This is a genomic window from Paraburkholderia sp. RCC_158 (assembly GCF_041355255.1).
Taxonomy (GTDB): domain Bacteria; phylum Pseudomonadota; class Gammaproteobacteria; order Burkholderiales; family Burkholderiaceae; genus Paraburkholderia; species Paraburkholderia graminis.
Genome location: NZ_JBFUPM010000015.1, coordinates 57,672 through 113,857 on the forward strand (window position 1 = coordinate 57,672; position 56,186 = coordinate 113,857).

Sequence of the window (56,186 nt, forward strand, 5' to 3'; positions counted from 1 at the left end):
GAGTTGGCCCGTTTGCATGGACCGGTTGGCATTTATATCGGCAGCCGGACGCCGCCTGAAATTGCGGTGTCGATTCTCGCCGAAGTGACTGCGGCCAAAAACGGCGTTTCGCTGCCGACACTGCTTCAGGTGGAGGGCGCAAAGGCCGCGCGGGAAATCGCGGCGTCGGGCGGAGCGGCCTGCAGCGCGTAGGCTAGTGTCGGGTGCTGGGTCGCGCGCTGCGAGCGTCGGGCGCGCGTCGGCATGCTTACACCAAGCCGCACACCACGGCGGCGATGATCGATCCGCCCACCAGCACCACGCCCACCACGCGTCGTTTGTTCAACTCGGTCCACAACAGCACGCCCGTCAGCGAAAGCAGGATCAGCGAGCCGGCAATCGTGTCGACCAGCAGCATCCAGCCGATGCTCAGGCCCACGCCTTTGTGCAGGTTCGTCATCGTCGCGAGAAAGGTGTTTTGCGTGCGCTTCACGGCGACGAAGCCATTGCCGACCCAGTATTCGGCCTGCACGTTCTGCGTCGGCGCGGCGAATGCCACCTGCCAGAATTCCGGCTGAATCGTGCTCTGATCGCCCCACGCGACCGGATGCGCCGGTTCGCGTTTCATCCTGCCCGGCTTGCCGTCTATTTTCAGCTCGCCCTTGAGCCACTTCGCCATGTCCATCGGCGAATGGAATGGCTTGTCGGGCACGGCCATCTGCAATTCCTCGACCTGCGGCTGCCCGGTCGACACCTTCATCGGACCCGCGCGATGGTTCAGCAGAAAGCCGGTCGCGCCGAACAGCAGTCCGAGCACGGCGCCCCACAGGCCGACCCATCCATGCACCTTGCGCAGCCACTTGATAAAGTTCGCGCGCCGCCAACGCTGACGCCGCGCCGCCTGCTCGGCGCCGTCCATCAGATGACGGCCCGGCGGCTCGTCATGCGCGACGTAGCGCGTGGCGCCGTCGGCTGCGGGTTTCATATCGATCGAATCAGGCGCGTTCACATCCATGCTCCGGTGCAGCAGGTTAAGCCGCCGCCGGGGCGCCCGCATGCAATACGCGCGCTCGCAAACCGGCAGCGAAGGAATTCGAAAAAGGAGAAAGCGGACGGCTCCGGCTTGGCAGCCGCCCCATTGAGAGGCTGGCTGGCAGTCACAGAGGAGGAGAAATGTGACAGGAAGCTGGCGACGCCCTTCAATTGAGAATGGCTATCATTACACAATTGATGCGTTTGCTCAATCGCGGCGTGCCGGGAATGTGGCGTCGGCGCTTCGGTTCACGCGTTCACACGTTCACACGGGCCAGAGCGGCCCTTCCTGCATCGCGCCGAGCTGCTCGCGCATTTCGAGGATACGGTCTTCCCAATACCGTTGAGTGTTGAACCAGGGGAACGCGGCCGGAAACGCGGGATCGTCCCAGCGTCGCGCGAGCCATGCCTGGTAGTGGATGAGCCGCAGCGTGCGCAGCGCTTCGATCAGATGCAGTTCGCGCGGTTCGAAGTCGCAGAAGTCTTCGTAGCCGGCGAGTAGGTCGGTGAGTGCGCGCGACGCCTCGGCGCGTTCGCCCGGCAGCAGCAGCCACAAGTCCTGCACGGCCGGACCCATGCGGCTGTCGTCGAAGTCGACGAAATGCGGGCCCGCGTCGGTCCACAACACGTTGCTCGGATGGCAGTCGCCGTGCATTCGCAACATGCGAATATCGCCCGCGCGCTGGAAGGCGCGCTCGACGCCTTCCAGCGCGAGATTGATGACGGTTTCCCACGCGCCGCGCACGTCGTCGGGAAGAAAGCGGTGCGCGAGCAGAAAGTCGCGCGGCTCATAGCCGAAAGTCTGGATGTCGAGCGCGGGACGCTCCGTGTAGTTTTGCGTCTGCCCGACCGCATGAATCCGCCCGATAAAACGCCCGAGCCACTCGAGCGTATCGCGACGGTCGAGATCGGGCGCGCGTCCGCCGCGGCGCTCGAAAATCGAAAAGCGGAAGCCGTCGAAGGTATGCAGCGTGCCGCCCTCGAACGTGCGCGCAGGCACGGCGGGAATTTCGCGCGCGGCAAGTTCGGCGACGAACGCATGTTCTTCGAGAATGGCGGCGTCGCTCCAGCGCTCCGGTCGATAAAACTTCGCGACCACGGGCGGCCCGTCTTCGACGCCCACCTGATACACGCGGTTCTCGTAGCTGTTAAGCGGCAGCATGCGCCCGTCGGTGCGAACGCCGACGGAGCCGAGCACGCTGTCGAGCGCGTCGAGTACGACTTCCGGCTGAAGCCGGGCGAAAGGCACAGCGCGCGCTGCGCCGTCCTGTGGATCGAGAATGTCGTTCATGCCCGCATTGTGCGCCGCGCCGCCGTCAAAGACGAGTGGCCCGGTTCGCGGCGCGCGTCTGCGAGATAGCGGCAGACGCGCGAAACCGCAACCGCTTCAATGCATCTGCGCGCTTGGCGGACGCACGAGTTCGCCGGTGTCGATAAGGTCTTCGAGGAAAAAGGGTTCGGTGTTCAGTTGCGGCGAAGCGCCGGGCTCGCCGGCGTACCACGCCACCATGGCCATGTCGCCGAGAATGCGCATGACGATTCCGCGCGCGCCTTGCGGCACGGCGATATGCACCGATCGGACAATGGAACCGATTTGCATGATGTTTCCCCGTTCTCCCATAGCCGGCTTTCTGGATTCATGCCGGTCAAGGTGATGATAAAAGCGCCGCTTCGCCGGTAACGTTGCGTACGCACCCAAACTGCTGCGCGTGAATACGCGTGAGAGCATCTCGTCATTGTTCCCGTTTTGCGGGGCCCTTGAAAGCCGGAACTCGGCGCGCTTCACCCGTCGTTTCGCTGGATTCGTTGCGACGCGCGCATCGCAACGAGACCATCATAAACCCTGCTGGGCGCGGAGATCAAAAACGCGGAGCGTCGGCGCAACGCGCGCAGCGCTCGCACACCAGGGCGCGATTTTCAGCGTATCCTTAACTGCTTTGCATGCGCGGCGTGCCGCGAATAGCGGCGGTGATCGTGGCAATGGACATGACCATGACCATGACCGGCTGATGCTTTAGAACGCTTCGATCATGCGGCCGTTTGCACTTCCGCCATTTCCGCATTTCGTCTTTCTTCGTCTTTGCCGTGCCCAACGCCTCTCACGCCTCTCACGCCTCCCACCTCTCTTACCTCGAACGCGGCACTCGTGCCTATTGGCGCGCCAGCATCGCCTTGCTGTTTGCCGGCTATGCCACGTTTTCGTTGCTGTATTGCGTGCAGCCGCTGCTGCCGTCGTTTTCGTCGACATTCAACGTGACGCCTGCGCAAAGCAGCCTCACCGTTTCACTGTCGACGGCCGCGCTCGCCGTCTCCATCTTCACCGCGGGCTTTGTCTCCGAAGGCTGGAGCCGTCACAAGCTGATGACGATGTCGCTGACGGCTTCCGCGTTGCTGACCATCGGCGTGTCGATTGCGCCGCAGTGGCATCAGTTGCTCGTGCTGCGCGCGCTCGAAGGACTCGCGCTCGGCGGCGTGCCGGCCGTGGCGATGGCCTATCTCGCGGAAGAAGTTCACCCCGACGGTCTGGGCCTCGCGATGGGGCTGTATGTCGGCGGCACCGCGATCGGCGGAATGGCGGGGCGCGTGATTACCGGCGTGGTCGCGGATCTGTTTTCGTGGCGCGTCGCGATCGGCACGATCGGCGTGCTAGGCATTCTGTCGATGCTCGCGTTTCGCGCGCTGCTGCCGCCGTCGCGTCACTTCGTGCCGCGGCGCGGGCTCGGCTTCACGCATCATCGCAGCGCGCTGCTTCGGCAATTCACGCGGCCGGGCTTGCCGTTGCTGTTTCTGCTCGGCTTCGTGCTGATGGGCAGTTTCGTCACGCTGTACAACTACATCGGCTACCGGCTGCTCGCGCCGCCGTATCGCCTGAGTCAAACGGAGATCGGCGCGATCTTCGTCGTCTATCTGACGGGCGTCATCGCGTCGCCCTGGTCGGGGCGCATGGCCGATACGTTCGGGCGCGCCCGCGTGCTAAGCGCGAGTCTTCTGCTGATGGGCGTGGGGCTCGCGCTCACGATGCTGAGCGCGCTTGCGGCGATTGTCGGCGGCATTGCATGCGTGACGTTCGGCTTCTTCGCGGGACATGCTGTCGCGAGCGGCTGGGTCGGGCGTCTCGCGAAAGAAGCCAAGGGCCAGGCGGCCGCGCTTTATCTGCTCGCGTATTACATCGGCTCGAGCGTGATCGGCTCATATGGCGGCCACATGTGGGCCGGCTATGGATGGAGCGGCGTTGCCGGACTCGTTGCCGCGCTGCTCGTGATCGGTCTGCTCGCGGCGTTCAGATTGCAGCGGCTCGACTCGGCTCACGGTTGAGTCGAACACGACTCGATCGCGACTTGGCCGCGACGCGCTCGCCGACCGCGCCGACGATTCACCTCGCATCGAAAATCGATAAAAAGTAAGGGGTGCGTAAGCAAACGCTTCACTTTTTGCGGCGTATTTTGCTGCGCCGCCACAAGCGCCGCGAGCCTTGCAGGCGTTGGCTTCTGCGGCCTGCGAATAAGCGTCGCGAAGCTCGTGGACGCGGCTACGCCGCTTCAGGCGTCATCTATACTCAAATCGAGCGTTGGCACTGCACGGCTCTTGAACAGAGCCGCTGTTTGGCGGCCACACGCGGCCAATACAACAGGAGACGAGTATGACGACCTACTTCACGATTGGCGACTTCATCCTGGTCATTCCGATGGCGCTTGCCGGGGCATTGTTCGTAGGCGCGCTGCCTTGCAAGACGGAGTTGCGGCACAACGCGCTGCGCGTGCTGGGCGCGCTGCTCGGCGTCGTCTTCGCAGTCGTGCTGGTCGAAGGCTTGCCCGCGCTCGTCTAGCGAAAAAAAGCCGCCTGTGCGGCGGCTTTCTGTTCATCTGTTGATCTGTTCGTTTGCAAGGCGACAGCGTCGCCGGAATCAGATCGCCTGATCCGTCGACGGTTTCTCCCACAGATTGACGCCGCCTTCAGTCGCGTAACGATCGATCTCCGCGAGCTCCTCCTTCGAGAACGCGAGGTTCTTCAACGCGCCGACGTTTTCGCGCACCTGCTCCGCGCGGCTCGCGCCGATCAGCACGGAAGTCACGCGCGGATCGCGCAGCGCCCAGGCAAGCGCCATTTGCGCGAGGCTTTGTCCGCGACGCTGCGCGATGTCGTTCAGCTTGCGCACGTGCTCGATGTTCTGCTCGCTCAAATGTTCCTGCTTCAGTGATCCGCCGCCCGGCTTGTTGACGCGCGCGTCTTGCGGCACGCCGTTCAGATACTTGCCGGTCAAGAGGCCCTGCGCCAGCGGCGTGAACGCAATCGTGCCCGCGCCGACCTGTTCGAGCGTGTCGAGCAACTCACGTTCGATCCAGCGATTCAGCATGTTGTACGCAGGCTGATGAATCAGCAACGGCACCTTGTATTCGGCGAGCAGCTTCGCCATTTCGAGCGTCTTGCTTGCCGAGTACGACGAAATGCCGATGTACAGCGCCTTGCCCTGCTGCACGGCGCTCGCCAATGCGCCCGCGGTTTCCTCGAGCGGCGTGTTCGCGTCGAAGCGATGCGAATAGAAAATGTCGACGTAGTCGAGGCCCATGCGCTTGAGACTCTGATCGAGACTCGCGAGCACATACTTGCGCGATCCGCCGCCTTGTCCGTACGGACCCGGCCACATGTCCCAACCCGCCTTCGACGAAATCAGCAGTTCGTCGCGATACGGCTTGAAGTCGTCCTTGAAATGACGGCCGAAGTTCGTCTCCGCGCTGCCGTACGGCGGCCCATAGTTGTTGGCGAGATCGAAATGCGTGATGCCGAGGTCGAAGGCGGTACGCAGAATTTCGCGCTGCGTCGAGAGCGGCGTGGTGTCGCCGAAGTTGTGCCACAAGCCGAGCGACAGCGCGGGAAGTTTGAGACCCGTCTTGCCGCACACGCGGTACTGCATGTCCGAATAGCGTTCTGAAGCTGCTTCGTAAGCCATTGCTAGTGTCCTTGATGATGATGTCGCCCGGTGATCTCGGGCATGGGCAAGCGCATGCTGCGGGAGGCGTGCTGCTGCAATTTGTTTGTATAGGCGGCAAGTTCGCTATGGTAGCCAATCGACGCGATGCGTGCAGACGCCCGCCATGCACGATGGACGAGTGCTTGCAGGTCCCCTACACTTTCGCCGACCAGGCTTAGGGAGCATTCAATGGCGAAGGCAATTTCGATTGCGCTGATTGTCGGCGGCGTATTGCTGCTGTACTTCGGCGGACAGGCATTCAATTCGGTGAGCAGCGACGTCTCGCGCGTCTTTACGGGTTCGCCGACGAACAAGGCAATCATGCTGATTGTCGGCGGCGTCGTGGCGACGCTCGCGGGAATTACGGGCATGGCTTTGTCGGGACGCAAGCGTTAGCCGGCTAAGCGGCGGCGCCAGGGTTGCACGCCCTCGCGCGTGCGTTTGGCGCCGTCAAAAAGCGCTAGCGAATCGTCGGATCAGAAAGCGATTTCAGGCTTCGCGGCCGACCGCGTGCCGGGCAACGGCACATTGCTCGCGCCGTGATACGTGTAGACGAGCGAGAACTTCACTTGGTTGCTCAAGTTCTTGCCCGCCGAGTGCAGCGTATTGCAGTGGAAGAACACCACGTCGCCGGCTTTCAGTTCGGGCGAAACGGCCGCGCGAATCCACGCCTGGTTTTCCTCCAGATCGGAGCGGAAGAACTTGGCTTCGTCGAAACGATCGCCGGTGAATGGCGCGCTGTGCGAGCCGGGCACGAGCCATAGCGCGCCGTTGTCGACGGTTTCGTCGCCCAACGCAAGCCACACCGAAACGAGATCGTCGCGTTCGAACGACCAGTAACGCACGTCGCGATGCCAGCCGGTCAGGCTGCCGTACGCCGGGTGCTTGGTCATCATGCAGTTGTGATGCGCGCGCGACAGGCGCGGCTCCTCGCCGAAATACAACTCCATCCAGCCGCGAATCTCGGGCGCGGTCGCCCATTGCGCGAAACTGGGATCGCGGCCATAGGCGTCGAGCAAACGGCGCACGGTATGACCGCCGGGCGCCAGTTTCGACGACGGCGCGCCGGGATATTGCAGATCCGCTTCGAACTCGATCGGCGCGGCGGCTTCTTCAAGTTGACGTTGCGCGATCTGCTTCATCTGGTCGCAACGCTCGGCCGACACGAGACCCGGCACGACGACAAAACCCTGCTCGCGCAACGTGTGAATCTGCTCTTTCTTCGAATGGAGTGACATGGTGATCCGTGACCGTCGACTAACCGATCTTCGATTGTAAAACGGGCGCGATCATACCGCGTGCTGTTTCACCGTCGCGCGTCGACATGAAGTCGATGCAGGTCCGCAATGCCGCGCACTATTTGCAGGCGGCGCGCGGCTTGCCGACGCACGCGGGCTGTGCGGGCACGCACGGTAACGTGCACGGTGGGCCTCTGCAAACACCGCCTGCGCCTAGCCTTTGCCGCGCTGCGAACTACGTATGAACCCTCATCCGCAGGGTAAAAACCGACTTTCAGACGTCATGAATCACGTGTAGCCTGCACGCATGTTGATCGCTATTCCCGTCTGTTTTCGCGTCCCACGGGCCATGAAGCCCAAGGCGCCGTTCTCCGCGCAGTTCCCCGCCGCGCAGTTTTCCACCGGATTCCGGTCTCCCGAACCATCTATCGCGAGACCGCCATTGGCACGCTTGGTGCTGCTATTGGGCGCACATTTCGTCGCGCGACACGCTGCCTACTTGTGAAGCCATGCATACTCTTCTGAGCACACGTTTTACCCGAGCCGCCCTCAAAGCCGCCCGTCCGGCGCGCCGCCATGTCGTGCGCGCGCTGCGTCATCACGCCACGCGCACACGCGCATTGGGCGAACAATGGCGCGACACGAAGGCCGTCGACGGCATTCGCACCTGGTTCAACACATTCTTCTCGGCCTTGCGCACGCGGGGCGGCTCGCGCCGCTTCTCACTGCGCACGCTGCTGCGCAAGCCGACGCCGCTGCGCCTGACCGCAGCGCAGCGCGCGCCGGTTGCCGTGCCGTCGCAAAGCACGAGTCGCCGTCCGCGTCGTATGTCGACGAACGGCAGCACGGGCTGGTTCGCGTTCGCTTTCGCGAGCCGCTAGGAGCCGCTGCAAGCGCCAAATAAAAAACCCTGCGCGGCGCAAGCCGGCAGGGTTTTTCGCATTCAGACGCCTGAATCTAGCGCTAGTCCGCCAGCGCAGCGACCGGCTCAGTGCCGGCGGCCTCCGCGAGGGCGAGCGCCTTGTCCGTGGCTTCCCACGTGAATTCCGGCTCTTCGCGGCCGAAGTGGCCATAAGCCGCGCTCTTCTCGTAGACCGGACGCAGCAGGTCGAGCATCTGAATGATGCCCTTCGGACGCAGATCGAAATGCTCCTGCACGAGGCGCGTGATCGTCGCGTCCGACACGCGGCCGGTGCCGAACGTGTTGACCATGACCGACGTGGGCTGCGCGACGCCGATCGCGTACGACACCTGGATCAGGCAGCGCGACGCGAGGCCCGCGGCCACGATGTTCTTCGCGACATAGCGGCCGGCGTAAGCGGCCGAACGGTCGACCTTCGACGGGTCTTTGCCCGAGAACGCGCCGCCGCCGTGCGGAGCCGCGCCGCCGTACGTATCGACGATGATCTTGCGGCCCGTCAGACCGCAGTCGCCTTGCGGACCGCCGATCACGAACCGGCCCGTCGGGTTCACGAGGAACTTGATGTCGCCCTTGATGAGCTCAGCCGGCAGCGTAGGCTTGATCACCTCTTCGATCACGGCTTCGCGCAGCGTATCCAGATCGATGTCCGGCGAATGCTGCGTGGAGAGCACGACGGTGTCGATGGAATGCGGCTTGCCGTCCACATACCGCACGGTGACCTGCGACTTCGCATCCGGGCGCAGCCAGGGCAGGCGGCCGTCACGGCGCAGATTCGCCTGACGCTCGACCAGACGATGCGACAGGTGGATCGGCAACGGCATCAGCTCAGGCGTTTCTTCGCATGCGTAGCCGAACATCAGGCCCTGGTCGCCGGCGCCCTGGTCGAGGTTGTTGTCGTGCGCGCGGTCCACGCCCTGAGCGATGTCCGGCGACTGCTTGTCGTACGCGACGAGCACCGCGCAACCGCGATAGTCGATACCGTAGTCGGTGTTGTCGTAACCGATGCGCTTGATCGTGTTGCGCGCGATCTGGATGTAGTCGACGTTGGCAGTGGTGGTGATTTCACCCGCGAGCACGACGAGACCCGTGTTGCACAGCGTTTCCGCTGCAACACGCGAGTACTTGTCCTGCGCCAGGATGGCGTCGAGAATCGCGTCCGAAATCTGGTCCGCGACCTTGTCGGGATGGCCTTCTGAAACGGATTCGGAGGTGAAGAGATAGTCGTTTGCCACGTTGCAGACTCCTGTTATGTGGTTACGGTTAATGTTCACGTAGCCAGCTTCGGGAGCCTGAAGCGGCGACGCTTTAGCGGATTACCTGACTGGCAGGCGCTTATCACATGGATCGCGCCGCCTGGCTTCGCCCCGCAAGTTGTCTATTAACTCGGCGAAGCCCTTATTATAGCGACTTCCGATGATTGTCACAGAGTGTCTACGAGTGCGGTATTACGTCAACTTCTCCGCTTTCCTTAAATGCATCACGCCGAGCGCCTTCCAGGAGGTCACATGCTGAGCCGCCTTGGTCCCCGGCTCGCGATCGGCCTTCTCAAACTCTTTGCACTATTGCCGTATGGTTTCATCGCCCGCCTCGGCGACGGACTCGGCTGGCTGCTCTATCAGATTCCGAGCCGCCGCAAGCGCATCGTCCACATCAATCTGAAACTGTGCTTTCCGGAGTGGAACGAGGAGCGCCGCGAAGAAGTCGCGCAGAAGCATTTCCGTCACGCGATCCGCAGTTACCTCGAACGCAGCGTCCAATGGTTCGGCTCCGCGAAGAAGCTCGAAAAGCTGGTTCAGGTCGACAGCGCAATCGATCTGACCGATCCGAACCTGCCGCCCACGCTGTTCCTCGGCTTTCATTTCGTCGGCATCGAGGCGGGCTCGATCTTCCTCAATTACTCGCTCAAACGTCAGTGCGGCTCGCTGTATCAGCCGATGTCGAACCCAGAACTCGAGGAGGTCGCCAAGGCCGCGCGCGCCCGCTTCGGCGCGGACATGGCAAGCCGCGCCGACAGCGCGCGCATCGTGCTGCGCTGGCTGCGCGAGCGCAAGCCGGTGATGCTCGGCGCCGACATGGACTACGGCGCGCGCAATTCGACTTTCGTGCCGTTCTTCGGCGTGCCGACCTGCACGCTGACCGCCGTCGGCCGCCTCGCGAAAGTCGGTCACGCGCAGGTCGTGCCGTTCATCGGCGAAGTGCTGCCGAACTACAAGGGTTATCGGCTGAGGGTGTTCAAGCCGTGGGACAACTACCCGACCGGCGACGACGACGCGGACGCGCGGCGCATGAACGCGTTCCTCGAAGAACAGATTCCGTCGATGCCCGAGCAGTACTACTGGGTGCACAAGCGTTTCAAGACGCGGCCGCCCGGTGTGCCGAGCGTGTATTGAGGGCGCTCGAGGGGCGCGTCACTTACAATAGCGTGATGAAACTGAAATTCACCAAGATGCACGGCGCGGGTAACGACTTCGTCGTGCTCGACGGCTACACGCAAGCGCTCAACCTGACGCCGGAGCAGGTGCGCGCGCTCGCCGACCGCCATTTCGGCGTCGGCGCCGACCAGTTGCTGCTGGTCGAAAAGCCTACCGTGGATGGCGTCGATTTCAGGTATCGCATCTTCAATTGCGACGGCGGCGAAGTCGAGCATTGCGGCAACGGCGCGCGCTGCTTCGTGAAGTTCGTGCGCGACAGCGGGCTGACCGATCAGCGCAGCGTGCGCGTGCAAGTGCAGAACGGCACCATCACGCTGACCATGCAGGAAAACGGCGAGGTGCTCGTCGACATGGGCTCGCCCGTGTTCGAACCGGAACGTGTGCCTTTCGCCACCAAAGGTCTCCAGGGACGTCGCGAAGGCGCGGATACGCTCTGGCCGCTCGACGTGAACGGCACGACGCGCTGGATTTCGGTCGTGTCGATGGGCAATCCGCACGCGGTGCAAGTGGTGGACGACGTCGAGGCGTTTCCGGTGCTCGTCGAAGGTCCGGTGATCGAGCGGCACGCGCGCTTTCCGCAAAAGGTGAACGCGGGCTTCATGCAGATCGTCGGCCGCAGCGAAATCAAACTGCGCGTCTATGAGCGCGGCGCCGGCGAAACGCTGGCGTGCGGCACGGGCGCGTGCGCGGCGGTGGCCGCGGGCATTCGGCGCGGACTACTCGACGCGCCGGTGCTCGTTCACACGCACGGCGGCAAGCTCACCATTTCGTGGGACAGTAACAAGGAAAGCGAACCGCTGCTGATGGCGGGTCCGGCCACCACCGTTTTCCAGGGCGAGATCGAACTGGCCGACTGAACGTGTCGCCTTCGATCGCGCATGAACGATTCATTAACTCACTGACCGACGCGTCGCATGAAGGCGTCGTCCTGTAGTCCTTTAGCCGAAACCATGAACGATCGCGAAGTCGCCGAATACCTGCTCGCCAATCCCGAATTCTTCGCCGAACACGCGGAAGTGCTCGCCACCATCCGGCTCGCGAACCCGCACGGCAAGGCCGCGGTGTCCCTGCAGGAGCGGCAGATGGAAATGCTGCGCGACAAGAACAAGCATCTCGAACGGCGTCTCGCCGAACTGCTGCGCTACGGCCACGAAAACGACAGCATCGCCTCGAAGTTCAACCGCTGGACCATCCGCGTGATCGCCGAGCGCGATCCGTACGCGCTGCCGCGTACCGTCGCCAATGGCCTGCGTGAAATCTTCGACGTGCCGCAAGCGGCGCTGCGCGTGTGGGACGTCGCCGAGCCGTATGCTCAGGCCGATTTCGCGCGCCACGTCGGCGAGGAAGTGCGGATCTTCGCGAACAGCCTCGCAGCGCCTTACTGCGGTGCGAACACCGGTTTCGAGGCGGCGCAATGGCTCGTGCCGGCTGCCGGCAGCGCCGACGAAAACCCGTCCGGCGGCGCGGCGCCGGAGCCCACGCACGTCACCGAATCGATTGCACTGCTCGCGTTGCGCGACCCGGAAGCCAATGAAGAAGCGTCGGCCTTCGGCCTTCTCGTGATGGGCTCCGCGGACGCGCGCCGCTTCCACGACGGCATGGCGACCGACTTCCTCACGCAGATCGGCGCGCTCGCAAGCGCCGCGCTGAGCCGTCTGCTGCCGCGCTGAACGCGCGAGCGCACGCGTCCGCCGTCAGCAAAAGTTAGCCGAACCCAGCTCGATCAAGCCAAACCGCCCATCGTGACCGAAACCGACTTCATCGCCGCGTATCTGTCGAATCTCGAGCACGAGCGGCGGCTGTCGGCGCACACCTTGCGCGGCTACACGCACGAACTGGAGCAACTACGGCTGCTGGCGAAAGGCCGGCCGCTCGAAAGCCTGACCGCCGTCGACGTTCGCGGCGCCGTGTCGCGCGCGCACGCGGGCGGGCTAACGGCGCGCTCGATCAGTCACCGTCTGTCGGCGTGGCGCGCGTTTTACCGCTGGCTCGCGGGCCGCATCGATCTGCCGGCCAACCCCGTCGCCACCGTGCGCGCGCCCAAGCAGCCCAAAGCGCTGCCGAAGGCGCTGTCCGTCGACGACGCGAACCGCCTGATGGAAAGCCCGCCTGCCGCATCGGCGGAAGGTTTGCGCGATCACGCGATGCTCGAACTGTTCTACTCGTCGGGGCTGCGTCTGTCGGAACTCGTCGGTCTGGACGCCCGTTTCGCCGACGCCGACGGTTATCGCTCGGCCGGCTGGCTGAAGCTCGATTCCGCGGAAGTCGAAGTGCTCGGCAAGGGCAAGCGGCGCCGCATCGTGCCGGTCGGCAGCAAGGCGCTCACCGCGCTGAACGCGTGGCTCGCCGTGCGCGATCAGATGGTCAAGCACGATCCGCATCCGCTCTTTCTGTCGGCGCGCGGCAATCGCCTGTCGCCGAACGTCGTGCGCGAGCGTGTGAAGCGCGCGGCGCTGCTCGCCGGCATTCCGGCCAATGTGCATCCGCACGTGCTGCGGCACTCGTTCGCGACGCATGTGCTGCAGTCGAGCGGCGACCTGCGCGCCGTGCAGGAATTGCTCGGCCACGCGAGCATCACCGCGACGCAGGTGTACACGGGGCTCGATTTCCAGCACCTCGCGCGCGTCTACGATCAGGCGCATCCGCGCGCCAAAAAACGCGACTGACGCCGCCCTTGCGGCTCGATAGTCACCGCCCTTGCTTCATCCGCCGCGCGCGCAGCAGTTTGCGCGGCCCTTGCTTCTGCTGACACCCTCATGAATATCGTTACGCTCAAACCGTCGAAAGAAAAATCGCTGCTGCGCCGCCATCCGTGGGTCTATGCGAACGCGATTGACCGGATCGACGGCAATCCCGCGCCGGGCGCGACCGTGCTCGTGCGCGCGCACGACGGCCGGTTTCTCGCGCGCGCCGCCTACAGCCCGCACTCGCAGATCCGCGCGCGCGTCTGGAGCTTCGACGAAAGCGAGCCGATCGACCACGCATTCTTCAAGCGCCGCGTGCAGCGCGCGCTCCTCCATCGTCAAACGATGGTGCGCGACACCGGCGCCGTGCGGCTGATTTTCGGCGAAGCGGACGGCCTGCCGGGCCTGATCGTCGATCACTACGTCGCCGAGGACGAAGGCCAGCGCAGCCAGCTCGTCTGCCAGTTCATGGCGGCGGGCGTCGAGGCGTGGAAGGAGGCGATCGTCGCCGCGCTCGTCGGCGCGACCGGCTGTCCGAACGTCTACGAACGCTCGGATGTGTCGATTCGTCAGAAGGAAGGGCTAGAACAGACGACCGGCGTGCTGGCGGGCGAAGCGCCGTCGGAAGCGCTGATCGCGAGCGAAAACGGCGTGCGTTATCACGTCGACGTGCGCAACGGCCACAAGACCGGCTTCTACGTCGACCAGCGCGATAACCGCCTGCTCGTGCAGCAGCTCGCGCAGGACCGCGACGTGTTGAACTGCTTCTGCTACACGGGCGGTTTCTCGCTGGCGGCGCTCAAAGGCGGTGCCAAGCGGGTTGTTTCAATCGATTCGTCCGGCGAGGCGCTCGCGCTCGCGCAGCAGAACGTGGCGGCGAACGGCTTCGACGCCGAGCGCGCGACCTGGCTCGACGCGGACGCGTTCAAGACGCTGCGCCGCCTCTACGACGAAGGCGAGCGTTTCGACCTGATCGTGCTCGATCCGCCGAAATTCGCGCCGTCGCGCGAGCATGTGGACCGCGCGTCGCGCGCGTACAAGGACATCAACCTGACCGGGCTGAAGCTGCTGCGCCCAGGCGGCCTGCTGTTCACCTACTCGTGCTCCGGCGCGATCGATTCCGAGCTGTTTCAGAAGATCGTGGCAAGCGCGGCCGCGGACGCGCGCGTCGACGCGCGGATTCTCAAGCGTCTTGGCGCCGGGGTGGATCATCCGTTGCTCACAGCATTTCCGGAAGGCGAATACCTGAAGGGCCTGCTGTTGCAAATCGCCTGATCGCCTATAACTTCACGGTTATTTCGCAGCGGGACGCGAGCGGCGGCGGCCCGGCCGTGCCGGCTGCCAGCGCCGCGTGGGCAGATATGTTTCAATAACCGGCTAGACAGGCTGCGCGCCGCGAGGTTGCCGCGCCCGGCTCATGCATACCGCTATGCATCCGCTAAGCATACGATTACGCATCGTTTCACGACTCTATAGGCGAACAACATGATCCCAGTCACCATCCTGACCGGCTTTCTCGGCAGCGGCAAAACTACCCTGCTCAAGCGCATCCTGAACGAAAAGCACGGCATGAAGATCGCCGTGATCGAGAACGAGTTCGGCGAAGAGAACATCGACAACGAGATTCTCGTGCAGGACACGAGCGAGCAGATCATCCAGATGAGCAACGGCTGCATCTGCTGCACGATCCGCGGCGACCTTTCGCGCGTGCTGAGCGATCTTGCGGCGCAGAAGCAGTCGGGCAAACTGGACTTCGACCGCGTGGTGATCGAAACCACCGGCCTCGCGAATCCCGGCCCCGTCGCCCAGACCTTCTTCATGGATGACCAGATCGCCAGCGAATTCCTGCTCGACGCGATCATCACGCTGGTCGACGCGAAGCACGCGAATCATCAACTGGACGAGCACGAAGTCGTGCAGCGCCAGGTGGGTTTCGCCGATCGCCTGTTCATCACGAAGGCCGATCTCGTCGACGAAGCGCAACTGGGCGATCTGCGCCACCGTCTGCTGCATATGAATCCGAAGGCGGCGATCAAGGTCGTCAATTTCGGCGACGCGGACATCAAGGAAATCTTCGACCTGCGCGGCTTCAATCTGAATTCGAAGCTCGAGATCGATCCGGACTTCCTCGTCGAGGACGAACACGCGCATAACCACGCGCATGCGCACGACGAGCACGGCCACACGCACGGTCACGATCACGACCACGCAAATTGCGATCATGACCACGGCCATTGCGATCACGAAGGCCATGAAGGCCACGATCATGCGCATCATCATCACGCGCATCACGACGACAAGATCAAGTCGTTCGTGTACCGCAACGATCGTCCGTTCGATCCGAACAAGCTCGAAGACTTTCTCGGTGGCATCCTGCAGATTTACGGCGAGCGCCTGTTGCGTTACAAGGGCGTGCTGTACATGAAGGGCGTCGACCGCAAAGTCGTGTTCCAGGGCGTGCATCAGATGATGGGCAGCGACCTCGCGGCCAAATGGCAGCCGGCCGAGAAAAAGACCAACAAGATGGTGTTTATCGGCATCGAATTGCCGCAAGACCTGATTACCGACGGCCTCGACGCCTGCCTCGCCTGAGCGTCGCGCCTGGCAAAAGCGTATTGGTCTGCTGTTACTCGGGGCGCGGGGGCCAAATGGCCCTCGCGAAATGTGCGGTGGCGCACATGTATGAAAAACGCGTGAAAACCCTGCTGTATTAGTGGACGCTCAACCATCGCTTTTTGACCGTTCGCGCGTTATATTTTCGGGATACCAGTGCGCCGCCGAGGGATTTCCACCAGTTGCGGCGCCGGATTGTGATTCAGTTACAATACGTGCCCACTGGAGAATGAGAACGATTTGCCCGGTCAGTGCGCGGTGATTACATATTGCGCAGTGGGGCGCACCGGGCTTGTAGCGGCGCCGGAAAATCTTGTCCGGGGAACTCGCCGACAATACCCGCCGCAGCAGCCCGAGGAGGCTCGCTGCCCGGGAGCAAATACCTCAGGAGCATTTGAGAACCGGTTTCCAGAGGAGTTCGGCCCCGCATTGGCGTTGCGACGCCCGAGGTGGGCGTGAGGCGCTTCGGCGTCACGACAGTTCATCGTCCGTGTCAGCTTGTGCTCAACGTCCCAGGCGCCTTGCGGGCAATACGAAAGTGCGGGCACTATGTAAGAGTTTTGCCTCACATTGAAGAAGTAAGCCAGATGACGACGAAACGACTCTTGACCGAAGCCGAAATCCTGAAGATGAGCGACAAGGATTACATGAATGAGGATCAGCTCGCTTTCTTCAAGAACAAGCTCGAACAGCTGCAGGCGGAAATTCTCCGCAATGCCGGCCAGACGACCGAGAACCTGCGCGAAACAGTAATCGTGCCGGACCCGGCCGACCGCGCAACGATCGAGGAAGAGCATGCACTCGAGCTGCGCACGCGCGACCGCGAGCGCAAGCTGCTGAAGAAGGTGCAGCAGTCGCTCGCCCGCATCGACTCTGGCGACTACGGCTGGTGCGAAGAAACCGGTGAGCCGATCGGCATTCCGCGTCTGCTCGCGCGGCCCACGGCCACGCTGTCGCTCGAGGCGCAGGAGCGCCGCGAACTGCGCCAGAAGCTGTTCGGCGACTGAACGCCGGCGGCGCGGCTTCGGCGCCGCGCCCACAAACGCTGCTTCGTCGAGAGGCGCACGGTGATCCGTGTGCCTTTTTTCTTTTGTCCTATCCCATTTGCCGGCTCTTGATATGCCCGCGCGCGCCCTAAAATAAATCCGACATGCGCTGCACGAGCGCGCGAGGCGGCTCACTTCCCGCGTCGCGCGCCGTCTGCTTCCAGGATTCATGCGGTCGCGCATCGCGCGGCCGCGTCCTACCCGCTTTGCAAAGAGGAACGCATATGGAGCAATTTCACGGCACGACGATCGTCTCCGTGCGCCGCGGCGACAAGGTCGCGCTCGGCGGCGACGGCCAGGTGACGCTCGGCAACATCGTCATGAAAGGCGGTGCGAAGAAGGTCAGGCGCATTTACAACGGCAAGGTGCTGGTCGGTTTCGCGGGCGGCACGGCCGACGCGTTTTCGCTGCTCGACCGCTTCGAGGCGAAGCTGGAAAAGCATCAGGGCAATCTCACGCGCGCCGCGGTCGAACTCGCGAAAGACTGGCGCACCGACCGCATGCTGCGCCGTCTCGAAGCCATGCTGATCGCCGCCGACGCAACCACCACACTCGTCATCACCGGTAACGGCGACGTGCTCGATCCGGAAGGCGGCATTTGCGCGATCGGTTCGGGCGGCGCGTATGCGCAGGCCGCCGCGAAAGCCCTCGCCGACAACACGGAGTTGTCGCCGCGCGAAATCGTGGAGAAGTCGCTGGAGATTGCCGGCGACATGTGCATCTACACGAACCACAACCGCGTCATCGAGACGATCGAGTAAGGACCCACGATGAGCACCATGACCCCTGCCGAGATCGTCTCGGAACTCGACAAACACATCATCGGCCAAGGCCGCGCGAAGAAAGCGGTTGCCGTGGCGCTGCGCAATCGCTGGCGCCGTCAGCAGGTCGACGACCCGCTGCGTCAGGAAATCACGCCGAAAAACATTCTGATGATCGGACCGACCGGCGTCGGCAAAACCGAAATCGCGCGGCGCCTCGCCAAGCTCGCCGACGCGCCGTTCATCAAGATCGAAGCCACCAAGTTCACCGAAGTGGGCTACGTGGGCCGCGACGTCGACAGCATCGTGCGCGATCTGATCGAGATTTCGGTCAAGCAGACGCGCGAATCGGAAATGCGCAAAGTGCGAACCAAAGCCGAAGATCAGGCCGAAGACCGCATTCTCGACATTCTGTTGCCGAGCGCGCGTCCGGTCGGTTTCGGTTCCAGTTCGAGCACGATCGACACGGCCGACGAAGGCGGCACCACGCGCCAGACTTTCCGCAAGCGTCTGCGCGAAGGTCTGCTTGACGACAAGGAAATCGAGCTCGACGTCGAGCAGCCGCAAGTCGGCATGGACATCATGGGGCCACCGGGCATGGAAGACATGACCGAGCAGATCCGCTCGATGTTCGCGAACATCGGCGGCGGCAAGAAAACACGCCGCAAGATGAAGGTGAAGGAAGCGCTGAAGGTTCTCACCGACGAAGAAGCCGGCAAGATGCTCAACGACGAAGAGGTCAAAACCAAAGCAGTGCAGAACGTCGAGCAGAACGGCATTGTGTTCCTCGACGAAATCGACAAGATCGCGTCGCGCAATGAAGCCGGCGGCGGTGAAGTGTCGCGTCAAGGCGTGCAGCGCGATCTGCTGCCGCTCGTCGAAGGCACCACCATCAACACCAAGTACGGCATGGTGAAGACGGATCACATTCTGTTCATCGCGAGCGGTGCGTTTCATCTCGCGAAGCCGAGCGATCTGATCCCCGAACTGCAAGGGCGTTTTCCGATTCGCGTGGAGCTCGATTCGCTGTCGGTGAACGACTTCGAGTCGATCCTCGTGTCGACGGATGCGAGCCTCGTCAAGCAATACCAGGCACTACTGGCAACCGAAGACGTGCATCTGGAATTTGCCGACGACGGCATTCGCCGTCTCGCGGAAATCGCTTATTCGGTGAACGAAAAGACGGAGAACATCGGCGCGCGCCGTCTTTATACGGTCATCGAAAAGCTGCTGGAGGAAGTGTCGTTCGCTGCCGGCAATCACTCGGGACGCACGGTGCAGATCGACGCGGCATATGTGGATCGCGCGCTGAACGAAGTCGCCGAAGACGAAGACCTGTCGCGCTACGTGCTGTGATGTAACGCCGAAGCGACGAAGCAAAAACGGGCCGCCTGTAGAAAGGGCGGCCCGTTTTCTTTGCGCCACATCAAACGATGCGGCGATGAAGGCAACTTACTGCTTGACCGGCCGCTTCGCGAGTTTGCGCTGCAAGGTCCGGCGATGCATGTTCAACGCGCGCGCCGTCGCCGAAATATTGCCGCCGTGCTCGGCCAGCACGCGCTGAATGTGCTCCCATTCGAGACGCGCAACCGAGAGCGGCGTGGGATGCTCGATCGCCTCTTCCGCCTGCAACGCACTCGCCTCGCTTTGCAGCGCCGAGAGAATGGTTTCGACGTTCGCAGGCTTCGCCAAGTAGTTGTCCGCGCCGTCTTTCACCGCTTGCACCGCGGTAGCAATGCTCGCGTAACCGGTCAGCACGAGCATGCGCGCGTCGGGTTGCAGATCGCGCAACGGCGCGACGAGCGTGAGGCCCGAGTCGTTGCCAAGATGCAGATCCACTGTGATCTGACTGAACTTCTGCTGGTTGGCCAGCCTGATCGCTTCGTCCGCGTTGTGAGCTTCGCTCACCGTATAGCCGCGCCGCGTCAAACCGCGCGCGAGGATACCGGAGAACACCTCGTCGTCGTCGATCACCAGAAAATTCATCTCGCTCATGCCTGTTTCTCCGTGTTGGATGGCGCGGCGCCTTGGCGGCCCGGGCCGGAACTTTTGCGACCGGTGAGCGGCAGCCGCAAGACTGCGCGCGTGCCACGCGGTTGGGTCGCATTGACGTCCGTCAATTCAATCGATCCTTTCAGGCGCGCCGCCGCCGAAAACGCCAGGTACAGGCCGACGCCGTGCCCGCCTTGCGTGCTGTCCACCGGCATCGCTCCGAGTGAGCCGCGCAGCGCAGCCGGAATGCCGGGGCCCGCGTCGCAGACTTCGAATTCGATCTGATCGCCGCGCGCCGTGAGCCGGCACGACAGCGTGACGTGATCGCGGCTCGCGCGCGCGGCGTTGTCGAGCAGAATCGTCAGAATCTGGCTGACGGCTACCGTGTCGTCGAGACTGACATCCGCGGGCGGAGCGCCGAGCCGCTCGAACTTCACATGCGGATGGCGCAAGCGCCATTGCTCGGCGAACGATCCGAGCCACTCGTCGACCGGCTGGCGATTGGTGGCGGTCGTTGCACGGCTCCTCAACCTCGCGAGCGCGGATGTGCACAAGCTCATCTGCTGTTCGAGCAGTTCGAGATCGGCGCTGTACGGCGCGAGCCCTTTGTCGGTACGCGCCGCGTCGCGCAATTCTTCGGACAGCATTGCAATTGTAGACAGAGGCGTGCCGATTTCGTGAGCGACGGTAGCGGCCTGGACACCGAGCGCGACCGCGCGTTCGTCCTGGAGCAAGCGCTGCTGCGCTTCTCCGAGCGCTGCGTCACGTAGCCGCAGGGCTCGCGACATGCGCGCGACGAACCACGCGATCAGCCCGACGCTCACCATGAAGTTGACCCACATGCCGGCACGGTAGTAGTCGAACAGGTTGGCCGGGTTGTCGAGATTCAGCGGCACCGAATCGAAGCCGAGGACTGCATAGCAGGCCACGGCGAACGCGGCGAGCCACGCCATCAGTCGCCAGGGCAGCACGGCCGCCGCGATGGCAAGCGACGGCAGGTACAGCGAGACAAAGGGATTGGTCGTGCCGCCGGACAGAAACAGCAACGCGGACAACGCGCCGAGATCGACCCAGATCTGGCCGAACAGCTCCATGTTCGACTCGGGCCGCTGCTGCGTGACGCGCCACCATGTGAGTGCGTTAAAGATCACCTCGAGCGCGATGACGAGCAGCATGGCCGGCAACGGCAAATGCACGCCGATGAAGATCTGCACGAACGCGATGGTCAGCAACTGCCCGATGATCGCAAGGCTGCGCAGCCAGAACAGATGGCCGAGATTGACGCGGCCGGTGTTGGTTATACGATGCATGACTTCAGTTCACTTTACCCGTTCGGACGCTTCCCAATAGTGCCGCCGCAGCCCGGTGATACCATAGCTTTCTCTGTTAGCGCCTCGCGCCGATCTCTCGGCCGCAATCCTCATGGTCGACTCCGACATCCCGTCAGCTTTCCTTGATTTCATGCAGCAAGCCGCCGCGGCGCGTGTGAGCGGCGCGGTCGAGCCGGAAGCACAAGCGCTTCGCGCGGCAGCGCAGCTTCATCCGCTGGACGAGGACTCGCTGACCTCGCTCACTCAGAATCTGATCGAGCAACAACGCCTGGGCGATGCGATCGAACTGGCCTCCATTATTGCCCAACTGGATAGCGGCAACGCGCGTGCGCACTTCCGTCTCGGTTACGCGCTTCAGATCGCGGACCGGCACGGCGAGGCGGTCGCTCCCTACCGCCGCGCGCTCGCACTCGAACCCACGTTGCCGTCGCTACGCAGCAACCTCGCTGGCGCGCTTTCGCTGTCGAATGGCGACCTTCGCGAGCAAACTGCGCTTCTCGAACAAGCCGTGCTCGCACATCCCGACGATGGAAACGCCTGGACCAATCTTGCAAACGCTTATCGCCAGAACCTGGATTTGTCGGGCTCGCTCGAAGCCGGCGAGCGAGCGGTTCAGTGCGCGCCGTCCAGTGCGCTCGCCCACAACAACTATGCGCTGGCGCTAAGAGAGGCACAACGTTGGGACGCGGCTTTGCAGGCCGCTGAAACAGCCTGCACACTCGCGCCCGACCACGCGGGCATGCGTTCGAATCTGTCGATGCTGCAACTGATGCGCGGCGACTACGCGAACGGCTGGCTCTCGCATGAGGCGCGCTGGAGCGGCTCGTCGGAGCTGCGCGGCAATCGTCCCGCCTTCCCGGCGCCGACCTGGAAGGGCGAGCCGCTCGCCGGCAAAACATTGCTCGTATGGGGCGAGCAGGGCATGGGCGATCTGCTGCAATTCTGCCGCTACATTCCAATGCTGGCCGAGTACGTGCATCGCGAAGGCGGCCGTCTCGTGTGGAACTCGTTCCCGCAGATGGGCGGCTTGATGGCACGCAGCCTGGCCGCTCACGTCGATCAGTTTTCGGCGGGCGGCGGCGTAGAATCGCTGCCGCCATTCGACTTCGAGATTCCATTGCTGAGCCTGCCGCTGCTCTTCGGCACGAGCGAGGCGACCATCCCGTCGCGCGGGCCTTATCTTCACGCGGACGCCGCTGCTCTCGAGTGCTGGCGTCAACGGCTCGCCGGCGAGCCGAGGCTCAAGGTCGGACTCGCGTGGACGGGCAGCCACGGGCATCAACGCAATCCGTTTCGGCGTGTCGGCTGGGAACGCTATGCGAAGCACTTCGCGGGCATGCGCAACGTGGCGTTCTACTCGCTGCAACCGGGCGCGAGCGCCGACGTGAACGCAGCCGCGGCCGCCGGCCTGCCGATCACCGACTACACCGCCGAATTCGCCACCTTCGACGACACCGCCGCGTTCGTCGGCGCGCTCGATCTCGTCATTACCGTTTGCACGTCGGCCGCGCATCTGAGCGGCGCACTCGGGCAACGCACGTGGGTGCTGCTCGACGTCAACCCGCACTGGGTCTGGCTGATCGATCGATGCGACAGCCCGTGGTATCCGAGCGCGACGCTGTACCGGCAGCCGAGCTTCGGCGAGTGGACGCTGGCGCTTCAAGCCGTCTCCCGCGATCTGGAAGCGCTCGCGGCACAGCACGTCGCCGTACAACGCTAAGCGCTAAAGCGAGGAGCGAGCGTGACCGTGACCCTGACCGCCCATAGCAGACGCGTTCACGGCACGTCCGCACCGGGCTCCGGCTGAGCCGTCCGCGCGATTTCCGCAGCGAGGCATTCGGGGCAAAGACAACGGCCGGCGGGGTCCAGCCGCTCGCGCGGCAGTGCCGGCATCTCGCGGCACCAGCAGTCGAAAGGCTCTGCGTGCATCGCGCAATCGAACGCATTGCCGCAGCGCGGGCAGCGCGCGCTGCCTGGTGGGCGGGAAACAGACGGTTTCATGACAGGCGGACGGTCTCGCGGGCATCGACAGGGAAATGATGCCACGGCTTGCGTCCTACCGTGAGTCGTCCATTCGGCTAGTTCACAGGCACACGGAAGACGCGCTACGCTTGACTCCGAGTTGCCGCCGCAAAGCACGGTTTCATAGCACGCAAACGCGGCGTTGCACGCCGCCGCCAAGCGCGTCGAAAACCCTGTTGCAGCGCGCCAGTCCTGTACAATTCGCCCTGTTTTAACTGTTCCGTGCCCGAGCCTGCCGCCATGTCCGAGCTTCCCGACCTTTCGCAGATTGCGCCCACCCTGAAGGCTGAAATCCTGGCCGAGGCGCTGCCCTACATTCGCCAGTATCACGGTAAGACCGTGGTCATCAAATACGGCGGCAACGCCATGACGGAGGAGCGGCTGAAGCAGGGCTTCGCGCGCGACGTCATTCTGCTGAAGCTGGTCGGCATCAATCCCGTCATCGTGCACGGCGGCGGTCCGCAAATCGACCACGCGCTGAAGAAGGTCGGCAAGCAGGGCACGTTCATTCAAGGCATGCGCGTTACCGACGAAGAGACGATGGAAGTCGTCGAATGGGTGCTCGGCGGCGAAGTGCAGCAGGACATCGTCACGCTGATCAATCACTTCGGCGGTCACGCGGTCGGTCTGACGGGCAAGGACGGCGGTCTGATCCACGCGCGCAAGATGCTGATGCCGGACCGCGACAATCCCGGCCAGTACGTCGACATCGGCCAGGTCGGCGAGGTCGAGGCGATCAATCCGGCCGTGGTGAAGGCGCTGCAAGACGACGCGTTCATTCCCGTCATCTCGCCGATCGGCTTCGGCGAAGACGGGCTGTCGTACAACATCAACGCCGATCTCGTCGCGGGCAAGCTGGCGGTCGTGCTGAACGCCGAGAAGCTCGTGATGATGACGAACATCCCCGGCGTGATGGACAAGGAAGGCAATCTGCTGACCGATCTGTCCGCGCGCGAAATCGACGGGCTCTTCGCCGACGGCACGATCTCGGGCGGCATGCTGCCGAAGATTTCGTCGGCGCTGGATGCCGCGAAGAGCGGCGTGCGCTCGGTGCACATCATCGACGGGCGTATCGAACATTCGGTGCTGCTCGAAATTCTCACCGAACAGCCGTTCGGCACGATGATCCGCTCGCATTGATGCCTGCGTCACACGGGGCACATGAGGCGCGCCGCTGCACCGCGCCTCGTGTGTCCATCACGCCGCTAGCCGCAGCGCCCGGCGCCTGAACAGCACTCTTCCCATGCGCACTCCGACTTCCCGGCGCCGTCGTCCGCAGATCGCAAGTGGCGGTCCGGTCTGGCTGTTCGATCTCGACAATACGCTGCATCACGCGTCGCACGCGATTTTTCCGGCCATCAATCAGGCGATGACGCAGTACATCATCGACGCGCTGCAAGTCGAGCTCGACGAAGCGAACCGCCTGCGCACCGGCTATACGCAACGTTACGGCGCGGCGCTGCTGGGCCTCACGCGCCATCATCCGCTCGATGCAAACGACTTCCTGAAGGTCGTCCACACGTTCCCCGATCTCGGCTCGATGATCCGCCACGAGCGAGGCGTCGCGCGTCTCGTCGCGGCGCTGCCGGGCCGCAAGATCGTGCTGACCAACGCGCCCGAAAGCTATGCGCGCGCAGTGCTCGCGCAACTGCGAATCGAGCGTCTGTTCGAGCAGGTGATCGCCATAGAGCATATGCGCGACCGGCGCCGCTGGCGCGCGAAGCCCGATCACGCGATGCTGCGCAAGGCGATGCGCGACGCGCATGTGTCGCTGAAAGACGTGATCCTCGTCGAAGACACGCGCTCGCATCTGAAGAACTATCGGCGGCTCGGCATCCGAACCGTGTGGATTACCGGCCATCTGCCGCGTAAGCCGCATATGGACGGCGTGCCCACGCGTCTGCCGGGCACCGGCCGGCCGCATTATGTCGATCGCAGCATTCGTTCGTTAAAATCGCTACGACTGAGCACCCGCTCGGTTCGATTGAAGCGCCAGCAGACGGGACGACAGCCATGCAGCCGATCGACAAGCCTGACGAAGCCCTAGCCGAACCCGACCCCGCCGCGGCGGCTGTCCCGCGAGCGCAGCGTCTGAAGCCAGGCGAGCGCCGCGTGCATATCCTGCAGACGCTCGCCGCGATGCTCGAAGCGCCGAAAAGCGAAAAGATCACCACCGCCGCCCTCGCCGCGCGGCTCGGCGTGTCGGAAGCGGCGCTTTATCGTCACTTTGCGAGCAAGGCGCAAATGTTCGAAGGACTAATCGAGTTCATCGAACAGACCATCTTCGGCCTGATCAATCAGATCGTCGACAAGGAAAACAACGGCGTACTTCAGGCGCGCGCGATCGCGTTGATGCTGCTGAATTTCTCCGCGAAAAATCCTGGCATGACGCGCGTGCTGACATGCGAGGCGCTGGTCGGCGAACATGAACGGCTGACGATGCGCGTCAATCAGATGCTCGAGCGCGTCGAAGCTTCGCTGAAGCAATGTTTGCGCTTGGCTGCGGTGAGCGTCGATGCGTCCGCACACGAAGCGCTCGCGCCTCTTCCGGCGGACTACGATCCTGCCGTGCGCGCGAGTCTGCTGTTGAGCTATGTCATTGGACGCTGGCATCGCTTTGTCCGTAGCGGCTTTGTGCGCATGCCGGCCGACGACGCCGATTCGCAATTGCGAGTGATCCTTCAGTAGCGTTCTCGGGAAGCCGCGTGGGCTGCCGGCCAGACGTTGCCGCCCGGAATTTTCCGCTATACTTTGCGCCTGACTGCGGCCTTGCATTACCTGAAAGCACATGACAGGTATCGAGGGAACCGCCTTCCAGAACACACGTACTACGCGCCGATTTGCTGACTCGATTGCGGGCGCGCGAACCAGTGGAACAATTCCGCGGTTCACTATAAATGCGGCTAAAGAGGTCGTCAGCCGCGCACAAGTCGTTCTCCTCCGTGCTTTGCCGACGCCGTCTAGCCGCCCTGTCTTTGTCAAATGGCGGAATGAATGGAATCGATCGGTATCGTCGCTCCACAAAAAATGCATTTCACCGAGCCGTTGCGTCTGCAAAACGGCAGCTCGCTTGCCGGCTACGACCTGATGGTCGAGACCTACGGCACGCTCAACGCCGCGCGCAGCAATGCGGTGCTCGTGTGCCACGCGCTCAACGCGTCGCATCATGTGGCGGGCGTCTATGCGGACAATCCAAAGGACATCGGCTGGTGGGACAACATGGTCGGCCCAGGCAAGCCGCTCGATACGGATAAGTTCTTCGTGATCGGCGTGAACAATCTCGGCTCGTGCTTCGGCTCGACGGGGCCCATGAGTATCGATCCGGCCACCGGCAAACCGTATGGCGCGGCCTTCCCCGTGGTAACGGTGGAAGACTGGGTCAATGCACAGGCGCTCGTCGCGGACCGGTTCGGCATCGAGCGCTTCGCCGCGGTCATGGGCGGCAGCCTCGGCGGCATGCAGGCGCTCGCGTGGAGCATGATGTATCCGCAGCGCGTCGCGCATTGCATCGTGGTGGCGTCCACGCCGAAGCTGTCCGCGCAAAACATTGCGTTCAACGAAGTGGCGCGCTCGGCGATTCTGTCGGACCCCGACTTCCACGGCGGCAACTACTACGCACACAACGTGAAGCCGAAGCGCGGCTTGCGCGTCGCGCGCATGATCGGCCACATCACCTATCTGTCGGACGACGACATGGCCGAGAAATTCGGCCGTTCGCTGCGACGCGCGGAAGGCGCGCTCGACGCGTACAACTTCAACTTCGACGTCGAGTTCGAAGTGGAGTCGTACCTGCGCTATCAGGGCGACAAGTTCGCCGACTACTTCGACGCGAACACGTACCTGCTGATCACGCGCGCGCTCGATTACTTCGATCCGGCGAAAGCCTTCGAAGGCGATCTGACAGCGGCCCTTGCGCACACCACGGCGAAATATCTGATCGCCAGCTTCTCAACCGACTGGCGTTTCGCGCCGGCCCGCTCGCGCGAACTCGTGAAGGCGCTGCTCGATCACAAGCGCACCGTGACGTACGCGGAAATCGACGCGCCGCATGGCCACGACGCCTTCCTGCTCGACGACGCGCGCTATCACAACCTGATGCGCGCCTACTACGAACGCATTGCGAACGAGGTGAACGCATGAACCAGCGAGCACTCGATTATCTGGCGCTGCGCCCGGACTTCCGCGCGATCGCCCGCTGGGTCGAACCGCGCGCCACGGTGCTGGACCTGGGTTGCGGCGACGGCTCGCTGCTGTCGCTGCTCACCGAGGAACTGGACGTGCAAGGCTACGGCATCGAAATCAACGACGCGGGCGTGCTGGCCGCGACGCAAAACGGCGTCAACGTGATCCAGCAGAATCTCGAAGACGGCCTGCGTCTTTTCGAAGACGGCAGCTTCGATTTCGCGGTTTTGTCGCAGACGCTGCAAACCATTCATCAGACCGCGGCGATTTTGCGGGAAACCGTGCGCGTCGGTCGCGAATGTATCGTGTCGTTCCCGAATTTCGGCTATTGGGCGCATCGGCTTTCCGTAGTTCGGGGACGCATGCCGGTGTCGAAGTCGCTGCCCTATCAATGGCACAACACGCCGAACGTGCGCGTGCTGACCATCAAGGACTTCGAGGCGCTCGCGCCCGAAGTCGGCATCGAAATTCTCGACCGTGTCGTGCTGCACGACGGTCAGACGGTGCGGTGGGGCGTGAACTGGCGTGGTAGTCTTGCGGTCTATCGCGTCAAGAAAAGCTAACGCAAGCTATCCACATGTCGAACCCGCCGCACGAGGCGCCTGCACTTACCGCTCACGAAGAACATCCCGGCTGGCGCGCGTTTTTTAATACGCGCATGCTGATCTGCGTCTTTCTCGGCTTTACGTCGGGATTGCCGCTGTTCACGCTCGTCTATCTGGTGCAGGCATGGTTGCGCTCCGAAGGCGTCAATCTGAAGGAGATTGGCCTTTTTGCGCTCATCCAGTTTCCCTATACCTGGAAGTTCATCTGGGCGCCGCTGATGGATCGCTACGTCCCGCGCTTTCCCGGCTGGCGTCCGGGCAGACGGCGCGGCTGGATGCTCGTCACGCAGATTCTGGTCGCGGGCGCTATCGGCACGCTTGGGTTCGTGTCGCCGCGCGACTCAATCTGGACCGTCGCGGCATTGACGGCGCTCGTCGCGTTTTTCGGCGCAAGCCAGGACATTTCAATCGACGCCTACCGGCGCGAGCTGCTAAGCGACACGCAACAGGGTCTCGGCAATGCGGTGCACGTCAATGCCTACAAGATCGCGGCACTGGTGCCGGGTTCGCTGGCGCTGATTCTGTCAGATCATTTGCCGTGGACTACCGTGTTCATCGTGACCGCTGCGTTCATGGTGCCTGGTATGGTGATGACGCTTGTAGTCCGCGAGCCGGAAGTGCACGGCACGCCGCCCAAGAATTTGCGCGACGCCATCGTGCAGCCGTTCCGCGAATTCGTCGAACGCGATGGCTGGCGCGGCGCGCTGTTCGTGCTCGGCTTCATCTTTCTGTACAAGCTCGGCGACACGATGGCGACGACGTTGTCCACATCGTTCTTCCTCGACATCGGCTTCTCGCGCACGCAGATTGGCGTGATCGCGAAAACGACGGCGTTCGGCGCGAGTCTTGCGGGCGGGATTGTCGGCGGCATCTGGCTGATGAAGATCGGCATCGGCCGCGGCTTGTGGATCTTCGGCATCCTGCAGATGGTGTCGACACTCGGCTTCGCCTGGCTCGCGCATCTCGGGCCGGCATCGCCTGGCTTGACGGCGATTTACGACATCGCCGTCTGGACCAGCGAAGGCACGACGAAGCTCCTGTCGTGGGTCGGCATCGACTGGTCGGTGCAACTCGAACCGCGCTCGGTCGCGCTCGCGCTCGTCTACGGTTTCGAAACTTTCTCCACCGGTCTGACGATGGCGGCCTTCACCGCGTACATCGCCAGCACGACCGATCCGCGTTATACGGCCACGCAGTTCGCGCTCTTTACGAGCCTGGCTTCGGTGCCGCGCACGTTGGCGTCGGCGGCGAGTGGCTATGTGGTCGCGAAGATCGGCTGGTTCGACTACTTCATTGTCTGTACCGCGTTGGCTGTGCCGGGCATGCTGCTTTTGTTGCGCATCGCGCCGTGGAGAGTGCGGTCGTGAAGGTGCTTTTCGCAAAACAGCCATTGCGCTTCGGTGCACGTCGCGGCGTCGCGTTGCGCGATGCTGGCCGTGGCGCGCTTCTCGCAGCGTTGTGGGTCGGCTGTTCGGGGTTTGTGAGTTTGATCGCGCCGTCCGCCGCTGTTTACGCAGCAGCCGGAACGCCGGCCGCTGGAGCGCCAGCCACTGGAGCGCCGGCCGCCGCCGCGCCGACCACCGCTGCACCGCCCGCTGCTAACAGCGCCGCGGCCGGCACGTCGCTCAACGCTGCAACGGCTGCTGCGCCGCAACCGCCCGCGCCCGCGGCTAAATCCGCGGCGGCGGCCACGAACGCCGAAAGCGCGCCGACTGCACCGCCGGCCGCGAACAGCGCGACGAGTTCCGGCAACGCGCCGGCAGGACCAACCGCTCAACCATCCGCGAGCGCGAAAGCCGCGGCGCCGACGTCATCGCCCGCTGGCGCTGCAAAGCCGGCTGCGTCGTACGGCCCGAGCAACCAGTTGCGTTACGGCGGCTATCTGGTGTTCCGCAACCTGATTCCGTCGCCGATGCTCGAGGCGCAAGCCGCCGAAGAGTTCAGCCAGATCGCGTACGGCGCCGAGCACGCCAACCGTCTGTACGGCGACGCCGATGCACACGTCACGCGCGTGCGCTCGATCGTCGACAAGATGGTGCCGTACTCGCTCAAATGGAACGAGCGGGCGAAGGGCTGGAAGTGGGACGTCGCCGTCGTGCGTTCGCCCGACATTCGCATGTACTGCCTGCCGGGCGGCAAGATCGTCGTGTACGGTGGGCTGCTCGACCGCGCGCATCTGAACGATAACGAGCTCGGCATGCTGATCGGCCATGAGATCGCGCATGCGCTGCGTGAACATGCGCGTGAGCGGCTCGGTCAGTTGCAGGCAAGCCAATTGGATTCGTCGGGCACGATCCCGCAGCTCTTCGGTCTCGCGGACCTGGGCGCGGCGCCGCTTGGCATCGGTTCGCGCCTGCTCGAAATGAAGTACGAAAACACGGACGAAACCGAAGCCGACGTGATCGGCAGCGACATCGCCTCTCGTGCGGGCTTCGATCCGCGCGCGGCGGTCACGCTGTGGGACAAGCTCGCGCAGGCCACGCGCAGCAATCGCGAGCAGGGCTTCATCTACGTGCATCCGTACTCGCCCGCGCGCCGCCAGGACATCGTCAAGCGGCTGCCGGACATGCTGCCGCTTTATGCCAAGGCCATCGGCAAAACCGTGGATGCGCTGCCGGACTATGCGGGCATGGGCCGTCCGCGCCGCAAACTGGCGCGCGATTAACGGGCGTCACGCTTCACGCCTCCGCGATCTCGAGCGGGCGTCTTGCGGACGCCGCTCAACCGCATTTACCGACGCGGCGCTTCAACTCAAAGCCGCCGCGCAGAATCTAAAACTCACTTCTTCGTCACGTCGTGATCGTAGTCGACCGTCAGCGGCGCGTGGTCGCTGAACTTGATGTCGCGAAACACTTCAGTGCGTTTCGCCTTGCTCGCGATGCCCGGCGTCGCGATCTGATAATCGATCCGCCACCCCACGTTCTTCGCATACGCCTGGCCGCGATTGCTCCACCACGTATATTGCTCGGGCCGCTGATCGAGCGTGCGGAAGACGTCGACGTAACCGACTTCGTCGAACAGTTTGGTGAGCCACGCGCGCTCTTCCGGCAGGCAACCGGAGTTCTTCTGATTGCTCTTCCAGTTCTTGATGTCGATTTCCTTGTGGACGATATTCACGTCGCCGCACAGGACCACCTCGCGCTCGCGCGCGAGTTGCGCGAGATGCGGCATGAACTCGTCCATGAAACGATACTTGGCCTGCTGACGCTCTTCGCCGCTCGACCCTGACGGCACATACACCGACACAACCGACAGCTTGCCGAAACGCAGTTCGACATAACGCCCTTCGGGATCGAATTCCTCGCTGCCGAAGCCGATCACAACCTCATCCGGCTTGTGACGCGTATAGACGCCCGCGCCGCTATAACCCTTCTTCACCGCGTGCTGGAAATAGCCGGTGAAATCATGCGGTGCGAGGAATTCCGGCGTCATGTCGTCCTGCGAACATTTGATTTCCTGCACGCAGAGCACGTCGGCATTCTGCTCGCCGAACCAGTCGAAAAAACCCTTTTTGGCCGCTGAGCGGATGCCGTTCAGGTTGGCGGTAATCACACGCAACATGTCGTTCCTTTGTGTTCGATTCGTTTGGAGATTCGTCTTCGAGATGGTTTTCCGACGACGCCGAAAGTCATTCGATCTTCACGCCTTTCAGCGATTCCTTGGCCGGCGGAAATTCCAGCTTCAGGTCCTGGAAAGTGCGCAATAGCAACTCGGCGACCATCACATTGCGATGCGTTTTCGAGTCCGCGGGGATGACGTACCACGGCGCGTATTCGGTCGAAGTCGCGGCCAGCGCGTTGCGATAAACGCCCTGGTATGTGTCCCACTGCTTGCGTGCGTCGAGATCCGCTACGTCGAACTTCCAGTGCTTGGTCTCATCGTCGACGCGCGCCTGAAGCCGCTCGCGCTGCTCGTCCTTCGAAATATGCAGCATGCACTTGATGATCGTCGTGTCGCTGTCGGCAAGCAGTTCCTCGAACTGGCGAATGTGGCGGCAGCGCACGTCGAATGCATTCGCGTCGATGTTGCCGAGCACGGTCGGCACCAGCAGGTCTTCGTAGTGGCTGCGATTGAAGATCGTCAGTTCGCCCGCAGCGGGCGCTTGCGCATGCACGCGCCACAGGAAGTCGTGCGCGAGTTCGTCGGGCGTCGGCGCCCTGAACGGCGCGATGCGCAGACCGAGCGGATCGACTTCGTGAAACACGGCGCGAATCGTGCCGTCCTTGCCGCTCGTGTCCATGCCTTGCAGGACCAGCAGCACGCGGCGTTTTCGTTGCGCGTGCAAGCGCTCCTGCAAGACGTCGAGCTTCGCGCCGATCTCGGAGAGCCGCTCGCGGTCGGAATCTTTCGATCCCGTGGAAAAAGGCTTCGACGCGGGATCGAAATCGTCGAGCGAGAATTTGCCGTTCTTTTTGCCCTCGAAATAAGGCACGCGGAAATCGTCGAGGTCGGGTCGCTTCGCCATCCACACACTCCGTAATCTGCGTTCGGGTTCGCAAAAGCGGGCCCGCAAATGAAACGGGCCGTTGCCGCACTTTCGTTTCCGGCAACAGCCCGCGGTCGCCGAAGCGCAAACAATGCTTCGGCTATAGACGTTCGACCGCACGTCGGCCAAATTTCAGCCTGGCCCGAACGAGGCGTCAGCCCAGCTTCTTCTTCAGCAGTTCGTTCACTTGCGCCGGATTCGCCTTGCCCTTCGTCGCCTTCATGGCCTGGCCGATCAGCGCGTTGAACGCCTTCTCCTTGCCCGCGCGGAATTCTTCCACCGACTTCTGGTTCGCCGCGAGCACCTCGTCGATGATCGCTTCCAGCGCGCCGGTATCCGAAATCTGCTTCAGGCCCTTCGCTTCGATGATGCGATCGGCCGCGGCCTCGTCGGTCGCCTTCTCTTCCCAGATCGCGAGGAAAATTTCCTTCGCGATCTTGTTGGAGATGGTGCCGTCGGCGATACGTTGCAACAGCAGCGCGAGTTGCGCGGACGACACCGGGCACTCGGCAATGTCGAGACCTTCGCGATTCAGTTGCGACGACACCTCGCCCATCACCCAGTTCGCCGCGACCTTCGCGTTGGCCGCGCCGAGCTTCCCGACGACCGCTTCGAAATACACGGCCGTCGCCTTGCTCGACGTCAACACGTTTGCGTCATACGGCGTCAAACCGTATTGCGACACGAAACGCTGCTGGATCGTTTCCGGCAGCTCCGGCATGTCGCGCTTCACGCGATCGACCCACGCTGCGTCGATCACGAGCGGCATCAGATCGGGATCGGGGAAATAGCGGTAATCGTGCGCGTCTTCCTTGCTGCGCATCGAGCGCGTTTCGCGCTTGTCCGGATCGTACAGACGCGTTTCCTGCACCACTGTGCCGCCGTCTTCGATCAGTTCGATCTGACGGCGCACTTCGTACTGGATCGCTTCTTCGAGGAAGCGGAACGAGTTGAGGTTCTTGATCTCAGCACGCGTGCCGAATTCGGCCTGACCGACCGGACGCACCGACACGTTCGCGTCGCAGCGGAACGAGCCTTCCTGCATGTTGCCGTCGCAAATGCCGAGCCACGTGACGAGCGTGTGCAGCGTCTTGGCGTAGGCCACCGCTTCGGCCGCGCTGCGCATTTCCGGCTCGGTGACGATTTCGAGCAACGGCGTGCCCGCGCGATTCAGGTCGATGCCGGTCATGCCCGCGAAGTCTTCGTGCAGCGACTTGCCCGCGTCTTCCTCGAGATGGGCGCGCGTCAGATTGACGACCTTCGTGTAGGCCGCCGTGCCCGCCTTCTCGTTGGCCGGCACCTGGATCGTCACCTGGCCGCCTTGCACGACGGGAATCTCGTACTGGCTGATCTGATAGCCCTTCGGCAGATCGGGGTAGAAATAGTTTTTACGCGCGAAGATGCTGCGCGGCGCGACCGTTGCGCCGATAGCAAGACCGAACTCGATTGCGCGCTCCACGGCGCCGCGGTTCATCACCGGCAAGGTGCCGGGCAAGGCCAGATCGACGGGGCAAGCCTGCGTGTTCGGCGCGGCGCCGAATTGCGTGGGGGCGCCGGAGAAAATTTTCGATTGCGTGGACAGCTGCGCGTGGGTCTCCAGACCGATCACGACTTCCCATTGCTTGGTCATGGTGCTCACACTCCTGCCGGTGCCTTGCGGTGCCAGTCGGTCGCGCGCTGGAACGCGTCGGCCACCTGCAGCATCCGGGCTTCATTGAAATAGTTGCCGATGATCTGCAATCCCACCGGACGCTGTGCATTCGCGCCCGCGCCGAAGCCGCACGGCACGCTCATGCCCGGCAAGCCGGCGAGGCTCACGGACAGCGTGTAGATGTCGGCGAGATACATCTGCACGGGGTCGTCGCCCTTCGCGCCGAGATCCCACGCCACCGACGGTGCGACCGGTCCCATGATGACGTCGCACTGTTTGAACGCCTCCTGGAAATCCTGCGCGATGATGCGGCGAATTTTCTGCGCTTGCAGGTAATACGCGTCGTAATAGCCGTGGGAAAGCACGTAAGCGCCGACCATGATGCGACGCTTCACTTCGGGCCCGAAGCCTTCGGCGCGCGACTTCTTGTACATGTCGAGCAGGTCGCGATATTCCGCGGCGCGATGGCCGAAGCGCACGCCGTCGAAGCGCGACAGGTTCGACGATGCCTCCGCCGGCGCGATCACGTAATAGACCGGAATGGACAGCTCGGTCTTCGGCAGCGATACGTCGACGAGCGTGGCGCCGAGCGCCTCGTATTGCTTGAGCGCGGCGTCGACCGATGCGCGCACGTCGTCGGCGAGACCTGCGCCGAAATACTCTTTCGGCAAGCCGATGCGCAGACCGTCGAGCGGCTTGCCGGCGCCGTCCTGCTTCCATGCCTGACCGAGATAGCGCGTGTAGTCTTCGTCGTCGCGCACCAGGCTCGTGGAATCGCGCTGGTCAAAACCGGCCATTGCGTTAAGCAGCGTTGCGCAGTCAGCGGCGCTTTGCGCCATCGGACCGCCCTGATCCAGCGACGACGCGAACGCGATCATGCCGTAACGCGACACGCGGCCGTAAGTCGGCTTGATGCCGGTGATGCCCGAGAACGACGCCGGCTGACGGATCGAGCCGCCGGTATCGGTGCCGGTTGCAGCAGGCGCGAGGCGCGCGGCCACAGCCGCCGCGGAGCCGCCTGACGAGCCGCCCGGCACTGCCTGACGATCCCACGGGTTCTGGACGGGGCCAAAATACGAATTTTCGTTCGACGAGCCCATCGCGAACTCGTCCATGTTCGTCTTGCCGACGCACACCATGCCGGCGCTCTGCAGACGCTCGACCACGGTGGCGTCGAACGGGCTTTCGTAGTTCGACAGCATTTTCGAGCCGGCCGTGGAGCGCCAGCCTTTGGTGACGAACACATCCTTGTGCGCGATCGGCACGCCGGTCAGCGGGCCGCCGTGGCCCGAGTGAAGCAGCGCGTCCGCGGCTTTTGCCTGAGCGAGCGTGAGATCCGGATCGACCTGGATGAACGCATTGAGGCCGCGCGCCGCGTCGATGCGTTTTAGATAGAGCTGAGCCAGCTCGACTGCGGAGCATTCCTTGGCGGCCAACGCGGCGCGCAGTTCGGTCAAACTTTTTTCATGCATTGCGTGTTGTCCTGGAAAGCGCGGCAACGCGGATCGCGCTGCCGTGGAAGCGTTCGGTTGCGGGCCGGCGAACCGGGCCGAGGTGTCGACGAACATATCGGCGAACATACCGGCGACAAGCGAAGCTGCGCGCGCCGGATTCGGCGCGGCATGCCGTGCTCGCGGTGGTGGCTCGCGGCCCGCAAGCCGCGCCGCGCCCGCCGCGCGCTGTTATCGCCGTTATTCGATCACCTTCGGCACGAGATACAGACCGTCCTGCACGGCCGGTGCGGGACGCTGGAAAGCCTCGCGCTCGATCGTTTCGGTCACCGCATCGTCGCGCAGACGCAGCGCGACGTCTTCGATCTGCTCGATCGGATGGGCAAGCGGTGCGATGCCCGTGGTGTCGACCGCCTGCATCTGCTCGACGAGGCCAAAAAACTCGTTGAGCTGGACAAGCGTGTGTTCGGCGTCGGCGTCGGCCAGTTCGAGCCGCGCGAGATGCGCGATGCGCTTAACATCGGTCAGGGTCAAAGCCATGCAGTCACCGGAAAAAGTGGCGGACCGCCGCAGCCGGAAAAGCGCGCTGCGACAGCGAGTTAGGACGCTGGAGGAAGACCTCGAAAAAGGGGCCGGCGGCGGCAAAAAGTGCCGTCCGTTTCCTTCAAATCATCCAAAATTATAAGGTATCATTACGCGTTCGACCCAAACCCGGACCGACTTACCCAGGCCTTTCTGGACATTTCGTAAAGAGAGTTCGGATATTTCTGACCTGGCTTTGTATCGGCCTCCGGTAGACTCCCCCGCAGCTTCAAGTTCCAGTGGCGCCGCTTCGCCAGGTTGAAGCTGTTATTTTTTTCCGCTGCCGCCCTGCGCAACGTTGCGAGGCCCGGCCCCAAGCGAGACAGGATTTTGAATGTTCGGTTTTTTGCGCAGCTACTTCTCCAACGATCTGGCGATTGATCTAGGCACCGCCAACACGCTTATCTACATGCGTGGCAAAGGCATCGTTCTTGACGAACCGTCGGTGGTGTCCATCCGCCAGGAAGGCGGTCCCAACGGCAAGAAAACCATTCAGGCAGTCGGTAAGGAAGCCAAACAGATGCTCGGCAAGGTGCCGGGCAACATCGAGGCCATCCGCCCCATGAAAGACGGCGTGATCGCCGACTTCACGGTGACCGAGCAGATGATCAAGCAGTTCATCAAAACGGCTCACGAATCGCGCATGTTCTCGCCGTCGCCGCGCATCATCATTTGCGTGCCGTGCGGTTCGACCCAGGTCGAGCGCCGCGCGATCAAGGAAGCCGCGCACGGTGCGGGCGCGTCGCAGGTCTATCTCATTGAAGAACCCATGGCCGCGGCAATCGGCGCTGGCCTGCCGGTGTCGGAAGCCACCGGCTCCATGGTCGTCGACATCGGTGGCGGCACGACGGAAGTCGGCGTGATCTCGCTCGGCGGCATCGTGTACAAGGGCTCGGTGCGCGTAGGCGGCGACAAGTTCGACGAAGCCATCGTCAACTACATCCGCCGCAACTACGGCATGCTGATCGGCGAGCAAACCGCCGAAGCCATCAAGAAGGAAATCGGTTCGGCCTTCCCCGGCTCCGAAGTCAAGGAAATGGAAGTGAAGGGCCGCAATCTGTCGGAAGGCATCCCGCGCAGCTTCACCATCTCGAGCAACGAGATTCTCGAAGCGCTGACCGATCCGCTGAATCAGATCGTGTCGTCGGTGAAGATCGCGCTCGAGCAAACGCCGCCGGAACTCGGCGCGGACATCGCCGAGCGCGGCATGATGCTCACGGGCGGTGGCGCACTGCTGCGCGATCTGGACCGCCTGCTCGCCGAAGAAACCGGCCTGCCGGTGCTCGTCGCCGAAGACCCGCTGACGTGCGTCGTGCGCGGCTCGGGCATGGCGCTCGAGCGCATGGACAAGCTCGGCAGCATCTTCTCGTACGAGTAAGCGAGCGAGTTCGATGTCAGCAGCGCGGATCTGGCAAACGGCCCCTTGCGGGCCCGTTTGCCGTTGGCTGCGCCGCCCAGCGTCCGTACGCTGAACCGCGTTTTCAGCGCGCCGCCGCCTCACCCAACCGCTTACGCCCCCGGCGCCGACCATGGAATACAGTCCGCCGCCTCTGTTCAAGCAAGGCCCGTCCGCCCTCGCACGACTTGTTTTTTTCGTCGTGCTGGCGCTCGCCCTGCTGATCTCCGACGCACGCTTCAAGACGCTCGAAATCGTTCGCGGCGTGCTCGGCGTGGGTCTCTATCCGTTGCAGCGCGCAGCGCTGGTGCCGCGCGACGTCTTCATGGGCGCCGCCGATCTGGCCGTGACGAGCGCCACCTTGCGCAGCGACAACGAAAAGCTGCGCACGCGCAACCTTCAACTGTCGCAGCAGGCCAATACAGCCGCCGAACTCTCCGCTGAGAACGGCCATTTGCGCGCATTGCTGCAACTGTCGCAGCGCGCGACCACGCAATCGTTGCCCGCTGAAATCCAGTACGACACGCGCGATCCGTTCACGCAAAAGGTCGTCATCAATCGTGGCGCGCAGCAAGGCATTCAGAACGGCTCGCCGGTCGTGAACGAAGACGGCGTGATCGGTCAGGTGACCCGCGTGTTCCCGCTGCAGGCCGAAGTCACGTTGCTGACCGACAAGGATCAGGCCGTGCCCGTGCAGATCGTGCGCACCGGCTTGCGCAGCGTCATTTACGGCACGCTTAAGGGCGATACGCTCGACCTGCGCTTCGTGCCGATCAGCGCCGACGTTCAGACGGGCGACGAACTCGTCACGAGCGGGCTCGACGGTGTGTATCCGCCGGGGCTGCCGGTCGCCAAGGTCGTGCGCGTCGACAAGCAGGCGGACACCGCCTTCGCGCGCGTGATCTGCCTGCCGATTGCGCCGGTGCGCGGCGCGCGTCAATTGCTGGTGCTGCATTACGTGAACGACGTGCCGCCGCGTCCCGCCGAAGAGCCGGACCCGGCCGCAGCCGCCAAAGAGGCGGCCAAAGCGAAAAAAGGCGCGAAGGCAGACGGCAAGGCCGCCGCCGACAAATCCGCGAAACCGGCGGAAAAAACCGGCGCGGACAAAAACGCCGCGGCCAAACCTGCGGACAATACGCCAGCCCAAGCTGCGCAAGCAGGCAAGCAAGGCGCCGCCGACCAGAAATCCGCTGCATCGAAGAAACCCGCCGCCGCCGAAAAAGCGAAGCCGCAAGCCGCGCCCGGGGCAAAGCCATGAACCGCCCTCAATACATTCTGCAGCCGGTCAATCCCTACTTCATCGCGTTCAGCCTCGCCGCGGCGTTTCTGCTGAATCTGATGCCGTGGGGCCGCATGATCGGCGTGCCCGATTTCGTCGCGCTCGTGCTGCTGTTCTGGAACGTGCACCAGCCGCGCAAGGTCGGCATGGGCATAGCGTTCTTCCTCGGCTTGCTGATGGACGTGCACAACGCGAGCCTGCTCGGCGAGCACGCGCTGGCGTACACGCTGCTCTCGTACGGCGCGATCACGATCCATCGCCGCGTACTGTGGATGTCGCTCGGCGTGCAGACTTTTGCGGTCATGCCGCTGCTCGTGACCGCGCAAGTAGTGCCGTTCGTGATTCGTCTGCTGACGGGCGCTGCATTTCCCGGCTGGGGCTATCTGGTCGACGGTTTCGTGGAAGCCGCCCTCTGGCCGGTCGCGAGCGTGCTGCTGTTGATGCCGCAGCGCCGGCCCGCCGACCCCGACGACACGCGGCCGATTTAACCAGGCGTCGAGCGCGCCGGCCGTCCATGGAACGTATGTTTTCTGCCCGCCCGACGCCCACTGCCGTTCATGCCTTCCGGTTTCGCCCGGATCAGGCGCACACTCATGATGGCCGTCGCCCGGCCTTTTGCAGAATCGCATGACCGAATTCAAGGACACTCAGCAACAGCTCTCGAAGTTCCGCCTGCGCGTCGCGGCGGCGGGCCTGTTCGTGTTCGTCTGCTTCGGGCTGATCGGCTTTCGCTTCCTGTTTCTGCAGGTCTGGCACTACAGCAAGTACTCGCTGCAAGCCGACGAAAACCGCATTTCCGTCGCGCCGATCGTGCCCAACCGCGGCATCATCACCGACCGTAACGGCGTGGTGCTGGCCAAGAACTATTCGGCCTACACGCTGGAAATCACGCCGTCCAAGCTCGGCGCGCCGCTCGAAACGGTTATCGACGATCTGGCCACGGTTGTCTCCATCGACGCCCGCGACCGCCGCCGCTTCAAGAAGCTGCAGGAAGACTCGAAGAACTTCGAGAGTCTGCCGATCCGCACGCGCCTGACCGACGACGAAGTCGCGCGCTTCACCGCGCAACGCTTCCGCTTTCCCGGCGTCGAAGTGCGCGCGCGCCTGTTCCGCCAATATCCGCTCGGCCCGACGGCCGCGCACGTGATCGGCTACATCGGCCGGATTTCGCAGCGCGACCAGGAGCGCATCGACGACGCGAGCGATCAGAACGACAGCGATCCCGAGCACTACGATCCGCGTCTGGACGCCAACAACTACAAGGGCACCGACTACATCGGCAAGATCGGCGTCGAGCAGAGCTACGAGACCGAGTTGCACGGGCAGACCGGTTTCGAGGAAGTCGAAGTCACCGCGGGCGGCCGGCCCGTGCGCACGCTGTCACGCACGCAGGCCACGCCGGGCAACAATCTCGTGCTGTCGCTCGATATCGGCCTGCAACAGGTCGCCGAGCAGGCGTTCGCGGGCCGGCGCGGCGCGCTGGTCGCCATCGAACCGGCCACCGGCGACGTGCTCGCGTTCGTGTCGGCGCCGAGCTTCGATCCGAATTCGTTCGTCGACGGCATCGACCAGCAGACCTGGGACGAGCTCAACAACTCGCCCGACCATCCGCTGCTGAACCGGCCACTGCACGGCACCTATCCGCCGGGTTCGACCTACAAGCCGTTCATGGCGCTCGCCGCGCTCACACTGCACAAGCGCACGCCCGGCTGGGGCTTCCAGGACCCGGGCTCGTACACGTTCGGCGGTCACACCTTCCGCAACGACGTGCGCTCCGGCCAGGGCTGGGTCGACATGAACCGCGCGATCGTCGTCTCGAACGACACTTACTTTTACATGCTCGCGCACGATCTCGGCGTGAACAACATCGCGAACTTCATGAAGCCGTGGGGCTTCGGCCAGATCACCGGCATCGACATCGCGGGCGAGGCGCGCGGCATCCTGCCGTCGACGGAATGGAAGCGCAAGGCGTACCGCAAGCCCGAGCAGCAAAGGTGGTACGAAGGCGAGACGATCAGCCTCGGCATCGGGCAAGGCTACAACTCGTTCACGATCCTGCAGCTCGGGCACGCCACGGCCACGCTCGCCAACAACGGCGTGGTGATGAAACCGCACCTCGTGCGCGACATCGAAAATCCGATCACGAAAGATACGCGTCCGGTCGTGCGCGATCCGAGCGACAAGATTCCCGTCAAGCAGTCGGACATCGACATCATCAAGCGCGCGATGGAAGGCGTGGTGACGAACGGCACGGCGTCGAAGGTGTTCATCGGCGCGCCGTATCTGGCGGCGGGCAAGACCGGCACGGCGCAGGTCTACTCGCTGCAGGGCGCGAACTACAAGGGCCACGCGATCGCCGAACATTTGCGCGACCACGCGCTTTTCATCGCCTTTGCGCCGGCCGAGCAACCGAAGATCGCGCTCGCGCTGATCGTCGAAAACGGCGGCTGGGGCGCGGAGTCGGCAGGTCCGATCGCGCGCAAGGTGCTCGACTACTACCTCGTCGGCAAGAACAAGCCCGGCGCTCAGGCGGCGGCTGTGGCAGCGGCGGCATCGGCGACCGAGGACGCGTCCGCGCCGGAAGTCGGCGGTGCGCCGGCGCCGCAGGAAGCGGCGCAACCGGTGAAGATCGCGGCGGGGTATACGGCGTTGCCGATGCCGGGGGTTGCGGCGGCGGGTGCGAGTGCGAGTGCGGCCGTGAATGGTGCGTCTGGGGCGGCGGCGGCATCGGTGAACGGCGCGTCGGGGGCGAATGGTGCGTCGGTGAACGGTGCGCCGGCGAATGGCGCGCAGGCGAACGGAGTTCCGGCGAAGGGCGCATCGGTGAACGGTGCGTCTGGGGCAACAGCAACGCCTGCCGCTTCAGCTCCGGCAGCGGCGACATCGAGATCTCCCGCGCCGGCGGCGCAAACGGGCGCAGCGCGCAATCTGCCGGCATCGGCGACATCGGCTGCGGCCACACCAGCCTCAGCGACAAAAGCCCCCGCCCAGCGCAAACCCGCCGCCCCCCGTCAGCCACGACCGGCAAGCGAGCCGGCCCCTGCTGCGGCCGCACGCTCCACGCCCCACCCGGCCCGGGAATCATCGCGCGACAGCGGCACTGAGCCCGCGCCGCCACGCCAGCCGGTTTCCGGCGGCATCGACGAATAAGGAGAAAGGCATGCAATTCGACAAGCGCGCCTGGCTCGACCGCATCAAGCGGATGTTCGCGGGCTTCGACCGCCCGCTCGCACTGATCGTGTTTCTGCTGCTGTGCGTCGGCATCGTCACCCTGTACAGCGCGAGCCTCGACGTGCCGGGCCGCGTGGAAGACCAGTTGCGCAACATCATGCTGACGTTCGTGCTGATGTGGGCACTCGCCAATGTGCCGCCCACCACGCTGATGCGCTTCGCCGTCCCGCTCTATACGTTCGGCATTGCGCTACTCGTCGCGGTCGCGCTGTTCGGCCTCACGCGCAAGGGCGCGAAGCGCTGGATCAACGTGGGCGTGGTGATTCAGCCGTCGGAGATTCTGAAGATCGCGACGCCGCTGATGCTCGCCTGGTACTACCAGCGGCGCGAAGGCGTGATGCGCTGGTACGACTTCGTGGTCGGACTGCTGATCCTCGCCGTGCCAGTCGGTCTGATCGCCAAGCAGCCTGACCTGGGCACTGCGGTGCTCGTGTTCGCGGCCGGCTTATTCGTGATCTATTTCGCGGGACTGAGCTTCAGGCTGATCGTGCCGGTGTTGATTGCCGGCGTGATCGCAGTCGGCTCCGTCGCGGCATTCCAGGACAAGATCTGTCAGCCCGACGTGCAATGGCCGCTGATGCACGACTATCAGAAGCACCGCATCTGCACGCTGCTCGATCCGACTTCCGATCCGCTCGGCAAGGGCTTCCACACGATTCAGGCGGTGATCGCAATCGGCTCCGGCGGGCCGCTCGGCAAGGGCTGGCTGAAGGGCACGCAAGCGCACCTTGAATTCATTCCTGAGAAGCACACCGACTTCATCTTCGCGGTGTTCTCCGAGGAATTCGGGCTCGCGGGCGGCATCGTGCTGCTCACGCTCTACATGCTGCTCATCGCGCGCGGGCTGTATATCGCGGCGAACGGCGCGACGTTGTTCGGACGCCTGCTCGCCGGCTCGCTGACCATGGCGTTCTTCACCTACGCGTTCGTCAATATCGGCATGGTGAGCGGCATCTTGCCGGTGGTCGGCGTGCCGCTGCCGTTCATGAGTTACGGCGGCACCGCGCTGACGACGCTCGGCGTCGCCATCGGCCTCATCATGAGCGTCGCGCGCCAGAAGCGGTTGATGCAGAGCTAGCGTCCCGGCATCGCGAGCGCGAACGCAGGCGCAAGCGCTGCAAAACAGAAGGGGCGCACCGCAAGGCGCGCCCCTTCTTGTTCACTGCGTCGACCGCATGCACCGCGCTCACTGCGCCTACTGCGGCTTCACTTCCTTATGATCCCGCAACTGCGCACTCAGTTGCTGATACTTCAGACGCGCCGCCGGATCGCCCTGCGCGGCGGCCGCTGCGTAATACGCTCGCGCCACGTTCAGATTCTTGTCCACACCGTCGCCGCCGCGCTCGTAGAACGAGCCGGTCACGTACTGCGCGGTCATGTCGCCGCCCTCGGCCGCCTTCTTGTACCAGACGAACGCCTGCTTGTTGTCGCGGTCCGTGCCGCGTCCATCGAGGAACTGATTGGCGAGCGCCAGTTCCGCCTGCACATGGCCCTGCTGCGCGGCCCTGAGAAACCAGCGGTGCGCCTCGACCGGATCGCGGCCGACAAACTCGCCATCGTCGTACATCTTGCCGTACACATACTGCGCGTGCGACATGTTGGCATCCGCCGCCTTGCGCAGCCATTTCTTGCCTTCGTCGACGTTGACCGCCGTGCCCTCGCCGTTGAGCAGCATCATCGCGTAATTGAACTGCGCGAGGCGGCTGCCGCGCTCGGCCGCCTTGCGGAATTCGGCAAGCGCCGCGGAGAAATTGCCGGCGTTGTAGTCGGCAACCGCCGTTTGCGTCTCGGGGTCGTTCGGTTTCGCGAGGCGATCCTGCGCCTGCGCCGCCATGCCCGTCATGCCCGCCGTCAGCGCCGCCGCGATCGCCAGCCGCACGACGACGCCACGCATCATCCACTTCATGCTCTTACCTCCTGCAACGCCTGGCGGGTTGCGCGCAACATCCACATGACGTCGGCGGCCAGAGCGATAAAACGAAAACCGCTGTCGCGATGCTGCCTTGCGCTCGCGGCGTCCATCGAAAAAATGCCGGCTGCGATGCCCGCCTTGTCGGCCGCGCTGACGATGCGCGCCATGGCCGCCTGCACGTCGGCATGCTTCGAATCGCCGAGATGGCCGAGGCTCGCCGCGAGATCGGCGGGGCCGACGAACAGGCAATCGACGCCCGGCGTCGCCGCGATCTTTTCCACTTCGTCGAGTCCGCGCGCCGACTCGATCTGCACGATGGTCGCGATCTGCGCGTTAGCCGTTTGCACGTAGTCGCGCCGCATGCCGTAGGCCGCGGCTCGCACCACTCCGGCGACGCCGCGCAGACCATCGACCGCCTCGGCGCTCGGATATTGCGTCAGCCGCACCGCGTGCGCCGCTTCTTCGGCGGACTCGATGTTCGGAAACATCAGCGTGCGCGCGCCGGCATCCATCACACGCTTGACGAGCCACGCCTCGCTGGCCGGCAGACGCACCACCGGTTCGCTCGGCAAATGCGCGGCGGCGATCGCGCGCAATTGCGAGGTCACGTCGCCGCTGTCGTTGGGCGCGTGTTCCATGTCGATCAGCAGCCAGTCGAAGCCGGCGTGCGCGAGCGCCTCCGCGGCGGCATCGCTGCCGAGCGACAGCCATAGCCCGAACAGCGGATCGGCTTCTTTCAGACGTTGCTTGAGGGGATTCGTGAAGGTGCTCATCGCCCCGCTCCATGACGGTGAAGGCCGCCGCCGATGGGCCAGCGGCAGCCGACGAGCGTACCTGCCGGATGAATGCGGCGAGAAGCCTGGCCCGGACGCGGGCGGCCTCTCTGCCTGCTGCGACGCAATGCTGTGACCGGCATGTCTCGCTCCGTGTGGTTGTGGGAGCGATCATACCGTGACAATAACGCGGCAGCAGGGCCGCGCAGCCGCAGCGTTCGGAAGCGTTAGTCGCGGACCACGTCGGCCCAGCAATTCGGCGTCTCGTACAGGCGCACCTTATGCAGACGCAGATTCACGCCGTAGTGCGCGTCGTAGACGTTGGCGAGCACATCGAACGCAACAGCCGCGAGATTTTCCACGGTCGGAATACGGTCGAGCACGACCGTCTTGTGGCCCGCCATGGTTTCGAGGAAGCCGCGCACTTGCGAGTCGCCTTCGTAGACGAGGAACGCGTGGTCCCACTTGTCGACGAGATGCTCGACGGCCAGCGACTTCACGTCGGCGAAGTCCATCACCATGCCGCGATCGGGCGCGCCTTCGGTGTCGACCAGGTCGCCTTGCAGCGTGATTTCGAGCACATAGCGATGGCCGTGCAGATTACGGCACTGGCTGCGGTGATCGGGGATGCGGTGACCCGCGTCGAATTCGAGTTTTCGTGTAATCGTCAGCACGGCAAATCAGGGAATGTTCAGATACTTGTGGGTCTGCATCGACAGGCGCCATTGCGGATGGCGTTTGCACCAGTCGATCGCGAGCCTGGTGTTGATGTCGCGCGACGGGCCGTCCATCGGCTGGACGAGGAAATAGTCGAAGTCGAGCTTCGCGTAGTCGGACAAGCGCTGGTTGTCCTGCGGAATCACGACTTTCAGTTCATTGCCCTTCGTGACGACGAGCGGCGCGTCGGCCTTCGGGCTCACGCAAATCCAGTCGATCGTCTCGAGAACCGGCAACGAGCCGTTCGTTTCAATGGCGATTTCGAAGCCGGCCGCGTGCAGCGCGTCGACGAGCGGCTGGTCGATCTGCAGCATCGGCTCGCCGCCGGTGCACACGACAAAGCGCTGGCCCTCGCCCTCGGGCCATTGCGACGCGATCATCTGCACGAGGTCGGCGGCGGTGCGGTACTTGCCGCCGTTCTCGCCATCGGTGCCGACAAAATCCGTGTCGCAGAAGCGGCACACGGCGTCCGCGCGGTCTTCCTCGCGACCCGACCACAGATTGCAGCCGGCGAAGCGGCAAAACACGGCCGGGCGTCCGGCATTCGCGCCCTCGCCTTGCAACGTGTAGAAGATTTCCTTGACCGCGTACGTCATGCTGCTTTCCGCCCTGTACCGTGTGCTGGTACTTTCGTACCTTGTAGTGCTTGTGTACCTAACAATGATTGCCAAACCCGCGCCGCTGCGCGGAATTCTCACGCCGGCTCGGTTACCTTCTCGCCGGCGAGATAGGCTTCATAGCCACGCTTGCGCAAGCGGCACGCCGGGCATTCGCCACAGCCGAAACCCCACGCATGCAGTTCCGCGCGCTCGCCGACGTAGCAGGTGTGGGTCTCGACGCGCACCAGTTCCACCAGTTCGTCGCCGCCCAGTTCATGCGCGAGCCGCCACGTGTCGGCCTTGTCGAGCCACATCAGCGGCGTTTCGAGCGCGAAGCGCGAGTCCATGCCGAGATTCAGCGCGACCTGCAACGCCTTCATCGTGTCGTCGCGGCAATCGGGGTAGCCGGAGAAATCCGTCTCGCACATTCCGCCGACCAGCACCTCCAGACCCCGCCGATAAGCGATGGCCGCGGCGATCGTCATGAACATCAGGTTGCGGCCCGGCACGAAGGTGTTCGGCAAACCGCTCGCCGTGGCCTCGATCTCGATTTCGCGCGTCATTGCGGTTTCGCTGATCGCGCCAAGCACCGACAGGTCGATCATGTGATCGTCGCCGAGGCGCTCGCCCCATGCGGGAAACGTGCGCGCCACTGCATTGCGAAAACCCTCGCGGCATTCGAGTTCGACGCGATGCCGCTGACCATAATCGAAGCCGAGCGTCTCGACCGTGTCATATCGTTCAAGCGCCCATGCGAGGCACGTGGCGGAATCCTGGCCGCCGGAAAACAGCACCAGAGCGCTACGTTTAGCGTCTTTGCGGATCACCGTGAAACTCCGTGAATGATGAGTGCCGCGTCGCGCTGCGCGAGGTGCGCCATGCAAGCAACGCGGCGCGACGCGAGCCGGCACTGCTGCCGGCCCAAAGCAGTATAGGCCGCGCCTTTAGCTGAGAAGCTGCCGGGCGCTTATACCGTTGATCGTCGGGCGAGGGGTTCGGTGCGGATCGCGGCGTGGTCGCGCGCGCTTCGACACATTCGGCGGCGGGCGACGCACTCGCATGCAAGTCATTGAACTGGCGCGATTTTATCACGCGATGCCGAAACTCGCCGGGCGCCCCAGCCTACTGCTGACGCAACGTATAACGCAATGAAACCCACCGCAAAAGGAAAAGCCCCAGGAATCTTGCGATTTCCTGGGGCTGAATCCTGGTGGCCTGGGACGGAATCGAACCATCGACACGCGGATTTTCAATCCGCTGCTCTACCAACTGAGCTACCGGGCCAACGAAGAACGAAATGATATCAAAGGGTCATCTACTGGGCAAGCCCCCTTGTCCAAAAAATCTGCGGAAGCAAAGTCGGCCCGCGATCCGCGGTCTCCGCTCGCCCTTTCACTCGCCCTTATTCTTGCCGAGATCGACGCCGAGTTGCTTGAGCTTGCGATACAAATGCGTGCGCTCCAGTCCGGTCTTTTCCGCGACGCGCGTCATGCTGCCGTTCTCGCGCGCGAGGTGATATTCGAAGTACGCGCGCTCGAATGCATCGCGTGCATCGCGCAGCGGAATGTCGAACGAAATGGACGCCGTTTGCGCCGCAAGCACGCCGCTGCCGTGACCGTCGGCGGAGAGCATCGGCAATGCCGCGGCCGAAGCCACCGTCGACGAATTCATCGGCAACGGGGATTTCGCCGCCACGCCGCCAGGCGCGACCGCCGCCGTGCCGCGCGCGAGGCCCTGTTCGACGGCTTTCAGCAGTTTCTGCAACGCGATCGGCTTCTCAAGAAAGTTGAGCGCGCCGATCTTGGTCGCTTCGACTGCCGTGTCGATGGTCGCGTGACCGGACATCATGATCACCGGCATGGTCAGTTGCCCTTGCGCAGCCCATTCCTTGAGCAACGTCACGCCGTCGGTATCGGGCATCCAGATGTCGAGCAGCACCAGGTCCGGCGCCTGACGCAAGCGGAACTCGCGCGCCTGCTGCGCGTTTTCCGCCGCCTCCACGACATGCCCCTCGTCGCTCAGGATCTCCGAGAGCAATTCCCGGATGCCCATTTCATCATCTACCACCAGGATGGTTGCCATTTACGCTGCCTTTGTCTGCACTGTTGCTTTTGTCTTTCCCTGCGACGTACCGCCGTGCGCAGGACGCGGTCCCGCTTCGGGAGCCGCGGCGTCGTCTGCCAGTTGAAGGAAGAGAATCGAAATCTGCGCGCCTTCGATCACATCGCCCGCTTTCATGCGATTGCGAATGTCGATGCGCGCGCCATGTTCGTCGACGATCTTCTTGACCATCGCAAGACCCAGGCCCGTGCCCTTGGCCTTGGTCGTCACGTAAGGTTCGAATGCACGCGTGAGAATGCGAGTGGGGAAACCCGGTCCGTTATCCGACACTGTCAGCCGCACCGCGATGCGCGCCTTGCCCTGCGCATCGGGGTCTCCGTATTCTACTGTCCTCGTCTCGAGCAGCACACGCGGGCGCTCGACGTCGGCCACCGCGTCCTGTGCATTTTGCAGCAGGTTGTGGATCACCTGACGCAATTGCGTGGCGTCGCCGCGGATCGCGGGCAGTTCGGAGAGCTCGACCTGAATCGCGCCTTTGCCTTCTTCGATACCGTACAGCGTCAGCACTTCGCTCACGAGTTCGTTCAATTGCAGATGCGCGAGCACAGCGGGCGGCGTGCGCGCGTAGTCGCGGAAGTTGTCGACCATCTGCTTCATCGCCGCGACCTGGTTCACGATCGTGGTCGCGCCGCGCTTCAACACGTCGGCGTCGGACGGCGTCAGCTTGTCCGCTAGCTTCATCTGCAAACGCTCGGCCGAAAGCTGGATCGGCGTGAGCGGATTCTTGATCTCATGCGCGAGCCGCCGCGCCACTTCGCCCCACGCAATGGAACGCTGCGCGGAGATCACGTCGGAGATGTCGTCGAACACGACCACGTAGCCCGACGTCTGCATGTCCTGCGCGTCGCGATCGGTTGCCGACACGAGCCGCGCGCCGCGCACAAGCAGCGTGAGCGGCTCGGATTCGCCCGCCACCTGAACCGAAAACTGTTGCTGCCAGTGCCCGCCGTCGTCGTGACCGTCGCCGCTTGCCGCTTCGCGATCGGCAAAGGCCTTGCGCACCATGCCGCCGAATTCGCTTAGCACGCCGATCTGTTCGAGCGCCGAGCCGAGCACTTCCTGGAACTGCTGACGGAAGATGCGCTCGGCGCCGCGATTCGCCGTAGTGAGACGGAACTGCCGGTCGAACACGAACACGCCGGCCGTCAGGTTCGCGAGAATGCTCTCCAGATACGCCTTCGAATGCTCGAGCGCGATGCGGTTGTTCTCAACCGCGGCGCGCGCCTCGGACAACTGCCGCGTCATCGCATTGAACGACTGCGTGAGAAAGCCGAGTTCGTCGCGCGACTTGATTTCGCGCTTCGGCGTGTAATCGCCCTCGGTGATTTCCTTCGTGCCTTGAGCGAGCAGGAAGAGCGGCCGTGCGAGCTGATTGCCGAGCGCGAGCGCGAGCATCATCGCGATGAAGGTCGCGAGGAACAGCGCGAGCGTCAGCGTGCCGATGTACATCTTGCGCAGACCCGTACGTCCGAGCGCTTTCTCCTGATACTCGCGGTACGCGCGCTGCACGGCGTCGGCATTGCGTGCAAGCGATTGCGACACCGGCTGCGTGAGTTGCAGGAAGCGCTCGGTGGGCTGCAGCAGCGACGCGTTCGAATCGGGAATGCGCTGCACGACGCGCAGCCGCAGCGCGCCCTTGCTGCCGTGCGCGCGAGGATCGCCGTCGACCTCGCCTTCGATCGCCGCGTAGCCGCGCCCGCGCGCCGCGTCGACCATCAGCGGCGTGGGCAGATCGTTCGGCACGAGCGACGCGTAGTTACTCGATGCCTGCGCGACCACGTGCATGTCGGGCGTCGCGCCGGACATGCTGCGCGTCGGTTCGACGATGGTCGCCTCCTGCACGCCGAACTGATCGCGCAGACGCAGCAACGTGAGCGTCGTGCCGGCGGCGTCCGCGCTCGCGAGCTGCTCCGACATCAGGCGGCCCTTGGTTTGCAGATCGGACAGCGACGCGTCGAGCATGCCGCGCCCGAGATTCAGGCCCGACGTCAGCGCGGTTTCCACATTCACGTCGAACCACGATTCGATGCTGCGCGACACGAACTGATACGAGACCACATAGATGATGCCGCCCGGCACCACGCCGACGAGCGCCATGAAAAACGCCAGCTTCGCAAGCAGCCGCGTGCCGAACTTCCCCTTTCGCAATCGCACGATGATGATGATGACGAGCGTCGCCACCACCAGCAGAAAGATCATCGCGACCACCAGATTCGCGGCATACAGCCACTGGTAATAGCGGTCGAAGAATTCGGTATTCGCGCTTGCCGCGGCGAGCAGCACGAGCAGCAGCACGGCCGTCACGGCGACCGTGGAGACCAGCACGCGCACGACGATGCTGCTGACACTGGTGGCGGAGCGCACTTTATTTAGCACGTTCGGTCACCGTGAAAGTAAAGCGCTTCCATTCGGAAGCGAGGTTCCAGTCGCGGTTATTCACCGCGTCGATCTGAAACGGCTTGGGCATCAACGCGATGTCGAGCTGCATGCGCACCGACGCGTTGTACGTTTCACCAGCATGCACGTCGTTGCGCTCAATCACATGCCACGACGACACATGCTTGATGACCGCGAGCGCGTCTTTCAGCGTGGAAAAGCCAAGCTGCAAACCGCCGGACGACACGCTCGACACGCGATATTCGCGCGTGAGCGGCTGGAACGACAGACGCAGACTCTGCGACACGTTGACCGGCTGTTCGTCGAACCAGTACCAGCGCGGCCGGCTCAGTTCGAAGTCGGTCGTGAAGTAAAGCGGAATGCCCTTATTGACCGCGTCTTCGAGATTGCTGTTCAAATCGAAGTCGAAACGCGCGTCGAGGCTCCAACCGGTGTTGTCCGCTTGCAGCGAAGCGCGCTGCACGGCGATCGAGTCGGCGTGCGCGGCGCCGGGTGCAGCAAGCCAGACGGCCAGCGCGACCCAGAGCACGGCAGCGAGCCGAAGCGGGAAGAAGCGTTTGATGGTCACCGTTTCTGAAAGCGCGCGTAGAAAAATCCGTCGTGGTCTGAGTTCGCGCCGGCGCTGATGTCAGCGAATTCTCCGGCATGGGAACCGGCCGATGTGTCGGCGGGCGCGCGGGCGACTGAAGGTAGAAGTTGCCCCGGCGCGTCCAATCGTACCGCATCCTGATATTTGTTTCCAAACCACTGCGCCTGCAACTCGCCTTCTTCGGGAAAGATCGAGCACGTAACGTAAAGCAATTCGCCGCCAGGTTTCACGAGCGGCCAGAGCGCGCCGAGAATGCGCCGCTGTTCGTCGACGAGAGCGGGAATATCGGACGCGCGGCGCAACCAGCGAATGTCCGGATGACGCCGCACGATGCCCGACGCCGAGCACGGCACGTCGGCGAGAATGCGGTCGAACGGCTGGTCGATGTCGTCGTGCCATTTGGACGGCGCGCCGGCGTCGCCGATTCGCACCTCCGCTTCGAGCTTGAGCCGCTGCAGGTTTTCGCCGATCCGCCGCGCGCGCGACACGTCGCTTTCGAGCGCCACCAATTGCAGGTTCGCGAGTTCCAGCAGATGCCCTGTCTTGCCGCCCGGCGCGGCGCACGCGTCGAGCACGCGCATGCCGTCGCGCACGCCGAGCAGTTGCGCGGCGAGCTGCGCGCCCGCGTCCTGCACGGACACGACGCCCTCGTTAAAGCCAGGAATGCGATCGACTGGCATCGGCGTGGCGAGCATCACCGCGTAGTCGCCGACCTTGCTCGCGCTGATTTGATGGTCCTCGAGCACTTGCAGGTACGCTTCGACCGTCGAATGACGCGCGTTCACGCGCAGCGTCAACGGGCCTTGCGTATTGCCGGCCGCGAGCACGTCTTGCCATGCTTCGGGCCATGCGCGTCTCACGGCGTCGATCCACCATGTCGGGTAATTCCAGCGCGCGACTTCGTCGGCTTGCGCTTCTGTCAGCAGCGCGTCGCGTTCGCGTAGGAAGTTGCGCAGCACGGCGTTGACGAGCCCCTTCGCGAAAGCGAATTCACGGCGAGCCGAGATCGCCCCGACCGCCTGGTCGACCACGGTGAACGGCGTATAGGCGGCGCTCGCTTCGTCGTCGATTAATAACGCGAGCGCGCAGGCCAGTACGTGACCGACATGCGGCGGCGGCGCTTTCTTGACGAGCTTCGCGATCAGCCACTCAGCCGTCCCGAGACGACGCATCGTGCGATACGCGATGTCCTGCACCGCGCCGCGCGCTGCAGCGGCACTGCCCTCGGGCGCGGCCACGAAAACAGTTTGCAGCGCGGCCGGCAAAGCCGCGCCGAGGCGCACGGCGCCGACGGCCTGCGCGGCGCAATCGAGCGCGAAGCCGAGCGATTCCGGCGCGAGATGCAACACGGACAAGCGGGATTCGCGCGGACGCGCCGACGAAGAAGCAGAACGCGAAGAAGGCTTTGGGATCATGGAAGAACAAAGGCAGGCCGCGCGGTAGGCGCGGCACAATGAGCACACATTGTAGCGTGGCGCGGCGTGTGGACCGCGAGCGGGCGTGTGCAGTCCGCGCGGCCGCGTCGATCACCGCGGCCAGCAAATAAAAAGGCGAGCCCGAAGACTCGCCTTTCGTCACGCCGCGCGCTACGCGCTTATTCGAAGCGCCCTGTGCGGGCCATTTCCATCAGGCGCGCAATGCGCTCTTCCGTTGCCGGGTGCGTCGAAAACAGATTCGCGATGCTGCCGCCCGCGAGCGGGTTCATGATCATCATCTGCGCGGTGGCCGGATGCTGTTCGGCTGTGGGGAACGGAATGCCGCTCGCATAACGATGAATCTTGTCCAACGCCGACGCGAGCGCCTGCGGGTCGCCGGAAATCTGCGCGCCGCCGCGGTCGGCCTCGAATTCACGCGCGCGCGAAATCGCCATCTGGATCAGCGCACCGGCGATAGGCGCGAGCAGCGCGACCGCGATGCCGGCGATCGGGTTCGTGGTACGCCCGTTTTCGTCGCGGCCGCCGAAGAACATCGCGAAGTTCGCGATCGCCGAGATCGCGCCGGCCATGGTGGCCGAGATCGTCGAGATCAGAATGTCGCGATGCTTGACGTGCGCGAGTTCGTGCGCCATCACGCCGCGCATTTCGCGCTCGGACAGCACGCGCAGAATGCCGGTGGTCGCGGCAACCGCCGCGTGCTCCGGATTGCGGCCCGTAGCGAACGCGTTCGGCGCATCTTCGTTGATCAGATAGACGCGCGGCATCGGCAAGCCGGCACGCGTGGAGAGCTCACGCACCATGCGATAAAACTGCGGCGCACTGGTTTCGTCGACTTCCTGCGCGTTGTACATGCGCAGCACCATCTTGTCCGAGAACCAGTACGAGAAAAAATTCATACCGAGCGCAATGACGAGCGCGATCGTCATGCCGCGCGACCCGCCTATCATTCCGCCGATCACGATGAAAAGGGCCGTGATCGCGGCCATCAACATCGCGGTTTTGACCCAATTGAACATGTCTGCAACTCCTTGCCCTAACGCGGGGTTCATATCCGTGCCGCATCATCGCGGCGCCTGATTATGCCTGACTGTAAGCGAAATGTTAGATATGGACGCGCGCGAAAAATTCAATCATCTCGATGCAGTGGCGAGCTTGATCCCCAGGCCGACAAAGGCGCTGCCGACACCGCGGTCCAGCCACTTCTTGACCGACGGCTTGCCGGAGAAGCGCTGCGTGACGCTGCCGGCGATCCACGCGACAAAGCTGTTCCACAGCATGCTCATGACCACGAAGACCGCGCCGAGCGTCAGAAAGGCGAGCGCCTTCTGATCGGTGCCGGCGGTAACGAACTGGGGGAAGAACGAAACGAAGAAAAGCACCACCTTCGGGTTCAGCACGTTGGTCCAGAAGCCTTGCAGGAAAAGCTGGCGCAACGACTTCGGGGCACCGGCCCCGCGTGCCTGGCCGCGGGCCTCGTCGGCGGCTGGCTTCGCAAAAATAAGGCGTACGCCGAGATAGATCAGATAAATCGCGCCGACGAACTTGATAACGGTGAACGCAGTGGCCGACGCCGCGAGCAGCGCCGTCAGGCCGAACGCGCACGCGAGCGAGTGCACGCAGCAGCCCGCCGAAATGCCCAGCGCGGACATGAGCCCCGCCCTGCGGCCCTGCGCGACGCTGCGCCCGACGATATAAGCCGTATCCGGCCCGGGCGTGACGTTCAGCAGAAAAACGGCGACGACGAAAAACTCGAAATGGGTGATGCCGAACATGGGAATCCTCGAAAGCTGGGCCTTTGCATGACGGATTCTAACGCGCGGCGGGCGCGCGACGGGGGCCGCTCGCCATCGGCCGAATGGACGATGGGCAAGCGCCGCGAGGCCGTGCTAGTTTGCGTCGGGAATATGGAAACGCTGACCTGCGGCCAGTCCGAAGCCAGCCAGGAATTCGCGCACCGGGAGCCGCTTGCCGCCGGGTTTTTGCAGTTGCGTGAGACGCAACGCGCCTTCGCCGCAGGCCACGACGACGCCTTCCGGCGAAACACCGATGATCGTGCCGGGCGCCGCGTTGTTTGTGCTGTCTTCGGCGGCGGCCGCCCAGATCTTGATCGCGGTTCCGTCCTCGAGCGTCGCCACGCCGCCAGGGAACGGGTCGAACGCGCGCACCTGGCGCGCGAGCACCGCAGCCGGCCGGCGCCAGTCAAGCGCGGCCTCGTGCTTGCCGATCTTTTCGGCGTAGGTCACGCCGTCGGCGGGTTGCGGCGTTGAGGCCAGCTTGCCGCTGCGTTCGAGTTCGACGAGCGCCTCGACGATCAGCTTCGCGCCGGCCTGCGCGAGGCGGTCGTGCAAGGTGGCGGTGGTGTCGTCGGCGGAAATGGGCGTGCGGATTTCGGAAATCATCGCGCCCGTGTCGAGGCCGGCGTCCATCTGCATCAGCGTGATGCCGGTTTCGGCGTCGCCCGCCTCGATCGCGCGATGAATCGGCGCCGCGCCGCGCCAGCGCGGCAACAGCGACGCGTGAATATTGATGCAGCCGTGCGTCGCGATGTCGAGCACTTCCTGCGGCAGGATCAGGCCGTACGCGGCCACCACCATCACGTCGTGCGGCGTGGCGCGCAACTGCTCGATGGCCGCCGCCGCCTCAGCCGGATACTTGCCTGCGCGGCGCAACGAAGGCGGCTGTGCGACCGCGATCCCATGTTCCACGGCGTAGCGCTTGACGGGACTCGCCTGCAATTTCATGCCGCGCCCCGCCGGCCGGTCCGGCTGCGTGAGCACGAGCGGCACCGCAAAACCGGCGCCGTGGATGGCCGCCAGCGCGGCCGAAGCGAATTCCGGCGTGCCGGCAAAGACAACGCGCAACGAATGACTCATGAGCGGGAGGGCAAGCAGGTAGCGGAATGGGCGCGCATTACATTGCGTGAGCGAGCTTCTTCATCTTGCTCTTGATGCGCGTTTGCTTGAGCGGCGACAGATATTCGACGAACACGTGGCCCATCAGGTGATCCATCTCGTGCTGAATGCACACGGCAAGCAGTCCCTCGCAGTCCATCTCGAAGGTTTCGCCCTTTTCGTTGAGCGCCCGCACGCGCACTTTCTCCGCGCGCTCGACGTTGTCGTAAATGCCCGGCACGGACAGACAGCCCTCTTCCGACAGCTTCTTCTCGTTGCTCGACCAGACGATTTCCGGGTTGATGAACGCGAGCAGTTGATCGTGCGCGTCCGAGACGTCGATCACGATCACGCGCTCATGCACGTCGACCTGCGTGGCCGCGAGGCCCACGCCCGGCGCGGCGTACATGGTTTCCGCCATATCCGCGACGAGGCGGCGGATACGGTCGTTGACCTCTTCCACCGGCTTCGCAACCTTGTGCAGCCGTTTGTCCGGGTAATTGAGGATGTTCAGTAAAGCCATGATTTCGAGAGTGATTTTCAGACGCCGCTGACCATGAGAAGGCCCGCGTTGGCCATTCGGCCAGGTTGTCGGCACGTCGCAATGCGCACACGATAGATGGTGTCGAACCGGTTCGATTCAACGCGCCACACGCGCTAGACGACGAGCCCGCGCGGGTGGGCGCGGCGCTGCGGTTATTTCGGATGATGAAAATTTTAGCATGGCGCCCGCCTGCCCGCTGGCGCTGCAAGAGGATCGACCCGCAATGCACACCTTGCCTTCAACGGATCTTGAACTCGCCGCGTGGCTGCGGCTCTCTCTCGCGCCGGGGCTCAAACCCACGGCGCTGCGCCTGCTGCTGGGCG

55 protein-coding genes and 1 tRNA gene (2 of these 56 cut by a window edge) are annotated in these 56,186 nt (G+C 63.7%); 28 read left to right on the forward strand and 28 right to left on the reverse strand.

Annotation, left to right across the window (positions count from 1 at the left end; genetic code table 11):
* Positions 1-192, forward strand: the end of a protein-coding gene (locus AB6809_RS25185) for an XdhC family protein (RefSeq protein ID WP_053857380.1). It extends 831 nt beyond the left edge of the window; only the last 192 of its 1,023 coding nucleotides appear in the window; the start codon falls outside the window, past its left edge; the stop codon is at positions 190-192.
* A gap of 55 nt (positions 193-247) precedes the next feature.
* Here the strand turns inward: AB6809_RS25185 and AB6809_RS25190 are convergent, their stop codons facing one another.
* The 3 genes from AB6809_RS25190 to AB6809_RS25200 all read right to left on the reverse strand — a co-directional run bounded on the left by AB6809_RS25190 (position 248) and on the right by AB6809_RS25200 (position 2,611).
* A complete protein-coding gene (locus tag AB6809_RS25190; RefSeq protein WP_371027400.1) occupies positions 248-988 on the reverse strand; it encodes a PepSY-associated TM helix domain-containing protein in 741 nt (246 codons plus the stop codon).
* Positions 989-1,276: 288 nt separating this feature from the next.
* Complete coding sequence (locus AB6809_RS25195; protein ID WP_371027401.1) at positions 1,277-2,302, reverse strand: serine/threonine protein kinase; 1,026 nt, start codon at positions 2,300-2,302, stop codon at positions 1,277-1,279.
* Between the two features lie 96 nt (positions 2,303-2,398).
* Complete coding sequence (locus AB6809_RS25200; RefSeq protein WP_371027402.1) at positions 2,399-2,611, reverse strand: hypothetical protein; 213 nt, start codon at positions 2,609-2,611, stop codon at positions 2,399-2,401.
* 485 nt (positions 2,612-3,096) lie between these two features.
* On the opposite strand from AB6809_RS25200, the gene AB6809_RS25205 reads away from it, so the two are divergent.
* Both AB6809_RS25205 and AB6809_RS25210 read left to right on the forward strand, forming a co-directional pair.
* On the forward strand, positions 3,097-4,326 hold the full coding sequence (locus AB6809_RS25205; protein WP_371027403.1) for an MFS transporter: 1,230 nt from the start codon (positions 3,097-3,099) through the stop codon (positions 4,324-4,326).
* 325 nt (positions 4,327-4,651) lie between these two features.
* Positions 4,652-4,837, forward strand: coding sequence for a hypothetical protein (locus AB6809_RS25210; RefSeq protein ID WP_006050504.1), 186 nt, complete (start codon positions 4,652-4,654; stop codon positions 4,835-4,837).
* A 78-nt stretch (positions 4,838-4,915) separates the two neighbouring features.
* On the opposite strand, the gene mgrA is transcribed toward AB6809_RS25210, so the two are convergent.
* Positions 4,916-5,959, reverse strand: coding sequence for an L-glyceraldehyde 3-phosphate reductase (gene mgrA / locus AB6809_RS25215; protein WP_006050505.1), 1,044 nt, complete (start codon positions 5,957-5,959; stop codon positions 4,916-4,918).
* 210 nt (positions 5,960-6,169) lie between these two features.
* On the opposite strand from mgrA, the gene AB6809_RS25220 reads away from it, so the two are divergent.
* Entirely contained in the window at positions 6,170-6,376 is a 207-nt protein-coding gene (locus tag AB6809_RS25220; protein ID WP_006050506.1) for a DUF3185 family protein, read from the forward strand.
* Between the two features lie 80 nt (positions 6,377-6,456).
* Here AB6809_RS25220 and AB6809_RS25225 read toward each other — a convergent pair whose 3' ends face one another.
* Entirely contained in the window at positions 6,457-7,218 is a 762-nt protein-coding gene (locus tag AB6809_RS25225; protein WP_307251106.1) for a phytanoyl-CoA dioxygenase family protein, read from the reverse strand.
* Positions 7,219-7,727: 509 nt separating this feature from the next.
* Here AB6809_RS25225 and AB6809_RS25230 point away from each other — a divergent pair.
* Complete coding sequence (locus AB6809_RS25230) at positions 7,728-8,099, forward strand: hypothetical protein (protein WP_006050508.1); 372 nt, start codon at positions 7,728-7,730, stop codon at positions 8,097-8,099.
* An 82-nt stretch (positions 8,100-8,181) separates the two neighbouring features.
* On the opposite strand, the gene metK is transcribed toward AB6809_RS25230, so the two are convergent.
* Positions 8,182-9,372 (reverse strand): methionine adenosyltransferase, encoded by a 1,191-nt coding sequence (gene metK, locus AB6809_RS25235; protein ID WP_006050509.1) that lies wholly within the window; start codon positions 9,370-9,372, stop codon positions 8,182-8,184.
* Positions 9,373-9,645: 273 nt separating this feature from the next.
* Here metK and AB6809_RS25240 point away from each other — a divergent pair, with 273 nt between their 5' ends.
* From AB6809_RS25240 to hslU, 9 genes are all read left to right on the forward strand, one after another.
* Entirely contained in the window at positions 9,646-10,530 is an 885-nt protein-coding gene (locus AB6809_RS25240) for a lipid A biosynthesis lauroyl acyltransferase (protein WP_307251101.1), read from the forward strand.
* A 35-nt stretch (positions 10,531-10,565) separates the two neighbouring features.
* The gene (gene dapF, locus AB6809_RS25245; protein WP_044021421.1) at positions 10,566-11,429 is read left to right on the forward strand and encodes a diaminopimelate epimerase; all 864 of its coding nucleotides are present in this window, start codon (positions 10,566-10,568) and stop codon (positions 11,427-11,429) included.
* Positions 11,430-11,522: 93 nt separating this feature from the next.
* Positions 11,523-12,242, forward strand: coding sequence for a DUF484 family protein (locus tag AB6809_RS25250; RefSeq protein WP_114155696.1), 720 nt, complete (start codon positions 11,523-11,525; stop codon positions 12,240-12,242).
* 72 nt (positions 12,243-12,314) lie between these two features.
* Positions 12,315-13,238: a tyrosine recombinase XerC gene (xerC, locus tag AB6809_RS25255; protein ID WP_307251094.1), complete on the forward strand. Its 924-nt coding sequence runs from the start codon at positions 12,315-12,317 to the stop codon at positions 13,236-13,238.
* A 90-nt stretch (positions 13,239-13,328) separates the two neighbouring features.
* Positions 13,329-14,531: a class I SAM-dependent rRNA methyltransferase gene (locus AB6809_RS25260; protein WP_114155695.1), complete on the forward strand. Its 1,203-nt coding sequence runs from the start codon at positions 13,329-13,331 to the stop codon at positions 14,529-14,531.
* A gap of 210 nt (positions 14,532-14,741) precedes the next feature.
* Entirely contained in the window at positions 14,742-15,848 is a 1,107-nt protein-coding gene (locus tag AB6809_RS25265; protein ID WP_307251089.1) for a GTP-binding protein, read from the forward strand.
* Between the two features lie 608 nt (positions 15,849-16,456).
* Positions 16,457-16,876 (forward strand): RNA polymerase-binding protein DksA, encoded by a 420-nt coding sequence (dksA, locus tag AB6809_RS25270; protein ID WP_006050516.1) that lies wholly within the window; start codon positions 16,457-16,459, stop codon positions 16,874-16,876.
* Positions 16,877-17,139: 263 nt separating this feature from the next.
* On the forward strand, positions 17,140-17,676 hold the full coding sequence (gene hslV / locus AB6809_RS25275) for an ATP-dependent protease subunit HslV (protein WP_006050517.1): 537 nt from the start codon (positions 17,140-17,142) through the stop codon (positions 17,674-17,676).
* A 9-nt stretch (positions 17,677-17,685) separates the two neighbouring features.
* Positions 17,686-19,032 (forward strand): ATP-dependent protease ATPase subunit HslU, encoded by a 1,347-nt coding sequence (gene hslU / locus AB6809_RS25280; protein WP_006050518.1) that lies wholly within the window; start codon positions 17,686-17,688, stop codon positions 19,030-19,032.
* Positions 19,033-19,128: 96 nt separating this feature from the next.
* On the opposite strand, the gene AB6809_RS25285 is transcribed toward hslU, so the two are convergent.
* The gene (locus tag AB6809_RS25285) at positions 19,129-19,671 is read right to left on the reverse strand and encodes a response regulator transcription factor (protein ID WP_006050519.1); all 543 of its coding nucleotides are present in this window, start codon (positions 19,669-19,671) and stop codon (positions 19,129-19,131) included.
* Positions 19,668-20,978 carry an ATP-binding protein gene (locus AB6809_RS25290; RefSeq protein WP_006050520.1) on the reverse strand — a complete coding sequence of 437 codons (1,311 nt, stop codon included), beginning with the start codon at positions 20,976-20,978 and terminating at the stop codon, positions 19,668-19,670. Before AB6809_RS25290 ends, AB6809_RS25285 begins: the two co-directional genes overlap by 4 nt.
* Before the next feature lie 112 nt (positions 20,979-21,090).
* On the opposite strand from AB6809_RS25290, the gene AB6809_RS25295 reads away from it, so the two are divergent.
* Positions 21,091-22,719 carry a tetratricopeptide repeat protein gene (locus AB6809_RS25295; RefSeq protein WP_307251076.1) on the forward strand — a complete coding sequence of 543 codons (1,629 nt, stop codon included), beginning with the start codon at positions 21,091-21,093 and terminating at the stop codon, positions 22,717-22,719.
* A 56-nt stretch (positions 22,720-22,775) separates the two neighbouring features.
* Here the strand turns inward: AB6809_RS25295 and AB6809_RS25300 are convergent, their stop codons facing one another.
* Positions 22,776-23,000: a cysteine-rich CWC family protein gene (locus AB6809_RS25300; protein ID WP_081653027.1), complete on the reverse strand. Its 225-nt coding sequence runs from the start codon at positions 22,998-23,000 to the stop codon at positions 22,776-22,778.
* Positions 23,001-23,261: 261 nt separating this feature from the next.
* Between AB6809_RS25300 and argB the strand changes: the two genes are divergently transcribed.
* From argB to AB6809_RS25335, 7 genes are all read left to right on the forward strand, one after another.
* Positions 23,262-24,161: an acetylglutamate kinase gene (gene argB, locus AB6809_RS25305; RefSeq protein WP_006050522.1), complete on the forward strand. Its 900-nt coding sequence runs from the start codon at positions 23,262-23,264 to the stop codon at positions 24,159-24,161.
* 103 nt (positions 24,162-24,264) lie between these two features.
* Complete coding sequence (locus AB6809_RS25310; RefSeq protein WP_006050523.1) at positions 24,265-25,068, forward strand: pyrimidine 5'-nucleotidase; 804 nt, start codon at positions 24,265-24,267, stop codon at positions 25,066-25,068.
* Complete coding sequence (gene slmA, locus AB6809_RS25315) at positions 25,035-25,709, forward strand: nucleoid occlusion factor SlmA (RefSeq protein WP_171800189.1); 675 nt, start codon at positions 25,035-25,037, stop codon at positions 25,707-25,709. The genes AB6809_RS25310 and slmA overlap by 34 nt, the downstream gene beginning before the upstream one ends.
* A 306-nt stretch (positions 25,710-26,015) precedes the next feature.
* Complete coding sequence (locus tag AB6809_RS25320; protein WP_006050525.1) at positions 26,016-27,161, forward strand: homoserine O-acetyltransferase; 1,146 nt, start codon at positions 26,016-26,018, stop codon at positions 27,159-27,161.
* Entirely contained in the window at positions 27,158-27,766 is a 609-nt protein-coding gene (gene metW, locus AB6809_RS25325) for a methionine biosynthesis protein MetW (RefSeq protein WP_006050526.1), read from the forward strand. Before AB6809_RS25320 ends, metW begins: the two co-directional genes overlap by 4 nt.
* Before the next feature lie 14 nt (positions 27,767-27,780).
* Positions 27,781-29,175, forward strand: a complete 1,395-nt coding sequence (locus tag AB6809_RS25330) for an AmpG family muropeptide MFS transporter (protein ID WP_053857372.1) — start codon at positions 27,781-27,783, stop codon at positions 29,173-29,175.
* On the forward strand, positions 29,172-30,473 hold the full coding sequence (locus tag AB6809_RS25335; protein WP_307251061.1) for a M48 family metallopeptidase: 1,302 nt from the start codon (positions 29,172-29,174) through the stop codon (positions 30,471-30,473). Before AB6809_RS25330 ends, AB6809_RS25335 begins: the two co-directional genes overlap by 4 nt.
* Before the next feature lie 113 nt (positions 30,474-30,586).
* Here the strand turns inward: AB6809_RS25335 and AB6809_RS25340 are convergent, their stop codons facing one another.
* From AB6809_RS25340 to gatC, 5 genes are all read right to left on the reverse strand, one after another.
* Positions 30,587-31,369, reverse strand: a complete 783-nt coding sequence (locus tag AB6809_RS25340) for an exodeoxyribonuclease III (protein ID WP_307251057.1) — start codon at positions 31,367-31,369, stop codon at positions 30,587-30,589.
* A 67-nt stretch (positions 31,370-31,436) separates the two neighbouring features.
* Positions 31,437-32,273, reverse strand: coding sequence for a PPK2 family polyphosphate kinase (locus tag AB6809_RS25345; protein ID WP_006050530.1), 837 nt, complete (start codon positions 32,271-32,273; stop codon positions 31,437-31,439).
* A 175-nt stretch (positions 32,274-32,448) separates the two neighbouring features.
* The gene (gene gatB / locus AB6809_RS25350; protein ID WP_371027404.1) at positions 32,449-33,924 is read right to left on the reverse strand and encodes an Asp-tRNA(Asn)/Glu-tRNA(Gln) amidotransferase subunit GatB; all 1,476 of its coding nucleotides are present in this window, start codon (positions 33,922-33,924) and stop codon (positions 32,449-32,451) included.
* A gap of 5 nt (positions 33,925-33,929) precedes the next feature.
* On the reverse strand, positions 33,930-35,417 hold the full coding sequence (gene gatA / locus AB6809_RS25355) for an Asp-tRNA(Asn)/Glu-tRNA(Gln) amidotransferase subunit GatA (RefSeq protein ID WP_029969450.1): 1,488 nt from the start codon (positions 35,415-35,417) through the stop codon (positions 33,930-33,932).
* A gap of 219 nt (positions 35,418-35,636) precedes the next feature.
* Entirely contained in the window at positions 35,637-35,936 is a 300-nt protein-coding gene (gene gatC, locus AB6809_RS25360; protein WP_006050533.1) for an Asp-tRNA(Asn)/Glu-tRNA(Gln) amidotransferase subunit GatC, read from the reverse strand.
* 376 nt (positions 35,937-36,312) lie between these two features.
* On the opposite strand from gatC, the gene AB6809_RS25365 reads away from it, so the two are divergent.
* The 5 genes from AB6809_RS25365 to rodA all read left to right on the forward strand — a co-directional run bounded on the left by AB6809_RS25365 (position 36,313) and on the right by rodA (position 42,962).
* Positions 36,313-37,356, forward strand: coding sequence for a rod shape-determining protein (locus AB6809_RS25365; RefSeq protein ID WP_004189550.1), 1,044 nt, complete (start codon positions 36,313-36,315; stop codon positions 37,354-37,356).
* Between the two features lie 151 nt (positions 37,357-37,507).
* The gene (gene mreC / locus AB6809_RS25370; protein ID WP_307248550.1) at positions 37,508-38,632 is read left to right on the forward strand and encodes a rod shape-determining protein MreC; all 1,125 of its coding nucleotides are present in this window, start codon (positions 37,508-37,510) and stop codon (positions 38,630-38,632) included.
* A complete protein-coding gene (gene mreD / locus AB6809_RS25375; RefSeq protein WP_006050535.1) occupies positions 38,629-39,141 on the forward strand; it encodes a rod shape-determining protein MreD in 513 nt (170 codons plus the stop codon). The genes mreC and mreD overlap by 4 nt, the downstream gene beginning before the upstream one ends.
* Before the next feature lie 139 nt (positions 39,142-39,280).
* The gene (mrdA, locus tag AB6809_RS25380) at positions 39,281-41,803 is read left to right on the forward strand and encodes a penicillin-binding protein 2 (protein ID WP_307248547.1); all 2,523 of its coding nucleotides are present in this window, start codon (positions 39,281-39,283) and stop codon (positions 41,801-41,803) included.
* Positions 41,804-41,813: 10 nt separating this feature from the next.
* On the forward strand, positions 41,814-42,962 hold the full coding sequence (gene rodA / locus AB6809_RS25385; RefSeq protein ID WP_307248542.1) for a rod shape-determining protein RodA: 1,149 nt from the start codon (positions 41,814-41,816) through the stop codon (positions 42,960-42,962).
* A 117-nt stretch (positions 42,963-43,079) separates the two neighbouring features.
* Here the strand turns inward: rodA and AB6809_RS25390 are convergent, their stop codons facing one another.
* The 14 genes from AB6809_RS25390 to def all read right to left on the reverse strand — a co-directional run bounded on the left by AB6809_RS25390 (position 43,080) and on the right by def (position 55,842).
* Positions 43,080-43,790, reverse strand: coding sequence for a tetratricopeptide repeat protein (locus tag AB6809_RS25390; protein ID WP_307248538.1), 711 nt, complete (start codon positions 43,788-43,790; stop codon positions 43,080-43,082).
* Positions 43,787-44,569, reverse strand: coding sequence for an HpcH/HpaI aldolase/citrate lyase family protein (locus tag AB6809_RS25395; protein WP_006050539.1), 783 nt, complete (start codon positions 44,567-44,569; stop codon positions 43,787-43,789). Before AB6809_RS25395 ends, AB6809_RS25390 begins: the two co-directional genes overlap by 4 nt.
* Before the next feature lie 227 nt (positions 44,570-44,796).
* Positions 44,797-45,240, reverse strand: coding sequence for a 6-carboxytetrahydropterin synthase QueD (queD, locus tag AB6809_RS25400; protein ID WP_107709344.1), 444 nt, complete (start codon positions 45,238-45,240; stop codon positions 44,797-44,799).
* 9 nt (positions 45,241-45,249) lie between these two features.
* On the reverse strand, positions 45,250-45,882 hold the full coding sequence (queE, locus tag AB6809_RS25405; RefSeq protein WP_006050541.1) for a 7-carboxy-7-deazaguanine synthase: 633 nt from the start codon (positions 45,880-45,882) through the stop codon (positions 45,250-45,252).
* 98 nt (positions 45,883-45,980) lie between these two features.
* Positions 45,981-46,712, reverse strand: coding sequence for a 7-cyano-7-deazaguanine synthase QueC (gene queC / locus AB6809_RS25410; protein WP_006050542.1), 732 nt, complete (start codon positions 46,710-46,712; stop codon positions 45,981-45,983).
* Between the two features lie 381 nt (positions 46,713-47,093).
* A tRNA-Phe gene (locus tag AB6809_RS25415) sits at positions 47,094-47,169 on the reverse strand.
* A 108-nt stretch (positions 47,170-47,277) separates the two neighbouring features.
* A complete protein-coding gene (gene esaR / locus AB6809_RS25420; protein WP_006050543.1) occupies positions 47,278-47,967 on the reverse strand; it encodes a response regulator transcription factor EsaR in 690 nt (229 codons plus the stop codon).
* On the reverse strand, positions 47,968-50,382 hold the full coding sequence (locus AB6809_RS25425; RefSeq protein ID WP_029969436.1) for a PAS domain-containing sensor histidine kinase: 2,415 nt from the start codon (positions 50,380-50,382) through the stop codon (positions 47,968-47,970). It lies immediately after the preceding gene.
* Positions 50,372-50,971, reverse strand: a complete 600-nt coding sequence (locus AB6809_RS25430; protein WP_006050545.1) for a DUF4390 domain-containing protein — start codon at positions 50,969-50,971, stop codon at positions 50,372-50,374. Before AB6809_RS25430 ends, AB6809_RS25425 begins: the two co-directional genes overlap by 11 nt.
* Positions 50,968-52,407 (reverse strand): 16S rRNA (cytosine(967)-C(5))-methyltransferase RsmB, encoded by a 1,440-nt coding sequence (rsmB, locus tag AB6809_RS25435; protein ID WP_307248524.1) that lies wholly within the window; start codon positions 52,405-52,407, stop codon positions 50,968-50,970. The genes AB6809_RS25430 and rsmB overlap by 4 nt, the downstream gene beginning before the upstream one ends.
* 179 nt (positions 52,408-52,586) lie before the next feature.
* On the reverse strand, positions 52,587-53,444 hold the full coding sequence (gene htpX, locus AB6809_RS25440) for a zinc metalloprotease HtpX (protein ID WP_006050547.1): 858 nt from the start codon (positions 53,442-53,444) through the stop codon (positions 52,587-52,589).
* Positions 53,445-53,558: 114 nt separating this feature from the next.
* A complete protein-coding gene (locus AB6809_RS25445; RefSeq protein WP_307248519.1) occupies positions 53,559-54,200 on the reverse strand; it encodes a LysE family translocator in 642 nt (213 codons plus the stop codon).
* Between the two features lie 114 nt (positions 54,201-54,314).
* Complete coding sequence (fmt, locus tag AB6809_RS25450; protein WP_307248516.1) at positions 54,315-55,301, reverse strand: methionyl-tRNA formyltransferase; 987 nt, start codon at positions 55,299-55,301, stop codon at positions 54,315-54,317.
* A 37-nt stretch (positions 55,302-55,338) separates the two neighbouring features.
* Complete coding sequence (gene def / locus AB6809_RS25455) at positions 55,339-55,842, reverse strand: peptide deformylase (RefSeq protein WP_006050550.1); 504 nt, start codon at positions 55,840-55,842, stop codon at positions 55,339-55,341.
* 244 nt (positions 55,843-56,086) lie between these two features.
* Here def and dprA point away from each other — a divergent pair, with 244 nt between their 5' ends.
* Positions 56,087-56,186, forward strand: the beginning of a protein-coding gene (gene dprA, locus AB6809_RS25460) for a DNA-processing protein DprA (protein ID WP_307248511.1). It continues 1,199 nt past the right edge of the window; 100 of the gene's 1,299 nt are visible here — the first part of the coding sequence; its start codon is at positions 56,087-56,089; its stop codon lies beyond the right edge, outside the window.

What these genes read in the sequence shown, in the direction of transcription:
- AB6809_RS25195 (WP_371027401.1), bottom strand. Translation starts at nt 2,302, where the DNA reads ATGAACGACATTCTCGATCCACAGGACGGCGCAGCGCGCGCTGTGCCT.
- AB6809_RS25200 (WP_371027402.1), bottom strand. Translation starts at nt 2,611, where the DNA reads ATGCAAATCGGTTCCATTGTCCGATCGGTGCATATCGCCGTGCCGCAA.
- AB6809_RS25210 (WP_006050504.1), top strand. Translation starts at nt 4,652, where the DNA reads ATGACGACCTACTTCACGATTGGCGACTTCATCCTGGTCATTCCGATG.
- mgrA (WP_006050505.1), bottom strand. Translation starts at nt 5,959, where the DNA reads ATGGCTTACGAAGCAGCTTCAGAACGCTATTCGGACATGCAGTACCGC.
- AB6809_RS25220 (WP_006050506.1), top strand. Translation starts at nt 6,170, where the DNA reads ATGGCGAAGGCAATTTCGATTGCGCTGATTGTCGGCGGCGTATTGCTG.
- AB6809_RS25225 (WP_307251106.1), bottom strand. Translation starts at nt 7,218, where the DNA reads ATGTCACTCCATTCGAAGAAAGAGCAGATTCACACGTTGCGCGAGCAG.
- AB6809_RS25230 (WP_006050508.1), top strand. Translation starts at nt 7,728, where the DNA reads ATGCATACTCTTCTGAGCACACGTTTTACCCGAGCCGCCCTCAAAGCC.
- AB6809_RS25240 (WP_307251101.1), top strand. Translation starts at nt 9,646, where the DNA reads ATGCTGAGCCGCCTTGGTCCCCGGCTCGCGATCGGCCTTCTCAAACTC.
- dapF (WP_044021421.1), top strand. Translation starts at nt 10,566, where the DNA reads ATGAAACTGAAATTCACCAAGATGCACGGCGCGGGTAACGACTTCGTC.
- AB6809_RS25250 (WP_114155696.1), top strand. Translation starts at nt 11,523, where the DNA reads ATGAACGATCGCGAAGTCGCCGAATACCTGCTCGCCAATCCCGAATTC.
- AB6809_RS25260 (WP_114155695.1), top strand. Translation starts at nt 13,329, where the DNA reads ATGAATATCGTTACGCTCAAACCGTCGAAAGAAAAATCGCTGCTGCGC.
- AB6809_RS25265 (WP_307251089.1), top strand. Translation starts at nt 14,742, where the DNA reads ATGATCCCAGTCACCATCCTGACCGGCTTTCTCGGCAGCGGCAAAACT.
- dksA (WP_006050516.1), top strand. Translation starts at nt 16,457, where the DNA reads ATGACGACGAAACGACTCTTGACCGAAGCCGAAATCCTGAAGATGAGC.
- hslV (WP_006050517.1), top strand. Translation starts at nt 17,140, where the DNA reads ATGGAGCAATTTCACGGCACGACGATCGTCTCCGTGCGCCGCGGCGAC.
- hslU (WP_006050518.1), top strand. Translation starts at nt 17,686, where the DNA reads ATGAGCACCATGACCCCTGCCGAGATCGTCTCGGAACTCGACAAACAC.
- AB6809_RS25285 (WP_006050519.1), bottom strand. Translation starts at nt 19,671, where the DNA reads ATGAGCGAGATGAATTTTCTGGTGATCGACGACGACGAGGTGTTCTCC.
- AB6809_RS25290 (WP_006050520.1), bottom strand. Translation starts at nt 20,978, where the DNA reads ATGCATCGTATAACCAACACCGGCCGCGTCAATCTCGGCCATCTGTTC.
- AB6809_RS25295 (WP_307251076.1), top strand. Translation starts at nt 21,091, where the DNA reads ATGGTCGACTCCGACATCCCGTCAGCTTTCCTTGATTTCATGCAGCAA.
- AB6809_RS25300 (WP_081653027.1), bottom strand. Translation starts at nt 23,000, where the DNA reads ATGAAACCGTCTGTTTCCCGCCCACCAGGCAGCGCGCGCTGCCCGCGC.
- argB (WP_006050522.1), top strand. Translation starts at nt 23,262, where the DNA reads ATGTCCGAGCTTCCCGACCTTTCGCAGATTGCGCCCACCCTGAAGGCT.
- AB6809_RS25310 (WP_006050523.1), top strand. Translation starts at nt 24,265, where the DNA reads ATGCGCACTCCGACTTCCCGGCGCCGTCGTCCGCAGATCGCAAGTGGC.
- slmA (WP_171800189.1), top strand. Translation starts at nt 25,035, where the DNA reads ATGCAGCCGATCGACAAGCCTGACGAAGCCCTAGCCGAACCCGACCCC.
- AB6809_RS25320 (WP_006050525.1), top strand. Translation starts at nt 26,016, where the DNA reads ATGGAATCGATCGGTATCGTCGCTCCACAAAAAATGCATTTCACCGAG.
- metW (WP_006050526.1), top strand. Translation starts at nt 27,158, where the DNA reads ATGAACCAGCGAGCACTCGATTATCTGGCGCTGCGCCCGGACTTCCGC.
- AB6809_RS25330 (WP_053857372.1), top strand. Translation starts at nt 27,781, where the DNA reads ATGTCGAACCCGCCGCACGAGGCGCCTGCACTTACCGCTCACGAAGAA.
- AB6809_RS25340 (WP_307251057.1), bottom strand. Translation starts at nt 31,369, where the DNA reads ATGTTGCGTGTGATTACCGCCAACCTGAACGGCATCCGCTCAGCGGCC.
- AB6809_RS25345 (WP_006050530.1), bottom strand. Translation starts at nt 32,273, where the DNA reads ATGGCGAAGCGACCCGACCTCGACGATTTCCGCGTGCCTTATTTCGAG.
- gatB (WP_371027404.1), bottom strand. Translation starts at nt 33,924, where the DNA reads ATGACCAAGCAATGGGAAGTCGTGATCGGTCTGGAGACCCACGCGCAG.
- gatA (WP_029969450.1), bottom strand. Translation starts at nt 35,417, where the DNA reads ATGCATGAAAAAAGTTTGACCGAACTGCGCGCCGCGTTGGCCGCCAAG.
- gatC (WP_006050533.1), bottom strand. Translation starts at nt 35,936, where the DNA reads ATGGCTTTGACCCTGACCGATGTTAAGCGCATCGCGCATCTCGCGCGG.
- AB6809_RS25365 (WP_004189550.1), top strand. Translation starts at nt 36,313, where the DNA reads ATGTTCGGTTTTTTGCGCAGCTACTTCTCCAACGATCTGGCGATTGAT.
- mreC (WP_307248550.1), top strand. Translation starts at nt 37,508, where the DNA reads ATGGAATACAGTCCGCCGCCTCTGTTCAAGCAAGGCCCGTCCGCCCTC.
- mreD (WP_006050535.1), top strand. Translation starts at nt 38,629, where the DNA reads ATGAACCGCCCTCAATACATTCTGCAGCCGGTCAATCCCTACTTCATC.
- mrdA (WP_307248547.1), top strand. Translation starts at nt 39,281, where the DNA reads ATGACCGAATTCAAGGACACTCAGCAACAGCTCTCGAAGTTCCGCCTG.
- rodA (WP_307248542.1), top strand. Translation starts at nt 41,814, where the DNA reads ATGCAATTCGACAAGCGCGCCTGGCTCGACCGCATCAAGCGGATGTTC.
- AB6809_RS25390 (WP_307248538.1), bottom strand. Translation starts at nt 43,790, where the DNA reads ATGAAGTGGATGATGCGTGGCGTCGTCGTGCGGCTGGCGATCGCGGCG.
- AB6809_RS25395 (WP_006050539.1), bottom strand. Translation starts at nt 44,569, where the DNA reads ATGAGCACCTTCACGAATCCCCTCAAGCAACGTCTGAAAGAAGCCGAT.
- queE (WP_006050541.1), bottom strand. Translation starts at nt 45,882, where the DNA reads ATGACGTACGCGGTCAAGGAAATCTTCTACACGTTGCAAGGCGAGGGC.
- esaR (WP_006050543.1), bottom strand. Translation starts at nt 47,967, where the DNA reads ATGGCAACCATCCTGGTGGTAGATGATGAAATGGGCATCCGGGAATTG.
- rsmB (WP_307248524.1), bottom strand. Translation starts at nt 52,407, where the DNA reads ATGATCCCAAAGCCTTCTTCGCGTTCTGCTTCTTCGTCGGCGCGTCCG.
- htpX (WP_006050547.1), bottom strand. Translation starts at nt 53,444, where the DNA reads ATGTTCAATTGGGTCAAAACCGCGATGTTGATGGCCGCGATCACGGCC.
- AB6809_RS25445 (WP_307248519.1), bottom strand. Translation starts at nt 54,200, where the DNA reads ATGTTCGGCATCACCCATTTCGAGTTTTTCGTCGTCGCCGTTTTTCTG.
- fmt (WP_307248516.1), bottom strand. Translation starts at nt 55,301, where the DNA reads ATGAGTCATTCGTTGCGCGTTGTCTTTGCCGGCACGCCGGAATTCGCT.
- def (WP_006050550.1), bottom strand. Translation starts at nt 55,842, where the DNA reads ATGGCTTTACTGAACATCCTCAATTACCCGGACAAACGGCTGCACAAG.